At 73.0% G+C, this 57,671-nt stretch carries 46 protein-coding genes and 2 pseudogenes (2 of these 48 only partly in view); 27 read left to right on the top strand and 21 right to left on the bottom strand.

Annotated features, from left to right (window positions below):
• The 8 genes and pseudogenes from O7608_RS29815 to O7608_RS29785 form a co-directional block, all read right to left on the bottom strand.
• Positions 1 to 99: the beginning of a GH12 family glycosyl hydrolase domain-containing protein gene (locus O7608_RS29815; protein ID WP_289207713.1), read on the bottom strand. Its footprint begins 678 nt before the window's first position; the window shows 99 of its 777 coding nt (coding positions 1-99); the start codon lies at positions 97 to 99; the stop codon falls past the left edge of the window.
• Between the two features lie 283 nt (positions 100 to 382).
• A pseudogene (locus O7608_RS32230) lies at positions 383 to 604 on the bottom strand (succinate dehydrogenase/fumarate reductase iron-sulfur subunit); the annotation flags it as partial.
• Positions 605 to 684: 80 nt separating this feature from the next.
• Positions 685 to 1,441 (bottom strand): annotated as a pseudogene (locus O7608_RS29810) (succinate dehydrogenase/fumarate reductase iron-sulfur subunit); the annotation flags it as partial.
• Complete coding sequence (locus O7608_RS29805; protein WP_289207711.1) at positions 1,441 to 3,378, bottom strand: fumarate reductase/succinate dehydrogenase flavoprotein subunit; 1,938 nt, start codon at positions 3,376 to 3,378, stop codon at positions 1,441 to 1,443. The pseudogene O7608_RS29810 and the gene O7608_RS29805, both read right to left, overlap by 1 nt.
• A gap of 13 nt (positions 3,379 to 3,391) precedes the next feature.
• Positions 3,392 to 4,198: a succinate dehydrogenase subunit SdhC gene (gene sdhC, locus O7608_RS29800; protein WP_289207710.1), complete on the bottom strand. Its 807-nt coding sequence runs from the start codon at positions 4,196 to 4,198 to the stop codon at positions 3,392 to 3,394.
• Between the two features lie 477 nt (positions 4,199 to 4,675).
• Positions 4,676 to 6,133 carry a TldD/PmbA family protein gene (locus O7608_RS29795; RefSeq protein WP_289207709.1) on the bottom strand — a complete coding sequence of 486 codons (1,458 nt, stop codon included), beginning with the start codon at positions 6,131 to 6,133 and terminating at the stop codon, positions 4,676 to 4,678.
• Positions 6,130 to 7,566 (bottom strand): TldD/PmbA family protein, encoded by a 1,437-nt coding sequence (locus O7608_RS29790; protein WP_289207708.1) that lies wholly within the window; start codon positions 7,564 to 7,566, stop codon positions 6,130 to 6,132. Before O7608_RS29790 ends, O7608_RS29795 begins: the two co-directional genes overlap by 4 nt.
• Before the next feature lie 25 nt (positions 7,567 to 7,591).
• Positions 7,592 to 9,715 carry a S9 family peptidase gene (locus O7608_RS29785; protein WP_289207707.1) on the bottom strand — a complete coding sequence of 708 codons (2,124 nt, stop codon included), beginning with the start codon at positions 9,713 to 9,715 and terminating at the stop codon, positions 7,592 to 7,594.
• Positions 9,716 to 9,793: 78 nt separating this feature from the next.
• On the opposite strand from O7608_RS29785, the gene mshB reads away from it, so the two are divergent.
• The 3 genes from mshB to O7608_RS29770 all read left to right on the top strand — a co-directional run bounded on the left by mshB (position 9,794) and on the right by O7608_RS29770 (position 11,707).
• On the top strand, positions 9,794 to 10,687 hold the full coding sequence (gene mshB, locus O7608_RS29780; RefSeq protein ID WP_289207706.1) for an N-acetyl-1-D-myo-inositol-2-amino-2-deoxy-alpha-D-glucopyranoside deacetylase: 894 nt from the start codon (positions 9,794 to 9,796) through the stop codon (positions 10,685 to 10,687).
• A gap of 23 nt (positions 10,688 to 10,710) precedes the next feature.
• Complete coding sequence (locus O7608_RS29775) at positions 10,711 to 11,169, top strand: hypothetical protein (RefSeq protein WP_289207705.1); 459 nt, start codon at positions 10,711 to 10,713, stop codon at positions 11,167 to 11,169.
• Between the two features lie 73 nt (positions 11,170 to 11,242).
• A complete protein-coding gene (locus O7608_RS29770; protein WP_289207704.1) occupies positions 11,243 to 11,707 on the top strand; it encodes a hypothetical protein in 465 nt (154 codons plus the stop codon).
• Here the strand turns inward: O7608_RS29770 and O7608_RS29765 are convergent.
• The gene (locus tag O7608_RS29765) at positions 11,676 to 12,764 is read right to left on the bottom strand and encodes a GNAT family N-acetyltransferase (RefSeq protein ID WP_502959151.1); all 1,089 of its coding nucleotides are present in this window, start codon (positions 12,762 to 12,764) and stop codon (positions 11,676 to 11,678) included. The two genes, O7608_RS29770 and O7608_RS29765, sit on opposite strands and share 32 nt — an antisense overlap.
• A gap of 110 nt (positions 12,765 to 12,874) precedes the next feature.
• On the opposite strand from O7608_RS29765, the gene fdxA reads away from it, so the two are divergent.
• The 5 genes from fdxA (at position 12,875) to O7608_RS29740 (ending at position 22,090) form a co-directional block, all read left to right on the top strand.
• The gene (fdxA, locus tag O7608_RS29760) at positions 12,875 to 13,201 is read left to right on the top strand and encodes a ferredoxin (RefSeq protein WP_282225692.1); all 327 of its coding nucleotides are present in this window, start codon (positions 12,875 to 12,877) and stop codon (positions 13,199 to 13,201) included.
• Between the two features lie 38 nt (positions 13,202 to 13,239).
• Positions 13,240 to 14,343: a succinyldiaminopimelate transaminase gene (dapC, locus tag O7608_RS29755; RefSeq protein ID WP_289207702.1), complete on the top strand. Its 1,104-nt coding sequence runs from the start codon at positions 13,240 to 13,242 to the stop codon at positions 14,341 to 14,343.
• Positions 14,344 to 14,352: 9 nt separating this feature from the next.
• Entirely contained in the window at positions 14,353 to 15,024 is a 672-nt protein-coding gene (locus O7608_RS29750; RefSeq protein ID WP_289207701.1) for an SIMPL domain-containing protein, read from the top strand.
• A gap of 281 nt (positions 15,025 to 15,305) precedes the next feature.
• Positions 15,306 to 18,452: a putative bifunctional diguanylate cyclase/phosphodiesterase gene (locus O7608_RS29745; RefSeq protein WP_289207700.1), complete on the top strand. Its 3,147-nt coding sequence runs from the start codon at positions 15,306 to 15,308 to the stop codon at positions 18,450 to 18,452.
• Between the two features lie 218 nt (positions 18,453 to 18,670).
• Positions 18,671 to 22,090: a S8 family serine peptidase gene (locus O7608_RS29740; protein ID WP_289207699.1), complete on the top strand. Its 3,420-nt coding sequence runs from the start codon at positions 18,671 to 18,673 to the stop codon at positions 22,088 to 22,090.
• Positions 22,091 to 22,275: 185 nt separating this feature from the next.
• Here O7608_RS29740 and dapD read toward each other — a convergent pair whose 3' ends face one another.
• Positions 22,276 to 23,229, bottom strand: coding sequence for a 2,3,4,5-tetrahydropyridine-2,6-dicarboxylate N-succinyltransferase (gene dapD, locus O7608_RS29735; RefSeq protein WP_289207698.1), 954 nt, complete (start codon positions 23,227 to 23,229; stop codon positions 22,276 to 22,278).
• A gap of 124 nt (positions 23,230 to 23,353) precedes the next feature.
• Between dapD and dapE the strand changes: the two genes are divergently transcribed.
• The gene (gene dapE / locus O7608_RS29730) at positions 23,354 to 24,427 is read left to right on the top strand and encodes a succinyl-diaminopimelate desuccinylase (RefSeq protein ID WP_289207697.1); all 1,074 of its coding nucleotides are present in this window, start codon (positions 23,354 to 23,356) and stop codon (positions 24,425 to 24,427) included.
• Between the two features lie 55 nt (positions 24,428 to 24,482).
• On the opposite strand, the gene O7608_RS29725 is transcribed toward dapE, so the two are convergent.
• The gene (locus tag O7608_RS29725) at positions 24,483 to 24,638 is read right to left on the bottom strand and encodes a hypothetical protein (RefSeq protein ID WP_289207696.1); all 156 of its coding nucleotides are present in this window, start codon (positions 24,636 to 24,638) and stop codon (positions 24,483 to 24,485) included.
• Positions 24,639 to 24,872: 234 nt separating this feature from the next.
• Here O7608_RS29725 and O7608_RS29720 point away from each other — a divergent pair, with 234 nt between their 5' ends.
• The 6 genes from O7608_RS29720 (at position 24,873) to O7608_RS29695 (ending at position 35,278) form a co-directional block, all read left to right on the top strand.
• On the top strand, positions 24,873 to 25,784 hold the full coding sequence (locus O7608_RS29720) for an LOG family protein (protein WP_289207695.1): 912 nt from the start codon (positions 24,873 to 24,875) through the stop codon (positions 25,782 to 25,784).
• Between the two features lie 10 nt (positions 25,785 to 25,794).
• Complete coding sequence (locus tag O7608_RS29715) at positions 25,795 to 26,340, top strand: LOG family protein (RefSeq protein WP_289207694.1); 546 nt, start codon at positions 25,795 to 25,797, stop codon at positions 26,338 to 26,340.
• 58 nt (positions 26,341 to 26,398) lie between these two features.
• The gene (locus O7608_RS29710) at positions 26,399 to 29,932 is read left to right on the top strand and encodes an ATP-dependent helicase (RefSeq protein ID WP_289207693.1); all 3,534 of its coding nucleotides are present in this window, start codon (positions 26,399 to 26,401) and stop codon (positions 29,930 to 29,932) included.
• Positions 29,929 to 33,324: an ATP-dependent helicase gene (locus tag O7608_RS29705; RefSeq protein WP_289207692.1), complete on the top strand. Its 3,396-nt coding sequence runs from the start codon at positions 29,929 to 29,931 to the stop codon at positions 33,322 to 33,324. Before O7608_RS29710 ends, O7608_RS29705 begins: the two co-directional genes overlap by 4 nt.
• Positions 33,325 to 33,564: 240 nt before the next feature.
• Positions 33,565 to 33,768, top strand: coding sequence for a transcription antiterminator/RNA stability regulator CspE (gene cspE / locus O7608_RS29700; RefSeq protein WP_123605346.1), 204 nt, complete (start codon positions 33,565 to 33,567; stop codon positions 33,766 to 33,768).
• Positions 33,769 to 33,928: 160 nt separating this feature from the next.
• Positions 33,929 to 35,278 carry a DEAD/DEAH box helicase gene (locus O7608_RS29695; RefSeq protein ID WP_289207691.1) on the top strand — a complete coding sequence of 450 codons (1,350 nt, stop codon included), beginning with the start codon at positions 33,929 to 33,931 and terminating at the stop codon, positions 35,276 to 35,278.
• Here O7608_RS29695 and O7608_RS29690 read toward each other — a convergent pair.
• Together O7608_RS29690 and O7608_RS29685 are read right to left on the bottom strand one after the other, a co-directional pair.
• Positions 35,231 to 36,631, bottom strand: coding sequence for a glucose-6-phosphate dehydrogenase (locus O7608_RS29690; protein WP_289207690.1), 1,401 nt, complete (start codon positions 36,629 to 36,631; stop codon positions 35,231 to 35,233). The genes O7608_RS29695 and O7608_RS29690 overlap by 48 nt on opposite strands.
• Positions 36,628 to 38,484 carry a glycoside hydrolase family 15 protein gene (locus O7608_RS29685; protein ID WP_289207689.1) on the bottom strand — a complete coding sequence of 619 codons (1,857 nt, stop codon included), beginning with the start codon at positions 38,482 to 38,484 and terminating at the stop codon, positions 36,628 to 36,630. Before O7608_RS29685 ends, O7608_RS29690 begins: the two co-directional genes overlap by 4 nt.
• A 385-nt stretch (positions 38,485 to 38,869) precedes the next feature.
• On the opposite strand from O7608_RS29685, the gene O7608_RS29680 reads away from it, so the two are divergent.
• From O7608_RS29680 to nudC, 5 genes are read left to right on the top strand one after another with little or no spacing between them, the layout of a single operon-like run.
• The gene (locus tag O7608_RS29680; RefSeq protein ID WP_289207688.1) at positions 38,870 to 39,070 is read left to right on the top strand and encodes a hypothetical protein; all 201 of its coding nucleotides are present in this window, start codon (positions 38,870 to 38,872) and stop codon (positions 39,068 to 39,070) included.
• Between the two features lie 47 nt (positions 39,071 to 39,117).
• The gene (locus tag O7608_RS29675; protein WP_289207687.1) at positions 39,118 to 40,098 is read left to right on the top strand and encodes a hypothetical protein; all 981 of its coding nucleotides are present in this window, start codon (positions 39,118 to 39,120) and stop codon (positions 40,096 to 40,098) included.
• Positions 40,099 to 40,154: 56 nt separating this feature from the next.
• Positions 40,155 to 41,465: a M16 family metallopeptidase gene (locus O7608_RS29670; protein ID WP_289207686.1), complete on the top strand. Its 1,311-nt coding sequence runs from the start codon at positions 40,155 to 40,157 to the stop codon at positions 41,463 to 41,465.
• The gene (locus tag O7608_RS29665) at positions 41,462 to 42,817 is read left to right on the top strand and encodes a M16 family metallopeptidase (RefSeq protein WP_289207685.1); all 1,356 of its coding nucleotides are present in this window, start codon (positions 41,462 to 41,464) and stop codon (positions 42,815 to 42,817) included. The genes O7608_RS29670 and O7608_RS29665 overlap by 4 nt, the downstream gene beginning before the upstream one ends.
• Positions 42,814 to 43,809: an NAD(+) diphosphatase gene (gene nudC, locus O7608_RS29660; protein WP_289207684.1), complete on the top strand. Its 996-nt coding sequence runs from the start codon at positions 42,814 to 42,816 to the stop codon at positions 43,807 to 43,809. Before O7608_RS29665 ends, nudC begins: the two co-directional genes overlap by 4 nt.
• A gap of 166 nt (positions 43,810 to 43,975) precedes the next feature.
• On the opposite strand, the gene O7608_RS29655 is transcribed toward nudC, so the two are convergent.
• The 4 genes from O7608_RS29655 to O7608_RS29640 form a co-directional block, all read right to left on the bottom strand.
• Entirely contained in the window at positions 43,976 to 44,233 is a 258-nt protein-coding gene (locus O7608_RS29655) for a hypothetical protein (protein ID WP_289207683.1), read from the bottom strand.
• A gap of 271 nt (positions 44,234 to 44,504) precedes the next feature.
• Positions 44,505 to 44,741 carry a DUF397 domain-containing protein gene (locus O7608_RS29650; RefSeq protein ID WP_282225711.1) on the bottom strand — a complete coding sequence of 79 codons (237 nt, stop codon included), beginning with the start codon at positions 44,739 to 44,741 and terminating at the stop codon, positions 44,505 to 44,507.
• Positions 44,742 to 44,782: 41 nt separating this feature from the next.
• Entirely contained in the window at positions 44,783 to 45,922 is a 1,140-nt protein-coding gene (locus tag O7608_RS29645) for a helix-turn-helix domain-containing protein (RefSeq protein ID WP_289207682.1), read from the bottom strand.
• A gap of 159 nt (positions 45,923 to 46,081) precedes the next feature.
• The gene (locus tag O7608_RS29640) at positions 46,082 to 46,327 is read right to left on the bottom strand and encodes a mycoredoxin (RefSeq protein ID WP_282225713.1); all 246 of its coding nucleotides are present in this window, start codon (positions 46,325 to 46,327) and stop codon (positions 46,082 to 46,084) included.
• A gap of 187 nt (positions 46,328 to 46,514) precedes the next feature.
• Here O7608_RS29640 and O7608_RS29635 point away from each other — a divergent pair, with 187 nt between their 5' ends.
• From O7608_RS29635 to O7608_RS29625, 3 genes are all read left to right on the top strand, one after another.
• Entirely contained in the window at positions 46,515 to 48,689 is a 2,175-nt protein-coding gene (locus O7608_RS29635) for an ATP-dependent DNA helicase UvrD2 (protein WP_289211093.1), read from the top strand.
• Positions 48,690 to 48,753: 64 nt separating this feature from the next.
• The gene (locus tag O7608_RS29630) at positions 48,754 to 49,146 is read left to right on the top strand and encodes a hypothetical protein (RefSeq protein WP_289207681.1); all 393 of its coding nucleotides are present in this window, start codon (positions 48,754 to 48,756) and stop codon (positions 49,144 to 49,146) included.
• Positions 49,147 to 49,286: 140 nt separating this feature from the next.
• Positions 49,287 to 49,691 carry a WhiB family transcriptional regulator gene (locus tag O7608_RS29625; protein ID WP_289207680.1) on the top strand — a complete coding sequence of 135 codons (405 nt, stop codon included), beginning with the start codon at positions 49,287 to 49,289 and terminating at the stop codon, positions 49,689 to 49,691.
• A 370-nt stretch (positions 49,692 to 50,061) separates the two neighbouring features.
• Here the strand turns inward: O7608_RS29625 and O7608_RS29620 are convergent, their stop codons facing one another.
• The 3 genes from O7608_RS29620 to O7608_RS29610 all read right to left on the bottom strand — a co-directional run bounded on the left by O7608_RS29620 (position 50,062) and on the right by O7608_RS29610 (position 52,825).
• Positions 50,062 to 51,390, bottom strand: a complete 1,329-nt coding sequence (locus O7608_RS29620) for an ABC1 kinase family protein (RefSeq protein WP_289207679.1) — start codon at positions 51,388 to 51,390, stop codon at positions 50,062 to 50,064.
• A gap of 10 nt (positions 51,391 to 51,400) precedes the next feature.
• Entirely contained in the window at positions 51,401 to 52,465 is a 1,065-nt protein-coding gene (locus O7608_RS29615; RefSeq protein ID WP_289207678.1) for a hypothetical protein, read from the bottom strand.
• 192 nt (positions 52,466 to 52,657) lie between these two features.
• On the bottom strand, positions 52,658 to 52,825 hold the full coding sequence (locus tag O7608_RS29610) for a DUF5679 domain-containing protein (protein WP_281553399.1): 168 nt from the start codon (positions 52,823 to 52,825) through the stop codon (positions 52,658 to 52,660).
• A 484-nt stretch (positions 52,826 to 53,309) separates the two neighbouring features.
• On the opposite strand from O7608_RS29610, the gene O7608_RS29605 reads away from it, so the two are divergent.
• Complete coding sequence (locus O7608_RS29605; protein ID WP_289207677.1) at positions 53,310 to 53,840, top strand: M48 metallopeptidase family protein; 531 nt, start codon at positions 53,310 to 53,312, stop codon at positions 53,838 to 53,840.
• Between the two features lie 115 nt (positions 53,841 to 53,955).
• Positions 53,956 to 54,546 carry a hypothetical protein gene (locus O7608_RS29600; RefSeq protein WP_289207676.1) on the top strand — a complete coding sequence of 197 codons (591 nt, stop codon included), beginning with the start codon at positions 53,956 to 53,958 and terminating at the stop codon, positions 54,544 to 54,546.
• Between the two features lie 26 nt (positions 54,547 to 54,572).
• Here O7608_RS29600 and O7608_RS29595 read toward each other — a convergent pair whose 3' ends face one another.
• Positions 54,573 to 55,871, bottom strand: coding sequence for a zinc-dependent metalloprotease (locus O7608_RS29595; RefSeq protein WP_289207675.1), 1,299 nt, complete (start codon positions 55,869 to 55,871; stop codon positions 54,573 to 54,575).
• A gap of 126 nt (positions 55,872 to 55,997) precedes the next feature.
• On the opposite strand from O7608_RS29595, the gene O7608_RS29590 reads away from it, so the two are divergent.
• Together O7608_RS29590 and O7608_RS29585 are read left to right on the top strand one after the other, a co-directional pair.
• The gene (locus O7608_RS29590; protein ID WP_289207674.1) at positions 55,998 to 57,020 is read left to right on the top strand and encodes a YlbL family protein; all 1,023 of its coding nucleotides are present in this window, start codon (positions 55,998 to 56,000) and stop codon (positions 57,018 to 57,020) included.
• Between the two features lie 131 nt (positions 57,021 to 57,151).
• Positions 57,152 to 57,671, top strand: partial view of a UPF0182 family membrane protein gene (locus tag O7608_RS29585; RefSeq protein WP_289207673.1) — the beginning only. It continues 2,477 nt past the right edge of the window; the window shows 520 of its 2,997 coding nt (coding positions 1-520); its start codon is at positions 57,152 to 57,154; the stop codon falls past the right edge of the window.

The following is a 57,671-nucleotide window of genomic DNA, read 5'->3' as shown; positions in this document are numbered from 1 at the left end:
GGCGTCCGCCACCGGTGCGAACCAGACGACGGTGACCCCGAGGGCGACGACCGCGGCGAAGATGATCGAAAGCAGGCGGAAGCGCCTGAGTGCACACATTGCCGTGGAGCTCCTTCGGCGGGCAGCCCGCATGGCGGACTGGTGCCGTGGGCCCGGCGGCCCGACACCGCCCACGACGGAAAACGATCGACGAGATTCGTTCCCGGCTCCGCCGAGGATGCTACGACTGTCGATGGATTGCTGGCAACTCGCGACATCGCCCCGGTCGGCGCTTCCGCGCGCCAACCGGGGCGATGTCGATCAGAACGGCAGAGCCGCGTTCAGCGGTCCTGCGTCGGGTGCTGGCCGCGTTCAGCGGTCCTGCGTCGGGTGCTGGCCGCGTTCAGCGGTCCTGGTCGGGGTGGTGGTAGTTCAGCGACTTGTCCGGCAGCGGGAAGGTGACGTCCTCGCCGAACGGCGACGGCGCGGCCGGCTTGTCGAAGGCCAGCTCGCTGATCGGCAGGTGACCCTTCTCGTCCACCGCCGCGGCCTGCGGACGGGGGACCTGCCGGTGCCAGTTGACGCCCCGGGCGGCGTCCGCTTCCGGGCTGTGGTCGCCGTCGGCCGGCACCGCGGTCGCCGCCACGGTGCCGACGGGCTGGTCGAGGCCGGACTGACCGAGCCCTGATCCGTTGTCCGCCGCGCCGTTCTGCCCCCGCCGGAAGATCTTGCTACCGAGCCACACCAGTGGATCGTACCGCCGGTCGACGACGCGCTCCTTCATCGGGATGATCGCGTTGTCGGTGATCTTGATGTGCTCCGGGCAGACCTCGGTGCAGCACTTGGTGATGTTGCAGTAGCCCAGCCCCTGCGAGGCCTGCGCGTACTGCTTGCGGTCGGTCTTGGTGTCCAGCGGGTGCATGTCGAGCTCGGCGGCGCGGATGAACACCCGGGGACCGGAGAACGCGGTCTTGTTGTCCTCGTGGTCACGGACCACGTGGCAGGTGTTCTGGCACAGGAAGCACTCGATGCACTTGCGGAACTCCTGTGAGCGTTCCACGTCGACCTGCTGCATCCGGTACTCGCCGGGGGCCAGGTCCTCCGGCGGGCTGAACGCCGGCGTCTCCAACGACTTCTGGTAGTTGAACGACACGTCGGTGACCAGGTCCCGGATCACCGGGAAGGTACGCAGCGGGGTGATGCTGATCGTCTCGTTCTCCTCGAACGTCGACATCCGCGTCATGCAGCCCAGCTTCGGCATGCCGTTGATCTCCATGGAACAGGAGCCGCACTTGCCGGCCTTGCAGTTCCACCGGCAGGCCAGGTCGGGAGCCTCGGTGGCCTGCAGCCGGTGGATGACGTCGAGGACGACCTCGCCCTCGTTCACCTCGACCTGGTAGTCCTGCAGCTCGCCGCCGTTCTCGTCGCCCCGCCACACCCTGAAGTGGCGATTCGTGCCCATCAGTTGTCCGCCTCCTCAGCGAGCGCGTCCTGCGCCAGCGCGTCGAACTCCGCCAGCTCCTCGTCGGTCAGGTACTTGGCCAGCTCCGCCCGGTCGAAGAGCTTGATCAGCTCGGGGCGCATCTTCGGCAGCGGCTTGTGTTCCAGCTTGACCGTCTCGCCGTCGAGCGAGCAGACCAGGTTGACCGTGCGCCACTGCGGGGCCATCGTCGGGTGGTCCTCCCGGGTGTGTCCGCCCCGGGACTCGGTGCGCTCCAGCGCCGCCTTGGCGGTGCACTCGGAGACGACCAGCATGTTGCGCAGGTCGAGCGCCAGATGCCAGCCGGGGTTGTAGCGCCGGCCGCCGGCCGCGCTGACCTTCGTCACCCGTTCCCGCAGCTCGGCCAGCTTGACCAGGGAATCGGCCAGCTCGCCCTCGCGGCGGATGATGCCGACCAGGTCGCCCATCACCGCCTGCAGGTCCTGCTGCAGGGTGTACGGGTTCTCCCCGGTGTCGCGCGACAGCGGCGCCAGCGCCTGGTCGACGGCGTGCTCGACCTCCTCGGCCGAGACCTTCGGCCGCCGGTCCAGACTCCCGGCGTACGCCGCCGCGTGTTCGCCGGCCCGCTTGCCGAAGACCAGCAGGTCGGACAGGGAGTTGCCGCCGAGGCGGTTGGAGCCGTGCATGCCGCCGGAGACCTCACCGGCGGCGAACAGTCCGCTGACCCGGCCGGTGGCCGCCGCAGTGTCCGGTTCGACCTCGACGCCACCCATCACGTAGTGGCAGGTCGGCCCGACCTCCATCGGCTGCTTGGTGATGTCGACGTCGGCCAGCTCCTTGAACTGGTGGTACATCGAGGGCAGCCGGCGACGGATCTCCTCGGCCGGCAGCCGGCTGGCGATGTCCAGCAGGACGCCGCCGGACTTCGTACCCCGGCCGGCCTTGACCTCGCTGTTGATCGCCCGGGCGACCTCGTCACGGGGCAGCAGCTCCGGCGGACGCCGGTTGTTGTCCGGGTCGGTGTACCAGCGGTCCGCCTCCTCCTCGGTCTCCGCGTACTGCTTGCGGAACACGTCGGGGACGTAGTCGAACATGAACCGCTTGCCGTCGGTGTTGCGCAGCACGCCGCCGTCGCCCCGGACCGATTCGGTGACCAGGATGCCCTTGACCGACGGCGGCCAGACCATGCCGGTCGGGTGGAACTGCAGGAACTCCATGTTGATCAGGTTGGCGCCGGCCCGCAGGGCGAGCGCGTGCCCGTCACCGGTGTACTCCCAGGAGTTCGAGGTGACCTTGTACGACTTGCCGACCCCGCCGGTGGCCAGCACCACGGCCGGCGCCTCGAACAGGACGAACTCGCCGCTCTCCCGGTAGTAGCCGAAGGCGCCGGCGACCCGGGGGCCGTCCGGACCGTCCTCCAGCATCAGTTCGGTGATGGTGGTCTCGGCGAAGACCTTGATCCGGGCGTCGTGGACGCCGTACTCCCGCTTGTCCTCCTGCTGCAGCGAGACGATCTTCTGCTGGAGGGTACGGATCAGCTCCAGGCCGGTGCGGTCACCGACGTGGGCCAGTCGCGGGTACTCGTGGCCGCCGAAGTTGCGCTGCGAGATCTTGCCGTCCTTCGTACGGTCGAACAGCGCGCCGTACGTCTCCAGCTCCCAGATCCGCTGCGGTGACTCCTTGGCGTGCAGCTCGGCCATCCGGAAGTTGTTCAGGAACTTGCCGCCGCGCATGGTGTCGCGGAAGTGTACCTGCCAGTTGTCCCGGCTGTTGACGTTGCCCATGGCGGCGGCCGCGCCGCCTTCGGCCATCACCGTGTGGGCCTTGCCGAACAGCGACTTGGAGATGATCGCGGTGCGCTTGCCGGCCAGTCGGGACTCGATCGCCGCCCGCAGCCCGGCGCCGCCGGCGCCGATGACCACGACGTCGTAGTGGTGTCGTTCGATTCGGGTAGTCATATCGTCCAAGCCCTTAGTTGAAGAACCGCAGGTCGCTGAACCAGCCGGCGGACAGCGCCATCACGTAGAAGTCGGTCAGCGCCAGGGTGCCGAGGGTGATCCAGGCCAACTGCATGTGCCGGACGTTGAGCTTGGAGATGAACGTCCAGATCCGGTAGCGCACCGGGTGCTTGGAGAAGTGCTTGAGCCGGCCACCGGCGATGTGCCGGCAGGAGTGGCAGGACAGCGTGTACGCCCAGAGCATGACCACGTTGCCGAGCAGGATGACGTTGCCCAGGCCGACGCCGAAGCCGTTCTCGCCGTCGAAGGCCAGTACCGCGTCCCAGGTGTTGATCAGCGAGATGATCGCGGCGGCGTAGAAGGCGTACCGGTGCGCGTTCTGGAAGACCAGCGGGAAGCGGGTCTCGCCGGTGTAGCGCTGGTGGCCGTCCGGCACCGCGCAGGCCGGCGGGCTGAGCCAGAACGCCCGGTAGTAGGCCTTGCGGTAGTAGTAGCAGGTCAGCCGGAACAGCAGCAGGAACGGCAGGGTCAGCGCGGCGTCCGGGATGATCCACCAGCCGGGCAGGAACCGGCCGAAGTGCGCGGCCTCCGGTACGCAGCGTTCGGTGACGCAGGGTGAGTAGAACGGGGTCAGGTAGTGGTGCTCCTCGACCCAGTAGAAGTCGTGCATGAAAACACGGACAGTGGCGTAGGTGACCCAGGCACCGAGTCCGATGACGGTGATGAGCGGGGGTAGCCACCACCGGTCGGTGCGCAACGTCTTCGCCGCGATGGCGGCGCGCGCCCGCGCCTGCCCCGGCGTCGTTGCCGTAGTCGTCATCCTGTCTCCCTGACGGGGCCCGACTTTCCCAAGGCGGACCCGGATATCTTCGGCCGGTCCGTGGCGAGCAGGGCAGAGCCCAGATTGCCGTGCGACCGCGTGCTCCAATCCCGCGCCGCGCGTTCGACGGCTGGCGCAGTCCGGTGCACACGTTACGCCCCGTACCGACGGACGTATGCGCAAGGGAGTCTCGCCGGTATCGCGTCGGTTACGAAAGCCCGGCCCGCCGCTGGGTGGGCGGATGTGCAGAACCTCACTGGATCCGTAGCGGCGTCGGTCACAGATCGGCCGTTGTCAACCGTCGGCGGGGTGGTCCGGCACCCACTGGTACGGGTGACGGGCGGCGCGGTCGACCAGCCCGCACCGCCCGTCGCGGACCCACCAGAGTGAGGTGTGCCTAACCTAAGTTATTGATCGAGATGTCGTCAACACCGACGGTCGCCGGCGGCACGGTCGGTCAGCCGGCGACCCGGATGGTCAGCCGGCGGCACCGCCGGTGATCTGCCAACTGGCCAGGTGCAGCGCCGGGGCGTGCCAGGAGGTGGCGTCCCAGGAGTCCGGCAGCCGGGTCAGCCGCGTACCCAGCCCACGTACCGCCCCCGGGGCCAGCGCCTCCGGATAGGACTGGGTGAACCGCAGGTTCGCCACCGCCGCGACGATCTCACCCGACTCCACCAGCCACACTCCGTTACGGGTCAGGCCGGTCACCACCAGACTGCGCGGATCGAGCACCCGGGTGTACCAGAGGTCGGTGACCAGCAGGCCGCGCTCCATCCCACCGAGCAGCGCCGCGCTGCCGTCCGCCGCCGGCCCCACGTCCGCCGGCCCCACGTCCGCCGGCCCCACGTCCGCCGTACCGTCGCCGGCCGGAGCCTGGTCGACCTGGCCGGCCGGGACCAGCCGCAGGTGCTGGGCCGCCGGCCCCCAGACCACGCTGCCCGGCACCGCGTGCCCGGTCGACGCCATCCCGGCCGCCGCCCCGGTCCGCCGGTCGTGGGTCAGCGCCACCGACCGGCCCGCGTCGACCAGCACCGTACGGTCGGTCGGCGTGCCCTCGGCGTCGAACGGCACCCCGCCGCCGACCGCCGGATCGTCGATCAGCGAGATCGCCGGGTCGAACTGCCGCTCGCCGAGGGTGACGAACGACCGCCGCTCGTGGTGCGCCTTGCCGGCGAAACCGTAGTGGGCCAGCATCTGCAGCAGATCCAGCACCGCCGTCGGTTCGAGCACCACCGGGTAGCGGCCCGCCGGCAGGTCGACCGGGTGCCGCCCGGCCCGCGCCTTGACCGCCGCCCGCGCGCCGAGCCGCGCGCCGTCGACGTCGGCCAGCCGGGCCGCCGCCAACCGGGCCACCCCGTCGACCCCGTCGACCCGGGCGATGCCGTCCATCGCCGCCTCCGCCGTACGACCACCGGCGGTCTGCCCGGCAGAATTGGCGAACCCGGTCGACCGGTGCACGGTACGGCAGTAGCCGGCGCATTCCAGGCCGTCGGCCGCGGCGACGAAGTCGCGCACCCGGGCGGCCCGCTGGTCCGGCCCGGCCTGGGCGGTCGCCTCGTCCCAGGTGCCGGCGGCGTGCAGCGGCGCCGGCCCGGCCAGCCCCGGCCAGGCCGGATCCGGCGGGCACAGCCGCGCGGCGGTCAGGGTGCGCTCGACCAGGTCGGCCAGTCCGTCCGGGCCGGTCAGCGTCGTCGAGCCGATCGCGGTCCGACCGTCGACGTGCAGCCGCAGCCACACCGTGGTCGTCGCCTCGGCCACGTTCTGATGGATGAACGAGTTGGCGAACCGGGTCAGCGCCAGCGCCCGGTGGTCGACGTACGCCTCGGCCTGCGCCTCCGGCCCGGCGGCCCGGCGGACCAGTTCCACCACCCGCACCGCCAGTTCGGTCTCGGCCGGCGACAGCGCCACCCCGGTCGTCCCCGCGTCCAGACTCATCCGCGCACCCCCACCCGGACGTCGGTGAACCGGGCCGGGGCCGCCGGATGCCCGGTGTGCCCGACCTGGCCGGGCTGGCCCTTGCCGCAGTTCGGCGTCCCCCAGGCGACGCTCTCCGACGACAGCATGTCCATCGACCGCCAGAACACCGGGCCGATCCCGGTGTACGTCGGGTTGCGCAGCATCCGCCCCAGCTTTCCGTTCTTGATCTCCCAGCCGATCTCGCAGCCGAACTGGAAGTTCAGCCGCTTGTCGTCGATCGACCAGGACCGGTTGAAGTCCATCAGTACGCCGTCGTCGGTCGCCGCGATCATCTCGTCCAGGGTGTGCGGGCCCGGTTCCAGGCCGACGTTGGTCATCCGCACCATCGGCAGCCGCGACCAGCCGTCGGCCCGCACACTGCCGCCGTGGTCGAGCCCGGCGACCGCCGCCGAGTCCCGCCCGGCCAGTACGCCGACCCACCGGCCGGCGCGTACCGCGTCCCGCTTGACCGCCGGGCTGCCCTCGTCGTCGAACCCGAAGCTGCCCAACGCCCCCGGGATGGTCGGGTCGATGGTGACGTTCATCAGCTCGGACCCGTACCGCAGGCTGCCCAGCTGGGCCAGGTCCAGCCAGGACGTCCCGGCGAACGCCGCCTCCCAGCCCAGGATCCGGTCCAGCTCGATGGCGTGTCCGACGGACTCGTGGATCTGCAGCGCCATCTGCTCCCCGCCGAGGATCAGCGTGGTCTCCCCGGCCGGGCACGGCGGCGCGGTCAGCAGCGCCCGCGCCTCCTGGGCGATCCGGGCGGCGTGCGCCGGCAGGTCCAGGCTGTCGACCAGTTCCCAGCCGCTGGTGCCGTACTGGCCCCGGTACGACGGATAGGACCGCCGCTGGGTCTCGCCGTCGCCGATCACGGTCGCCGAGAGCCCGGCCCCGCACTCGCGAAACCGCTGGTCGATCCGGTGGCCCTCACTGGAGACGAACCACTTCTCGGTGTCCCAGATCTGGTACAGCCCTTCGGCCAGGTCCGCGCCGTGCTCCCGCATCGTCGCGGTGGCCGACACCAGCAGGTCACCCTTGTCCGACAACGGCACCGCGAGCGGGTCGACCAGGCACGGGCTGGCCCAGCTGGCGGTGCCGGCACCGGCCGGCACCAGGTCGATCGGCGGCCCCGGGACCAGGGCGCTGGCGGCGGCGATCTTCGCGGCCCGCCCGCCGGCCGCGCGGGCGGCGGCTGGCGACGGATCCGGTACGGCGTAGAAGCCCCAGCTGGATCCGACGAGTGCCCGCACACCGAGCCCGGCGTCGCTGTGCTGGACCAGCGCCTCGATCTCGCCGTTGCGGGCGGTCATCGACTCGTACCGGCGGTGCATCAGCCGGGCGTCGGCGTACCGGGCGCCCGCGTCGAGGGCGGCCTGCACGGCTGCCGTCGCGACGTCGAAGTGGGTCATCGGTCGACCCTATTCGACAATCGGCTCAGCCGATCGATCCCAACGCCTGCCGGAGGAACTCCCGTTCCGCGCGGCGCACCGCCGCCGAGTCCGGGTCGGTGCCGGCGGCCACCGGCAGCACCGTGTGCGGCCGGCCGGTGGCCAGCAGCGCGGCCGACAACCGCAGGGTGTGCGCCACCGGGACGTCGTCGTCGTCGAGCGGGTGCACCAGCAGCAGCGGGCGCGGTTCGTCGCCGCCGACCAGCGGTTCCGCCGCGACCGCGACCAGACTGTGGTGCGGGTAGATCTCGCCGTCGGTCTCCGGCGCCCCCAGGTAGCGTTCGGCGTACCCGGCGCGCAGCAGGGCCCAGTCGGCGATCGGTGCGCGGGCCACCGCCGCCCGGAAGATGTCCGGCCGGCGCAGCACGGCCAGCCCCGCCAGCCAGCCGCCGAACCCGGTGCCCCGCACCACGACCTGGTCCAGGTCCAGGTCGGGGTGCTTGTCGGCGAGCGCGGTCAGCGCGTCGACCTGGTCGGCGAGCAGCACGTCGGCGAGCCTGCGGTGCACCACCTTCTCGAAACTCGGGGCGACTCCGGGCGTACCGCGGCCGTCGACGGCGACCACCGCGAACCCGGCGTCGGCCCACCACTGCCGGCCCAGCCAGTCGGCCCGCCGGGCCCGGACCTGCTGGCGGCCCGGCCCCCCGTCGAGGTCGAGCAGTACCGGCAGTCGCCGGCCGTCGACGTGGCTCTGCGGGTACAGCACGCCGGCGGGCAGCCGCCGGTCGGTGACCCGCTGCAGCGCCGGCCGGGGCGCGGTCGGGCCGAGGGCGGCCAGGCTGCGCAGTACGCCGATCTCGGTGTCGCCGCGCCAGATCGTCCACCGGGTGCCGTGCTGGTCCAGGGCGGCCGAGCCGACGGCGAGCACGTCGCCGCCGACCGCGCCGACGTGCCAGCCGGGTGTGCTGGTGACCCGGGCGGCGTCCAACCCGCCGGAGGAGGCCGCCGTGCGGACCCGGTACAGGTGCTGCTCGCTGGGCTCCCCGTCGCTGGCCTCGATCAGCAGGTCGGGGCTGGTCTGCCGGCCGGGCAGTCGACCCACCACCCGGCGTACGTACAGCGCGGCCGGGGTGAGCAGGGTGCCGTCGGCGAACAGGCAGCGGGCGTCGTAGCCGTCGTGGGCGAGTTCGCCGCCGACCAGCACCCGACCGTCGGCCAGGTAGCAGGGGGTGCCGGGGATCGGCTCGACCCAGCGCGGGTCGGCGAGTTCGGCGTGCACCTGGGTCTCGCCGGTGCGGGGGTCGATCGACAGCACCAGCCCGTGCTGCTGCATCCGGCGCAGCACGGTGATCAGTGGGCCGCCGTCGGACCAGTCGACCGACACCAGGTACGGGTAGGTCTCCCGGTCCCAGTGCACGTCGACCCAGCCGCCGTCGAGGTCGAGCAGGTGCAGGGTCACCTCGGCGACCGGTCCGCCGCACAGTGGGTACGGTGCGGTGCGGCCGGGCTGCTGCGGCTGCGCCGGGTCGGCGTACCGCCAGCGGGGCAACCGGGACCGGTCCACCCGGGCGGTGAGGATGGTCTGCCCGTCCGCCGACCACCAGTAGCCACGGTCGCGGCCGAAGTCGGCGGCGCCCGGGTCGGGCAGTGCCCAGGTGATGTCGCCGGCCTCGCCGGCGAGCAGCGTGTCACGGCCGTCGGGATGGATCACCCGCAGTTTGCCGAGGGCGGTCGTCGCCGGCCGGGTGGCGGTGTCGGCGGCGTCGCTGTCGGACACGTAGGCGATCCGTTCGCCGGTGGGGTCGGGCCGGGCGTCGACGGCGGTGCCGACCACCGGCACCTCGACGACGTCGCCGCCGACCAGGTCGGCCCGCCACAGCCGGCCGGCGAGGGCGAACACGGCGATCCGGGCGGCCGGGTCGGTGACGTAGCGGTCGATGGTGGCACCGCGCTGCGTCGTGCCACCGCGCTGTGCGGACAGGACCGTCGGGTCGGCGATCCGGCGTTCCTCGGCGCTGTCGGTGTCCAGCACCCAGAGACTGTCGGCCTCGTCGTGCGGCCCGGTGGAACGCAGGAACACGACGCGGGCGCCGTCGGCGCCGACGGTCACCGCCCGGGGCGCGCCACGGGCGGAATCACCGGTACGGACGGTCGATTGCGCAATTTCCACTCCCGGATCGTAGAACCGGCTGGTGCGCCATGAGACCGGTAATTCGCGCAGGTGCCCGTCCGGCGTAAAGTTCCCCGAGTGACCAACCTTGCCGCCGCCCATCGGCTTCTGCTGGTGCACGCCCATCCCGACGACGAGACGATCGGCACCGGTGCCACGATGGCCCGGTACGCCGCCGCCGGTGCTCACGTCACGCTGGTGACCTGCACCCTCGGCGAGGAAGGTGAGATCCACGTACCCGAGTTCGCCGGCCTGGCCGCCGGTGCCGCCGATCAGCTCGGCGGCCTGCGGATCGCCGAGCTGGCCGCCGCCTGCGCCGCCCTGGGCGTGACCGACCACCGGTTCCTCGGCGGTGCCGGCCGCTACCGTGACTCCGGGATGATGGGGTTGGCGACCAACGACCATTCGCGGGCGTTCTGGCAGGCCGACCTCGACGAGGCCGCCGGATACCTGATGGAGGTCGTGCGCGAGGTCCGCCCCCAGGTGGTGATCACCTACGACGACAACGGCTTCTACGGCCACCCGGACCACATCCAGGCGCACCGGGTCACGATGCGGGCGGTCGAGTTGGCCGCGGCCGAGGGAATCGCTCCCGACAAGATCTATTTCACGGCCATGCCGAAGAGCGTGCTGGCGGCCGGAATCGACGCTTTCCGGGGCGCGGCGAACAATCCGTTCGCCGGCGTGGAGCAGGTCGACGACCTGCCGTTCGGCACCCCCGATCCGGAGATCGCCGCCCGTGTCGATGGCACCGACCACTACCCGGCGAAGCTGGCCGCGATGCGGGCGCACGCCACCCAGATCCCGGCCGACTCCTGGCTGTACGCGCTGGCCGGCAACATCGGTGGCGAGTTCATGGGCATGGAGTACTTCACCCTCGCCCACGGCGAACGCGGTCCCGGTGAGGGGCCGTACGGCTGGGAGAGCGACCTGTTCGCCGGGCTGCCGGTCGCCGAGGTGCCGCAGCGGTGACCTGGCCCGGTGGGTCCGGTCCGATGTCCGCGACGCAGGAGCAGCCGGTGCCGGCGGCCGCGCCGACGGTACCGGGCCGGCTGCACCGGCTGGCGGATCTGACGGTACGGGTCCTCGGTGGTGCCGTCGCGGTGGTCGCGGCGGTGCTCACCGCGGTGCTGGAGTTGCAGTTCGCCACGGTCCGCCTCGGCGGTCACCTGGTCGGCCTGTCGGTGCTGCTGGCGGTGGTCGGCAACGTGCTGGTCAGCTGGTTCGCCATCCGGGCGGTGGGGGCCCGGTGGGCGGTGGCGGTGCCGGCGGCCGCCTGGTTCGCGGTGATGGTGCTCGCCGCCGGCGGGACCACCGAGGGGGACATCCTGCTGGCCGGGGACAACTGGGTCGGCTTCGCGACGATCTTCGCCGGGGCGATCGCGTACGCGGTGATCGCCTTCCGGGCGATCCTGTCGCCACGTCCGGCACCCGGCCCGGGTGCGCGGAGCTGACGCCGAAGGGTCACGGCTTCTACTATTCCCGGTACCGGGAGAGTGTTCCCGGTTCCGCATCCGGGAGGTGGAGATGAGGCAGCGGTGGCTGCCGGTCGGGATCCTGGCCGTCGGGTTGTTCGCGATCAACGTGGTGGCCCGACTGGTCGCCCGGTTCGCGTTCGGCACCGACACCGAGGCGCAGGACCGGCTGACGTTGGCGATGTTCGTGGTGATCGGGCTCGTGCTCGGTACGGTCGCGTTCGTTTGGGGCCGGCGCCGGCCGGTGGAGCGCTGGGGTGGCGACCTGGCGCTGGCGGTGCTGATCGGCCTGCTGCTGACCGTCCTGGTCGGCCCGTTCGTCAGCGGCGGGCATCCGTTCGCCAACGGCGCGGGTGCCTTCTTCTCACAGGTGTGGCTCTACGGCGGGTGTTCCGCCGGTGGCGCGCTGCTCGGCTATCTGGTGCTGATCACGCTCGGCCTGGACCACCGGTCGCAGTCGCTGCAGCGCTACGCCGAGACAAAGCTCAGCAAGCCCCGCCGGGTGGTGCGTCGCTGACCTGGCCCCACGGCACGTACACGTGGTGGGTGGTGAAGCCCAGCCGGGTGTAGAGCGCGGTCGCCGGGTTGCGCTGCTCGACCTGGAGGAAGGCGCGTCGTGCGCCCATGTCGTCGTGCGCCCAGCCGGCGATCGTGCCCAGCAGATGGCGGGCCAGGCCACGACGCCGGGCGGCCGGGGCCACCTCCAGCAGCGACACGCCGCACCAGTGACGGTCGGCGCTGACCGTGGCCCGGGCCACGGCGATCAGGGTGCCGGCGTCGTGGATCTGGGCGAACCGGACGTGTGGCGCGCCGGTGAGCAGCTGGTGGGCGGCGGCCGGTAGTGACTCCCCGGCGGACTTGCGCGCCGCCACGACGCTCAGCCAGTCCGCGTCCGGTTCGTACGCCAGCCGTACCGGCGGCAGGTCGGCGCGGGCGGCCGTGGCACCGGCGGCCGTCGCGCCGTCGTTCATCGCGTCGGGGCCGGCGTTCATCGCGTCGGCTCGGGTGCGCAGGTCGGCCAGGTCGGCGGTCTGGACCAGCACCAGCGGCCGGGCCTGCCAGCCCCGGTCGGCGAGCACGGCGGCGACGTCGGCGGCGGCCGGCAACGGTACGTTGAACTGCGCCGGCAGGGCACGGGCGGCGTACCAGTCGGTCACCGCGTCGACCGCGTCGGCCAGTGGCCGGCCGGGGTCGCCCAGCGGTAGCGCGGTGTTGGCCCGACCGGTCCAGCCGTCGGCGGCCCGCAGCAGCCAGTCGCCGAGCCGCTGCTGCACCGGCGCCGGCCACGACTCGTTGGCCGCCGCCTCCAGTCGGTGTACCTCGGCCGGGTCGGCCATCGCCCCGGCTCCGGCTCCGGTCCGGCTTCCAGTGGTGGCTCCGGCCCGGCTTCCGGCGGCGGCGGCCGGTGCTGGTGGCACCAGTTTCGCCCGGTGCACCCGGGCGAGCGGGACCTGCCGGGGCCCGTGCCGGGTGAGCACCGTGAGGTCGGTCCCGGTCAACTCGACGAGCAGGCCGAGCAGGTCGGTGTAGCGCGGCCGGTCCGCACCGGTACCGGTGTTCGTGCGGACTACCACGCGGCGTCCCACATCTTGTCTCCGGAGCACGATCGACCCCCTCCCCGGCGAGATACTAGGCTCGTTACGGCCGCGGGCGATCGCGGCATGTCGTGCGGGAAGGAAGGCCAGTGACATACATCATCGCCGAGCCGTGCGTCGATGTGCTCGACAAGGCGTGCATCGAGGAATGCCCGGTCGACTGCATCTACGAGGGCAACCGGATGCTCTACATCCACCCCGATGAGTGCGTCGACTGCGGTGCCTGCGAGCCGGTCTGCCCGGTGGAAGCCATCTTCTACGAGGACGACGTGCCGGAGCAGTGGAAGGACTACACCACCGCGAACTACGAGTTCTTCGAGGATCTCGGTTCGCCCGGCGGCGCCTCCAAGGTCGGCAAGATCGAGAAGGACACTCCGTTCGTCGCGGGTCAGCCGCCGCGCGGGGAGGGGCACTGACCGCGACGCCGGCGGAGCTCGTGGCCGGGCGGCGGGCCGTGACCGGTGGCGGATCCCTCGCCGCCGGTCTGCCGGACTTTCCCTGGGACCGGCTGGAGCCGGTCAAGGCCCGTGCCGCCGCCCACCCGGACGGCATCGTCGACCTGTCGGTCGGCACGCCGGTCGACCCGGTGCCGGCCACCGTCCAGGCGGCGTTGCGGGGCACCACCGACACCCCGGGCTACCCGCTGACGGCGGGTAGCCCGCCGCTGCGCGGGGCGATCCGCGACTGGTGCGTCCGGGAGTGCGGCGCGTCCGCCGACGGGCTCGGAGTGCTGCCGACGATCGGCTCCAAGGAGCTGGTCGCCTGGCTGCCGACGCTGCTCGGGCTCGGCCCCGGCGATGTCGTGGTGGTGCCGTCGGTCTGCTACCCGACCTACGAGGTCGGGGCACGGCTGGCCGGTGCCGAGGTGGTGCGGACCGATTCGCTCACCGCCCTCGGGCCGATCAGCCGGGTCGGTCTGGTCTGGGTCAACTCGCCCGGCAACCCGACCGGGCAGGTGCTGCCCACCGGCCACCTGCGCAAGGTCGTCGACTGGGCACGCGAGCGCGGCGCGGTGGTCGCCAGTGACGAGTGTTACCACTCGCTGGGCTGGGAGGCCGAGCCGGTCTCGGTGCTGCACGACGAGGTCTGCGGCGGCGACCTGACCGGTCTGCTCGCCGTGCACTCGCTGTCCAAGCGCAGCAACCTGGCCGGGTACCGGGCCGGTTTCGTCGCCGGCGATCCGGCCCTGGTCGCCGAGCTGCTCGCGGTCCGCAAACATGCCGGAATGATCGTGCCGGCGCCGGTGCAGGCGGCGATGATCGCCGCCCTGACCGACGAGACCCACGTGGCCGACCAGCTGAAGCGGTACGCGGCCCGCCGGGAACTGCTCCGTACGGCACTGACCGGGGCGGGCTTCACCGTGACCCACTCGACCGCCGGCCTGTACCTGTGGATCACCCGGGGTGAGGACAGCTGGGCGACGGTCGACTGGTTCGCCGACCGGGGCATCCTGGCCGCACCCGGCGCCTTCTACGGACCGGCGGGGGAGCGGCACGTCCGGGTCGCGTTGACGGCGACCGACGAGCGGGTGGCCGCCGCCGTGGCCCGGCTCGGCTAGGCTGGTGCGATGGCGGGCGCTCCGGTGGTGGCGGTACGCGGCGAGGTGGTCCGTGAGGTCGCCCCCGAGCTCGCCCGGTTCGCGGTGACGGCCTCGGCACGTGGCAAGGACCGGCCGGGCACCCTGGCCCGACTGGCCGAGCGGGGCGACGCGGTGCGTGCCCTGATCGACGGGTACGGTCCGGCGATCGAGCGCCGCGAGTCCGGTGCCCTGCAGGTACGTCCGGAGTGGAAACGCTCCGGTGAGCGGGTCGCCGCCTACCACGCCAGCGTGACCACCACCGTCACCGTGGTCGACTTCACCATTCTCGGTGAGCTGATGCTGCGCCTGGCCGACCAGGACCAGGTGCAGGTCAGCGGTCCCTGGTGGGCGCTGCGGCCGACCAGTCCGGTGCACGGCCAGGCGCGTCGGGCGGCGATCGACGAGGCGATCGCCCGGGCCCGCGACTACGCCGAGGCCCTCGGTGCCGAGGTGACCGGGTTGGTGGAGCTGGCCGATCACGGCATGGCGGCACCGCAGCCGATGATGTTGCGCGCCGCCGGCCGGACGTTCGCCGCGACGGAGCTGGCCGCCGACGATGTCCCGCATCTCGACCTCGATCCGCAGACGCAGACGGTGCACGCCGTCGTGGAGGCCCGGTTCACCATCTCCGCCCCGGCGGTACTGGACCTGGCGCGGTGACGGCCGCGCAGCCTGGCGCGGTGACCGCTGCGCCGCCCGGCGCCAATGATCAGCCCAGGTGGTGCCGTATTACCGGACGGTCGCCGACGCAATCGGGAAATCGCATCCGGGTCCCTTACGACCCATCGTTCGACGACCATTGACCGGCAGAAGTATGGCCAACTCCTTGTCGGACTGGTAAACCGAGCGGTGGATGTGTAGCCGCGTGCCGGATGTGCGCCGGGCACCGGCGTGTCGACCGTCGTCCGGCGTTCGTCCGCGTCCGGCCAGAGGGGAGGCTCGTGTCGGTCCGAAAATTCACCGGCGCGTACGTCGGTGTGATGATCCTGTTGTCGGCGGGGATCTTCGCGGCCCCTGCCTGGCATCCGGTCCTCTGGCCGCTCCTCGGCGCGTTCAGCGCCGGTGGAATCGTCGTCGGCCTGCGGCGGCACCGGCCGAAGCGGCCGGCAGCCTGGTGGTGCCTGGCGGCTGCGGTGGTCGCTCTGGCCGCCGGCGACACGACGTACGCCCTGCGTCCCGGCGCGGTGCTCGCCGAGCTTTTCTACCTCGCGGTTTTCGTCCTCACCGCAGTGGGGTTGTTCCTGCTGACCCAGGGCAATCGGGAGATCGGCGATCGGGCCAGATTGCTCGACGTTCTCACATTTCTGTGCACCGCGGCGCTGCTCGCCTGGATCTTCATCGTCGGGCCGTACATCACCGCTGACGGTTTGAGCCCGGTCGAACGGTCGTTGCTCGCCGCGTACGCGCTCGGTGATCTGTTGGTCCTCGCGGTGACGATTCGGCTGCTGGCCACGAATCGTCGCACTCCGGCGCTGCTGCTGTTGCTGACCGGTGCGGCCGGGATGCTGGTCAGCGACATCCTGTACGGGCTGACCACGCTCGGCGGGCCGTGGCAGCCGGGCGGACCGATCGAGCTGGGCTGGCTGCTGCTCTACCTGACCTGGGGGGCGGCCGGGCTGCAACCGTCGATGGCGCAGCTGTCCGAGCCGGCCGAGCTGGAGCAGGGCAAGGTGAGTCGGCCGTGGGCGGTGCTGCTCGTCCTGGCCACGCTGATCGCGCCGACCATCCTGCTAGTCGAGTCGCTGACCGGGCAGGTCCGCGACGGCGCGATGCTGGCCATCACCTCGGCGGTGGTCTTCGCGCTGGTGCTCAGCCGGTTCGGTGACGTGCTGGCGGCGCACCGCCAGACGGTGCGCCGCGAGCAGGGGCTGCGCAACGCCTGCGCGGCCCTGGTCTCCGCCGCCGACGCGGCCGAGGTGGACCGGGCGGTCCGTGCCGGCCTGGCGCAGATCGTTCCGGAGGGCGTCGCCCACCGGCTGGTGCTGGTGGTCAACCGTGCCGGCGGGGTGCCGGCACTGGCCACCAGCATCTGGGGGCCGTCGGTGCCGGCGACTGCGGGCGACGCGCTGCTGCCGCCGAGCGCGGCGGTCCGGCGGTCCCGGATGCTGCGCCGGTCGGCCCTCACCCCGGGGCTGGCCCGGCAACTCGGGTCGTTTCCGTTCGCGCTGCTCTGCCCGCTGGTGCTGCCGGAGCGCCGCCCGACGACACCGGCGACGGTGCCCGCGCAGCCCGGCCGGCGGCCCGCCGGCGTCGACGACGTCGCGGGTCCGCGCGCCGGCGTGCTGCTGGTGGCGGCGGAGACGCCGGTCCTCGGTACGCTGCGCGACAGCATCGAGGTGCTGGCGAGTCACGCCGCGACGGCGCTGGAACGGGTCCGGCTCAGCGACGAGATCAACCGGCGCGACGCCGAGGCGTACTTCCGCACCCTGGTGCTCAACAGCGCCGACATCATCCTGATCGTCGACGGGCAGGCCCGGATCCGGTACGCCAGCCCGGCGGTGAGCACGGTGCTCGGCCGCCCGGCACCGGACGGCGGACCGGTGACCGACCTGGTGGACCCGGAGGATCACGACCGGGTGATCGACGGACTCGACCTGGTCCGGACCTCCGGCGAGCCACACGACTGGCAGGACTGGCGGTTGCGGCACGCCGACGGCAGCACCGTACAGGTCGAGGTGAGCTGCCGGGACCTGCGGTCGGACCGCACGGTACGGGGCCTGGTGCTGACCCTGCGCGACGTCACCGAGCGGCGGCGGCTGGAGCAGGAGCTGACCCACCGGGCGTTCCACGATTCGCTGACCGGGTTGGCGAACCGGGTGCTCTTCCACGACCGGGTGCAGCAGGCGGTGGCGCGGGCCCACCGGGGCGGGCACACCGTCGGTGTCCTCTTCATCGATCTGGACGACTTCAAGGTCGTCAACGACACCCTCGGACACCAGGCCGGCGACGAGTTGCTGGTCGCGGTGGCCAACCGGTTGGCGGCGACGCTCGGATCGGCCGACACGGCGGCCCGGCTCGGCGGGGACGAGTTCGCTGCTCTGATCGACGACGCGGTCGACGCGGCCGAGGTGGAGCAGGCCGCCCAGCGGGTGGTGGCGGCCTTCGCGGAGCCGTTCCGGCTGGCCGGCCGCCTGGTCGGCGGCGCGGTCAGCGTCGGTGTCGCCACCACCGAGGACGCTGGCGGCACCGACGACCTGCTGCGCCACGCCGACCTCGCGCTCTACGTGGCGAAGGGGGCGGGCAAGGGACGCTGGCGGCGCTACCAGCCGGCCCTGCACGTCAGCCTGGTCCGGCGGATGGAGCTGCGCACGACGTTGGAACGGGCGGCACCGGAGACCGACTTCGTCGTCGAGTACCAGCCGATCGTGGAACTGGCCACCGGCAGCGCGGTCGGCCTGGAGGCGTTGCTGCGGTGGCAGCACCCGACGCTGGGGCTACTGCGCCCGGACCAGTTCATCGACGTGGCCGAGGAGACCGGCCTGATCGAGTCGATCGGGGACTGGGTGCTGCGTCGGGCGTTCGCGGCGGCCGCCCAGTGGCAGGTGGGTGCGGCGCCGGGGGACGCGCCGTACATCAGCGTGAACGTCTCGGCGCGGCAGTTCCGGGTCACCGGGTTCGTCGGCACGGTACGTCGGGCGCTGACCGAGGCCGGCCTGCCGCCGGAGCAGGTGATGCTGGAGCTGACCGAGAGCCTGCTGCTGGGCAGTGAGGACGACATCTGGTCCGATCTGGCGCAGCTGCGCGAACTCGGGGTACGGATGGCCATCGACGACTTCGGCACCGGCTTCTCGTCGTTGAGCTATCTGCGGCAGCTGCCGATCGACGTACTGAAGATCGACCGGTCGTTCACGGCGGAGATGGCCTTTTCCGCGCGCCAGCGGTCGCTGGTGGACGGGATCATCCGGCTGGCGCACAACCTCGAGCTCGCCGTGGTGGCCGAGGGGATCGAGACGGTGGCGGAGCGGAATCTGCTCGGCGATCTCGGCTGTGGTTTCGGGCAGGGCTATCTCTTCTCCCGGCCGCTGCCGGAGCCGGCGGCGGCGGCGTGGGTGGCCGGCGGCCGGCCGGTGGGCTCGGCCCGTCCGTAGCCGGCCCGTCCGTAGCCGGCCCGTCCGTAGCCGGCCGTCTGCTGGGCGGACGACTGGGCGGACGGCTGATCGTTCCTGGGTGGTCAGTTGATCACTGCGCGTCGATATCGGTCCCTATTGTCCCGAGTTCTGGGGCATCGACATACATACTGAATATGCAATCCTGGGGCTTCGGATCACGACCCTGACGTCACTCGACGTCTACCGGGGAGGTTCAGTTGCATCCAGTCAGGAGAACGACCGCCGCCACCCTCGCCGCCGTCCTGGCGACGAGCCTGATCGGCGTCGGCGGGGCCGCACCCGCCGCCGCCCGACCGTCCAGCCCGGCCGCCGCTGGCGCGGCGTCCCCAGCCGCCGTCGACCTCGGCGCCACCACCGTCACGCTGATCACCGGTGACCGGATCACCGTGACCGACCGCGGCGCCGCCGTCGCACCCGCCCCCGGCCGCCGCCACCTGCGCTTCCACACCTACCAGCTCGCCGACGGCCGGTACGTCGTCCCGACCGACGCCCAACCGCTGATCCGCGCCGGGGTGCTCGACCGACGCCTGTTCAACGTCACCAACCTGATCACGTACGGCTACCACGACGCCGCCACCGACCGGCTGCCGCTGCTCGTCGAGTACGCCGGCCCGGCCACCGCCGCCCGTCGGGCGACCGGCGCGCTCGCCGGCACCCGGATCACCCGAGACCTGCCCGCCATCGGCGGGGCCGCCGTCAGCGCCGACAAGGCCACCGCCGGCGACCTCTGGACGGCGGTCACCGGGGCCACCGCCGGGTCGCCGACCACCGCGTCCCGCTCGCTGGCCGCCGGATCCGGGATCGCCCGGATCTGGCTCGACGGCAAGCGGCGGCTGCTGCTGGAGCACAGCGTCGGCCAGATCGGCGCGCCAGCGGCCCACGACGCCGGGCTCACCGGTGCCGGGGTGACCGTGGCCGTGCTGGACAGCGGCGTCGACGCCGACCACCCGGACCTGGCAGGCCGGGTCGCCGACGCGGAGAACTTCACCGAGGACCCGGACCCGGCCGACGTCGTCGGCCACGGCACCCACGTGGCGTCGATCATCGCGGGCAGCGGTGCCGCCTCCGAGGGAGCCAACCGGGGGGTCGCCCCGGACGCCACGATCGTCTCCGGCAAGGTCTGCGAGTCCTACTGGTGCACCGAGTCGGCGATGCTGGCCGGTATGCAGTGGGCCGCCGCCGACCAGCAGGCCACGGTGATCAACTTCAGCATCGGCGGCCAGGACACCCCGGAGATCGACCCGCTGGAGGAGGCGGTCGACACGCTGACCGCACAGACCGGCGCACTGTTCGTCATCGCCGCCGGCAACTCCGGCACCGACGCCAGTATCGGCTCCCCGGGCAGCGCCGACGCGGCGCTGACCGTCGGCGCGGTGGACCGCGACGACACCCTGGCCGACTTCTCCAGCCGGGGCCCGCGCACCGGCGACGACGCGGTCAAACCGGACATCACCGCGCCGGGCGTCGGCATCGTCGCCGCCCGTGCCGCCGGCACCACGCTGGACACCCCGGTCGACGCGCACTACGTCGCCGCCTCCGGCACCTCGATGGCGACGCCGCACGTCACCGGCGCGGTCGCGTTGCTGGCCCAGCGCCGCCCCGGCTGGTCGGCGCAGCGGCTCAAGGCCGCGCTGATGGGCGCGGCGGCACCACAGCCCGGTACGGGTGCCTACCCGCAGGGGGCCGGCCGGGTCGACGTGGCCCGCGCGATCACCCAACGGGTCGTCGCCACCCCGGCGAGCGTCTCCTTCGGCCGTACCGCCTGGCCGCACCACGACGACGAGGCCGTCACGAAGACGGTCACCTACCGTAACACCACCGGCACCGACCAGACCCTGGCGCTGGCCGTCGACGCCGTCGGACCAACCGGTACGCCGGCACCGGCCGGCGTGTTCAGCGCGGGCGCGACCGAGGTGACCGTACCGGCCCAGGGCACCGCCGAGGTCGTCGTCACCGCCGACACCAGCGTCGACGGGCCCGACGGCTACTACTCGGGCCACCTGGTCGCCACCGGCGCCGACGGGGTCCGCGTCGTCACCCCGTTCGGCGTCAACCGCGAGGTGGAAAGCTACGACCTGACCCTGGCGCACCTGGACCAGACCGGGGCCCCGACCGACGCGTACTGGACCGTCGCGATCGGGCTCGACCAGCCGTACGACGCGATGCCGTGGCGCGCCGACGGCTCCGGATCGGTCACGGTCCGGCTGCCTGCCGGCCGGTACGGCCTGTCCAGCATGATCGAGCGCCGGATCGGCGAGGGCGACGACGCCGAACTCGAGCTGGCCGTCCTGGTCCGGCCGAACCTGAAGGTCACCGCCGACACGGCGGTCACCTTCGACGGTCGGCGCGGCCAGCCGGTACGGGTCACCGTGCCGGAGCCGACCGCCCGTCCGGCCCTGGTCGACGTCGGTTTCGCCTACTGGACCCGGAACAACGCCGGGGCCGGGGTCGGGCTGCTCTCGGACACCTTCGACGGGCTGACCGCCGGCCAGTTCGGTGCCCCGCCCCGGCGCGGGGAGTTCGCCGCCACCATCGCCAGCCAGTGGCTGCGACCGGACGGCGCGGACGGCTTCGTCGGCAGCCCGTACTTCTACGGCCTGACCGAGCACTTCGTCGACCAGTTGCCGACCGGGTTCACCCGGCACTACCGCCCGCGTGACCTGGCCACCGTGCGGCACCGGTTCCGGGGCGTCGCCCACGGTGACGCGACCGACCGGACCGTCTTCGGCAGCCACGGCGAGCGCGACCCCGGCGGGTGGGCACTGGTCGCCCCGGTCGAACTGCCCACCGTACGGGTGGAGCACTACAGCGTCGCCGACACGTTGACCTGGAACGGTTACCTGGAGTTTTCCCGGAAGGTGCCCGGCCAGCAGTGGGGCGAGCTCACCGCGATGTTGACCTCCATGCCGCAGCGGTACCCGCCGGGACGGCAGATCCAGGACACCTGGAACGTGGCACCCTACGGGCCGGTGTTCGCCGACACGACGTACCCGGGTGGCTGGGTGCGCCGCGACGGTGACGTGATCGCCGTGGAGGTGCCGCTGTTCGGTGACGCCGACGGCCATCCCGGATCGGCGTTGACTGACAGCGGGCGGACCGCGCTGTACCGCGACGGCAAGCTGGTGGGGGAGAGCGAATACCCCGGGTACGGCTGGTTCGAGGTGCCCCGGGCGGAGGCCGAATACCGGCTGGAGGTCGCCGCGACGCACGACGTCAGCGACTTCTCCACCTCGGTCAGCGGGGTGTGGACCTTCGCCTCCGGGCCGGTGACCCGGGGTCAGGTTGCGGCGCTGCCGGTGATGGCGGTGCGGTTCGCGCCGGCGGTGGACGCGGGCAACACCGCCCCGGCCGGCCGGGCGGCGCAGATCCCGTTCACCATCGCCCACCAGCCGGGTGTGGCCGGCATCGGGGTCCGTAAACCGGTGGTCGAGGTCTCCTACGACGGCGGCGACAGCTGGCTGCCGGCGCAGGTACGGTCGGCCAAGGCCGGATGGACCGCGTCGGTGCACCATCCGGACGCCGACGGGTTCGTGTCGCTGCGGGCCTCGGTTACCGACCGGGACGGCAACACCGTGCAGCAGACGATCATCCAGGCGTACCGGATCACGGTGCGCTGACCCCCTCGCCCTCGCCTCGCCCGCCCGCCCCGCCCCCGCCCGCCCGCCCCGCCCCCGCCCCGCTCTCCGCGATCTTGCACTTATCGACGGACAATCTGGACATAAGTTCTCGATAAGTGCAAGATCGCGGGGGTGAGGGGTGGGTGAGGGTGGGGCGGCGGAGGGGTGGGGGCAGGTGGGGGTGGTCAGTCGTTGGCGTGCAGGGCGGCGTTGAGAGTGATCCCGGCGCCGGTGCGGGGGCGGGCCTCCAACCCACCGGTCACCGAGTTGCGCCAGAACAGCAGCCCGTCGACCCCGGACAGCTCGCGCGCCTTCACCACCCGACCGTCGGGCAGGGTGACCTTTGAACCGGCGGTGACGTAGCAACCGGCCTCGACCACGCAGTCGTCGCCGAGGGAGATGCCGATGCCCGCGTTCGCGCCGAGCAGGCTGCGTTCGCCGATCCGGATCTTCTCGGTGCCGCCGCCGGAGAGGGTGCCCATGATCGAGGCGCCGGCACCGACGTCGGAGCCGTCACCGACGACGACCCCGGCGACGATCCGGCCCTCGACCATCGAGGTGCCCAACGTGCCGGCGTTGAAGTTGCAGAAGCCCTCGTGCATGACGGTGGTCCCGGCGGCCAGGTGGGCGCCGAGGCGGACCCGGTCGGCGTCGGCGATGCGCACCCCGGACGGCACCACGTAGTCGGTCATCCGGGGGAACTTGTCCACCCCGTACACGGCCAGGTGCCGCCCGGCGGCCCGCTCGACGATCCGCAGCTCGTCGACCCGCTCCGGCGGGCACGGCCCGGCGGAGGTCCAGGCCACGTTGGCCAGCTGACCGAAGATGCCGTCCAGGTTGAGCTCGTTGGGCCGGACCAGTCGGTGCGACAGCAGGTGCAACCGCAGGTACGCGTCGGGGACGTCCTTGATCGGGTCGGCCAGCGAGCCGATCTCGACCACCACGACCTCGGTACGCAGCCCCGGCAGCGCGCGTGGGCCGACCACGCCGGCAGGGAGCTCGCCGGGCTCACCGGCCGGTGCCGGCGGGCGTTCCCCGAGGCCCAGCTGACGGGCCGGGAACCAGGTGTCCAGCACCTGTCCCTGCTCGGTACTGGTGGCCAGGCCGATGCCCCAGGCGGGCTGCGTCGAAACCGTCACCGAACTGTCGCCTTCCGATCGTGGTACGGGTCACCGCCGGCCGTGGTCCGGGTGCGCGGTCGATCCGGGCGAACCGGGCGGTCAGCGGACGGGCCGGCCCTGTTGAGACGGTACCGTGCCAGCCATGGACAACCCGCTGACCCCCGAGGTCCTGGCCGATCCGGTGACGCTGACCCGTGCGTTGGTCGACATCGAGTCGGTGTCGCGCAACGAGCAGCGGATCGCCGACTGCGTCGAGCAGGTGCTGGCCGGGGTGCCGTGGTTGACCACCCGACGGTACGGCAACACGGTGATGGCCCGTACCGAACTGGGCCGGGCGCAGCGGGTGGTGCTCGCCGGGCACCTGGACACGGTGCCGTTGGCGGACAACTTTCCGTCCCGGGTGGAAGGCGGGTCGATCCACGGCTGCGGCACCTCGGACATGAAGTCGGGGGTGGCGCACGCGCTGCACCTGGCCGTCACCGTGGACGCGCCCCGGTACGACGTGACGTACCTGTTCTACGAGGCCGAGGAGATCGACTCCCGGTTCAACGGGCTGCGCCTGGTGGCGCAGGCGCACCCGCAGTGGCTGGCCGCCGACTTCGCGGTGCTGCACGAGCCGACGTACGGCCTGGTCGAAGCCGGCTGCCAGGGCACGTTGCGGGCGATGGTGGTGACCACCGGTCGCCGGGCGCATTCGGCCCGGTCCTGGCGGGGCGTCAACGCCATCCACGCCGCCGGTGAGGTGCTGCGGCGGCTCGGGGAGTACCGGGCCCGCGAGGTCACCATCGACGGCTGCCACTACCGGGAAGGGCTCAACGCGGTCCGGGTCGAGGGCGGGGTCGCCGGCAACGTGATCCCGGACCGGTGCGCGGTCGAGGTCAACTTCCGGTTCGCCCCGGACCGTGACGAGCAGCAGGCGCAGCAGCACGTCCGGGAGGTCTTCGACGGTTTCGCGGTGGAGATCGTCGACTGCGCCGGCGGCGCGCTGCCCGGCCTGACCGCAGCCCCGGCGCGGGAGTTCCTCGACGCGGTCGGCCAGCCGGCGGTGGCCAAGCTGGGCTGGACGGACGTGGCCCGGTTCGCCGCGCTCGGCATCCCGGCATTGAACTTCGGCCCGGGGGACCCCAACCTGGCCCACGCCCGGGACGAGCGGGTGGAGATCGACAAGATCCGCGAGGGCGCCGCGACGCTCCACCGCTGGCTGGCCCCGGCGTGACCGCCGGGCCGGTACCTGCTGGCTGGCCCCGGCGTGACCGCCGGGGCCGACCAGTTCAGCGCAGTAGCAGCGACTCGGACTCGGTGACCGGGTCGGTCGCCGGCTCCACCGGGTCGGGCCGCCCCCCGGCCACCCGACGCTCGGCGACCACGGCCCGGATCCGGCGGTGCATCTGACGGCGGACGCGGATCAGTTCGCTACGTGTCATCATTGTTGCTCCTCCCCCCGAAGGCACCTAGTGCGACGTCCTCCCCGCCGCACGGGCGTTCCCAGTATCTGCCAATGAAGACGTAAGCGCAGCCGATTTGGTTGCACCTCACGCCAAACTCGCGGAAATCCGTCCGGTCCGCGACAGCTCCGGCGGCGGCGACCCGGACCGGTCCGGACTGGACACGCGAGCGCCCGGACCGACGCTGTCGCGATATCGCCCACTACGGTTGGTCGGATGGACCATCGACTCAACGGGCCCACGGCAGGTGACGAATCGGTTGCGCCGTCGGACGAAACCCTTGCGGCGCCGGCGGAATCCGGCCCGGAACGGCATCGGGGTGCGGTGACGCTGCGCCGGGAGGCGGTCCGGCGCGGCACCGCCGATCAGGGCCTTCTCGATTCGCGGGCCCGGGCCCAATGGCAGACCAAGGACTCCTGGCGGGCGCTACGCATCCTGTCGGAGTTCGTCGAAGGGTTCGACACCCTGGCCGATCTGCCGCCGGCGGTCAGCGTATTCGGATCCGCCCGTAGCGGGCCGGACAGTCCGGAGTGCCGGCTCGCCGAAGAACTGGGCGCGGCGCTGGCCGCCGCCGGTTACGCGGTGATCACCGGCGGTGGTCCGGGCGTGATGGAAGCCGCGAACCGGGGAGCCACCACCGCCGGCGGGGTCTCGGTCGGGCTCGGCATCGAGTTGCCCTTCGAACAGGGCATCAACGAATGGGTCGAGGTCGGCATCAACTTCCGCTATTTCTTCGCCCGCAAGACGATGTTCGTCAAGTACGCGCAGGCGTTCGTGGTGCTGCCCGGTGGGTTCGGCACGATGGACGAGTTGTTCGAGGCGCTGACCCTGGTGCAGACCGGCAAGGTGACCCGCTTCCCGGTCGTCCTGATGGGCACCGGGTACTGGGCCGGCCTGCTCGACTGGCTGCGTGACACCATGCAGGAGCAGGGGAAGATCGGCGCGGCCGACCTCGACCTGCTCTGCCTGACCGACGACGTGAACGAGGCGGTGCGGCACATCGTCGACGCCGACGCGGCGCTCGCCGCCGAGCAGGCCTCGCTGCGTGAGACGGCGTCGGCGCAGGCCGCCGCCGAACGGCAGGCCGACCACCGGGGTCCGGCCGGTGATCACCGGCCGGCGGGATGAGGGGAGCACCGTGACCGCGATCGGAGTCTTCTGCGCCTCGTCGCGCACACTCGACCAGCGCTGGCTGGACCTGGCCGCCGAGACCGGGCGGGAGTTGGCCGCGCGCGGCCACAGCCTGGTATCCGGTGGCGGCTGCGTCGGCATGATGGGGGCACTGGCCGACGGCGCCCGCGCGGGCGGCGGCTACACCCTGGGGGTGATCCCGCAGACCCTGGTCGACCTGGAGGTGGCCGACACCCGGTCCGACGAACTGGTCGTCACCGACGGTATGGCCAGCCGCAAGACGCTGATGATCGAGAAGTCGGACGCGTTCGTCACCCTGCCCGGTGGCCTGGGCACCCTCGACGAGCTGTTCGAGGTCTGGACCACCGCCGTGCTGGGGCTGCACCGCAAACCGGTCGTCCTGGTCGACCCGGACGGCTTCTACCAGGGCCTGCTGACCTGGCTGTCGGCGTTGGCCGACACCGCCTTCGTCGGGCGTACGGCGTTGGACCTGTTGATCGTCGTCGACTCGGTGCCGGCCGCGCTGGACGCCATCGAGTCCCGGCTCGGTTGACCGGGCGCCGGGCGGGCGTGGACCCGCGCGCCGCGTGGTGTCGCCGCGTCGTGGTGAGATGAGCGGCGTGCAGGCGTACCGGCTGGTCCGTCGGCCGGCCCCGGCCGCGCCGGCGCGCCTCGACGACCCCGCGCAGCAGACCGTGGTCGCGCACACCGACGGTCCGCTGCTGGTGGTCGGCGGGCCGGGCACCGGCAAGACGTCCACCTTGGTGGCAGCGGTCGCCGCCCGGGTCGCCGAAGGGACCGACCCGGAACGGATCCTGGTGCTCACCTTCAACCGGCGGGCGGCCGTGGCGTTGCGGCGGCGGATCGAGGCGGCCGTCGCCGGCGGGTCGCGGCGGGTGCTGCACGAACCGCTGGTACGCACGTTTCCCGGCTACGCGTTCGGCCTGTTGCGCCGGGCCGCCGCCGAGCGGGGTGAGCCCTCGCCCCGGCTGCTCACCGGCCCCGAGCAGGATCTGATCATCCGGGAGCTGCTGGACGTCGCCGGCCCGCAGCCGGGCGAGGCCACCACGACCGCCACCGGGACCGTCACCGGGACCGCCGAGCCGCCACCGGGCGACGAGTTGGGTGACCCGGTGGGCTGGCCGGCGGACCTGCGGGCGGCGTTGCCGACCCGGGCGTTCGCCACCCAGCTGCGTGACCTGTTGCAGCGGGCGACCGAACGGGGGGTCGGGCCGGTCGAGCTGGCCCGCCTCGGCGAGCGGCTGGGCCGGGCGGACTGGCCGGCGGCCGCCCGCTTCCTGCGCCAGTACGTCGCCGTACTGGCGTTGCGTGACGTCAGCAACCGGGGCTCGATCGGTTACGACCACGCCGAGCTGGTCCGGGCCGCCGCCGGGCTGCTGGTCGACGACCCGCAGCTGCTGGAGTCGGAGCGCCGTCGGCTCGCCTTCGTCTACGTCGACGAGCTGGCCGACACCGATCCTGCCCAGGTGGAGCTGCTGCAGCTGATCGCCGGCGGTGGCCGACCGCTGGTGGCGTTCGCCGACCCGGACTCCTCGACGTACGCGTTCCGGGGCGCCGATCCGGGCATCGTGCCGGCGTTCGGGTTGCGGCTGCGGACCGCGTCGGGCGCGCCGGCCCGGCAGATCGTGCTGCCGGTCTGCTACCGGGCCGACCCGGCGTTGCTGGCGGTGACGCGTCGGGTGGCCCGCCGGCTGCGGGGTCCGGCCGGCCACCGTGACCTGCGACCGCCAGCCCCGCCGACCGAGGCCGAGCCGGTCCAAGCGGAGCCGACCGAGGCCGAGCCGGCCCAGGCGGAGCCGACCGAGGCCGAGCCGCTCCAGGCCGCCCCTCCGACAGCCGGGTCGGCGGCGACCGACCACGCCCAGGTACGGGTGTTCCGGTCGGCGACCAGCGAGGCCAGCTACCTGGCCCACGCGCTGCGGGTGGCACACCTCGTCGACGGGGTGCCCTGGTCGCGGATGGCGGTGATCGTCCGGTCCACCACGTTGCAACTGCCGCCGCTGCAACGGGCCCTGCACATCACCGGCGTACCGACCGTGGTGCACGCCGAGGACCTGCCGCTGCACCGGCAACCGGCGGTGGCGCCGCTGCTGCTGTTGCTGCGCTGCGCCCTGGAGCCGGCCCGGCTCGACGAGGAGGCGGCGGTGGCGTTGCTGCACTCCCCGCTGGGCGGGGCGGATCCGCTGGCCGAGCGGCGACTGCGGCAGGGGCTGCGGGCGTTGGCGCTGGCCGCCGGCGACCGGCGCCCCTCCGGTGAGCTGCTGGTCGACGCGTTGCGGGATCCGGCGGAGCTGGCGGCGATCGAACGCCGCTGGGCGGCCCCGGCGCAGGCGGTCGCCTCGCTGCTGGCCACCGCCCGGGAGACCGCCGCCCGGCCGGGGTCGACCGTCGAGGACGTGCTCTGGGCGGTGTGGCAGGCCAGTGGGCTGGCCGACCGCTGGTTCGGCGCGATCGTGCGGGGCCGGACCCAGGGCGGGCCGGCGGGTGCCGTACCGGCCGGAGGGGTGAGCGACACCGGGGCGCGGTGGCGGGCCGCCGCCGCCGACCGGGACCTCGACGCGGTGATGGCGTTGTTCGACACGGCGGCCCGGTTCGTCGACCGGCTGCCGGGTGCCCGGACCGAGGTCTTCCTCGACCACGTGCTCGGCCAGCAGTTGCCGGCCGACACCCTGGCGCCCGCCGGGGACCGGGGTGAGGCGGTCCGGCTGCTCACCGCGCACGCCGCCAAGGGCCTGGAGTGGGACGTGGTGGCGGTCGCCGGGGTGCAGGAGGGCGTCTGGCCGGACCTGCGGCTGCGCGGCAGCCTGCTCGGTTCGGAACGGCTGGTGGACGTGCTCAGCGGCCGCTCCGACGGGGCCGGGCTCAGCGCGTCGCTGGTGGCGCAGACCTCGGCGCTGCTCGACGAGGAACGTCGGCTGTTCTACGTGGCGGTGACCCGGGCCCGGCGGCGGCTGCTGGTGACGGCGGTCGCCTCCGCCGGGGTCGGCGGCCTGGACCACGAGGAGCAGCCGAGCCGGTTCCTGCACGAGCTGGGGGTGTCGGCGGTGGACGCCGACGGCGAGGAACCGGCGACGTTGCCGGTCGGCCGGCCGCCCCGGTCGTTGACCCTGCCGGCGCTGGTGGCGGAGCTGCGTACCGTCGTCACCGACCAGGCGGCGGCGCCGGCGCGCCGGCACGAGGCCGCGGCGGTGCTGGGCCGGCTGGCCGTCGCCGGGGTGCCCGGCGCCCACCCCGACGACTGGTGGGGGCTGCGGCCGTTGTCCGACGACCGGCCGCTGGTCGACGACGGTGAACCGGTGCGGGTCACCCCGTCGACCATGGAGAGCGCCCTGCGGTGCAGCCTGCGTTGGCTGCTGGAACGCCACGGCGGGCGGGGCGAGCCGAGCGCGGCGGCCGGGGTCGGCAACCTGGTGCACGCGGCGGCGATGCTCGCCGAGGACGCCAGCGTCGACCGGGCGAAACTGCTGGAGTACGTCGCCGCCCGGTTCGACGCGATCGACCTGGCGGCCCGCTGGATGGCCGGTCCGGAGCTGGCCCGCGCCGAAGGCATGGTGGACAAGCTGCTGCGCTGGCTGGCCGGCAACCCGCGCCGGCTGCTCGCCATCGAGCACGAGTTCACCGTACGGCTGGACGACCCGACCCGGCCGGTGGAGCTGACCGGTCGGGTGGACCGGCTGGAGGTCGACGCCGACGGCCGGCTCGTGGTGATCGACCTCAAGACCGGCAAGTCGACCGCGGTGACCGCCGCCGAGCTGGCCGAGCATCCGCAGCTGGGCGCCTACCAGGCGGCGGTCGAGGCGGGGGCGTTCGTCGAGTACGGCGACGACTCCGGTGGCGCCGCCCTGGTGCAGCTCGGCACCCCGGTGAAGGAGGCGAAGGAGCAGCAGCAGGAGCCGCTGGCCGACACCGACGACGCCGGCTGGGCGACGGCGATGGTCCGCCGCACGGCGCAGACGATGGCCGCCTCGACGTTCTCGGCGGTGGCCAACTCCTCCTGCCGGGTCTGCCCGGTGAAGACCAGCTGTCCGGTCTCCGGCAAGGGCCGGCAGGTCGTGGAACCACCGTCGGCCGGGCCGCCGCCCGGGGGGCCGCCGCCCGCCGGGCCGTCAGAGGAGCGCGGATGACCCAGCAGTCGCTCTTCGCCGCCACCCCGTCGCCGCGTCGTCGGGCCGACGCCGGGCCCCGCTACACCCCGCAGGAGCTGTCCCGGCTGCTGAAGCTGCCGCCGCCGACGCCGGAGCAGGCGGCGATCATCGCTGCCCCGGTGGAGCCGCTGCTGGTGGTCGCCGGTGCCGGGTCCGGCAAGACCGAGACGATGGCCGCCCGGGTGGTCTGGCTGGTCGCCAACGACCAGGTACGCCCGGAGCAGGTGCTCGGTCTGACGTTCACCCGTAAGGCGGCCGGGGAGCTGGCCCACCGGATCCGTACCCGGCTCGGGCAGCTGGTCCGCCAGCTCGGCCGGCAGGGTCGCCGGCCGGAGGAGGATCCGCTGTCCGGCGAGCCGGTGGTGGCCACCTACCACTCGTACGCGGCCCGGGTGGTCACCGAGCACGGGCTGCGCGCCGGCTTCGAGCCGTCGGCCCGGCTGCTGACCGAGGCGTCCCGTTGGCAGATCGTCGACTTCCTGGTCCGCAACTACGACGGTGACATGTCCGAGGTGGACCGGGCGCCGGGTACGGTCACCGACGCCGTCCTCGCCCTCGCCGGCGAGTTGGCCGAGCACCTGGTCACCCCGGACCAGCTGGCCGGCTGGACCGGCCGGTTCTTCGCCGAGGTGCAGTCGCGGCCGGGTCGGGTCTACGCCGACGTGCGCCGGTCGTTGACCATCCAGCAGATCCGGCTGCGGCTGCTACCGCTGGTCCGGGCGTACCAGCAGCGCAAGGCCGATTTCGAGGCGATGGACTTCGGCGACCAGATGTCGCGGGCGGCGCAGGTGGCCCGGGACCATCCGGCCGTGGGCGAGCTGGAACGCGACCGCTACCGGGTGGTGCTGCTCGACGAGTACCAGGACACCAGCCACGCCCAGGTGGTGATGCTGCGGTCGCTGTTCGGCGGCGGGCATCCGGTGGTCGCCGTCGGTGACCCGTGCCAGTCGATCTACGGCTGGCGGGGGGCGAGCGCCGGCACCCTGGACCGCTTCCCGGGCGAGTTCGCCCGGGTCGACGGTACCCCGGCCCGGGCGCTGACGTTGACCACGAGTTGGCGTAACCGGCCGGAGATCCTCAGCGTCGCCAACGAGCTGTCCGGCCCGCTGCGCTCGGCGGGGGCGCGGGTGGCGGCGTTGGCGGCCGCCGCGAAGGTCGACCCGCCGATCCCGGGCCGCACCGCGCGTGGCGCGCCGGCGGCGACGGTGCACTGCGCGCTGCTGGACACGGTGCTCGACGAGGCGGAGTGGATCGCCGACGGGATGTTGGCGGCCTGGCGGGGGGCGGCCGGCGCGGATCCGGGCCGAGGTGACGAGATCCCGGTCGAGTCCCGCCCGACCAGCGCGGTCCTGGTCCGGGTGCGCAGTCAGATCCCGGCGATCGAGGCGGCGCTGCGGGCCCGTGGGCTGCCGGTCGAGGTGGTCGGTCTCGGCGGCCTGCTGGACACCCCGGAGGTCCGTGACGTCGTCAGTACGCTGCGCGTGCTGGCCGATCCGACCGACGGCGCGGCCCTGCTGCGGCTGCTCACCGGTGCCCGGTGGCGGATCGGTCCCCGGGACCTGGTGGCCCTGCACCGGCGGGCGCGGGCGATCGCCGACGCCCGCCGGCAGCTGCCCCGTTCGGGCACCGCCGAGCCGGAGATCGTCGTCGACCACCTGGACGAGGCGAGCCTGGTGGAGGCGTTGGCCGATCCGGGGCCGGCCCAGCTCTACTCGGCGGAGGGCTACGCCCGGCTGCGCGCGTACGGCCGGGAGCTGGCCCTGCTGCGGCAACGCCTGGACCAGTCGCTGCCGGATCTGATCGCGGACGTGGAGCGGACCACCGGCCTGGACGTGGAGGTGGCGGTCCGGGCCGGCGGGGCCGGCGGTGGGGACGCCGGCCTGGCCCGGGGGCATCTGGACGCGCTCGGTGACGTCGCGGCCCGGTTCGCCGGCGAGTCGGACACGGCGACCCTGTCGGCGTTCCTGGCGTTCCTGGCCGCCGCCGAGGACGAGGAGCGTGGGCTCAGCCCGGGTGAGGTCGACGTGGTCTCCGGTGCGGTGCAGATCCTCACCGCGCACGCCGCCAAGGGCCTGGAGTGGGACGTGGTGGCGGTCGCCGGGTTGACCCGCGACGTCTGGCCGGGGTCGGTGCGCGGCGCCGACCACTACCTGTACGGCCTGGGCGTGCTGCCGTTCCCGCTGCGCGGTGACGCCGACGGCCTGCCGGTGCTCGACCTCGACGACGCTGAGGACCAGAAGGCGGTGGAGCGCGAGTTCACCGAGTTCGGCAAGCGCTGGCGTGAGCACGACGAGCGGGAGGAGCGGCGGCTGGCGTACGTGGCGGTGACCCGTCCTCGTCGGCTGCTGCTCTGCTCCGGCTACTGGTGGGGGGCCGGGGTGAAGCGGCACCGGGGGCCGTCGGCGTTCCTGCGGCAGATCCACGACGACTGCCTGGCCGGGGCCGGAGTGGTGGACCACTGGGCGGCGGAGCCGCTGCCGGGGGCGACGAACCCGGTCGACGAGGTGACCGTACGGGCCGAGTGGCCGGCGGATCCGCTGGGTGCGCTGCGGCCGCGCATCGCCGAGGCCGCCGGGCTGGTCCGGCAGGCGATGGACCGGGCGGCGGACCACCCGGTTGCCGCCGCCGGGGCGCACCAGCCGGCCGCCGATGCCGCCGCCGATGCCGCCGTCGCCGACGGCTGGTGGCGGGAGGCGCGGATCCTGCTCGCCGAACGCGACCAGTTGGCCCACGGCGTCGGGCCGGTCGACGTACCGCTGCCGGAGCAGTTGTCGGTGTCGCAGCTGGTCGCGCTGCGCCGGGACCGGTTCGCCCTGGCCCGTACGCTGCGCCGGCCGCTGCCGAACCGGCCGGACCCGCACGCTCGCCGGGGCACCGCCTTCCACGCCTGGTTGGAGCAGCGGTTCGGGGCCGACCGGCTGCTCGACGTTGACGAGTTGCCGGGCGCGGCCGACGCCGACGCCGCGGGGGACGAGGCGTTGCAGGAGCTGCAGGAGCGCTTCCTGGCCAGCGAGTGGGCCGACCGGGTGCCGGTCGAGGTGGAGGTCCCGTTCGCCACGGTGATCGCCGGGGTGGTGGTGCGGGGTCGGATGGACGCCGTCTTCGCCGGCCCGGCCGGCCGGTACGACGTGGTGGACTGGAAGACCGGTCGCCGGCCGACCGGGGTGGCCGAGACCGCCGCCACGGTGCAGCTCGCCGCGTACCGGATGGCCTGGGCGGATCTGGCCGGGGTGCCGGTGGAGCAGGTCCGGGCCGCGTTCCACTACGTCCGCGACGGGGTCACCGTGCGTCCGGCGGACCTGCTGGACCGGGCCGGCCTGGCCGCACTGATCGGTGAGTTGCCAATGCTGGGTGAAACGCCGGATCCGTGATAGCGTGGTCGACGTTGCAGTTTTGGTTCCCCGTGCCGCCCTCGGGTTCACCCGACCGGCCGGTCACAGTGACAGTGCGAGCGCCTGTGGGATCTCGGCCCAGGCGCTCTTTGTTGTGTCCGGAGAACATTCCGGATGGGGCGATCAGCACCGCGACGCCGATCCGCGTGACGAGCGCGGATCTCCCATCGGCCCGCAGGCAGTCTCGGGACCGATCGTTCCGTCAAGGAGAGCAGTTACATGGCAGTAGGCACCGTCAAGTGGTTCAACGCGGACAAGGGCTTCGGCTTCATCACCCCGGATGAGGGTGGCGCCGACGTGTTCGCCCACTTCTCCGCCATCCAGTCCTCCGGCTACCGCAGCCTGGACGAGAACCAGCGGGTGGAGTTCGAGATCACCCAGGGCCAGAAGGGCCCGCAGGCGGCCAACATCCGCCCGCTCTGAACCACCTCGTACTTTCCGTACGTGCGGTCCGGCTCCCACCATCCGGTGGGGGCCGGGCTACGGCAGACACACACCTGGTTCGTGCTTGTGACCGCTGGCGGCCCGGCCGCCGTCGCGCCTTCCTCGCTACGTGCCAAACCAGCGGAAGGCTGACCCGATCATGAGCACCACCACGTTGTCCCGTGCCCAGACCCCGTCCTTCGCGGACCTGGGCCTACCGGCGAACCTGTGCGCGGTCCTCACCGCCAACGGCATCGCCGCACCGTTTCCCATCCAGACCGCCACGTTGCCCGACTCGTTGGCCGGCCGCGACGTGCTCGGCCGGGGCCGCACCGGCTCCGGCAAGACCCTCGCCTTCGGGCTGCCGCTGGTGGCCCGTACCGCCGGTCGCCGGGCCACCGCCGGCCGGCCGCTGGCGCTGGTCCTGGTGCCGACGCGGGAGCTGGCCCAGCAGGTGACCGCCGCGCTGGAACCGTACGCCCGAGCCGCCCGGCTGCGCTGCGTCACCGTCGTCGGCGGCTTGTCGCTGCAGCGGCAGGCCGACGCGCTGCGGGCCGGCGCGGAGATCGTCGTGGCCACCCCGGGGCGGCTCAACGACCTGGTCAACCGGGGCGCCTGCCGCCTCGACCAGGTCACCCTGGCGGTCCTCGACGAGGCCGACCAGATGGCCGACATGGGCTTCCTGCCGCAGGTCACCATGATCCTGCGCCAGGTCGCGCCCGGTGGGCAGCGGATGCTCTTCTCGGCCACCCTGGACCGGGGCGTGGACCGGCTGGTCCGCGACTTCCTCAGCAACCCGGTGTCCCACCAGGTCGACCCGGGTACGGCGACGGTCGCCGCGATGAGCCACCACCTGTTCCACGTGTCGGCGGCCGACAAGCCGGCCACGGCGGCGGCGATCGCCGCCCGCGACGGCCGGGTCATCATGTTCATCGGGACCAAGCACCGGGCCGACCGGTTGGCCCGCCAGCTGCTCGCCGCCGGCGTGCGCGCGGCGGCCCTGCACGGCGGCAAGTCCCAGGGCCAGCGCAACCGGATCCTGGAGCAGTTCCGCTCCGGGCAGGTCACCGCGCTGGTCGCCACCGACGTCGCCGCCCGGGGCATCCACATCGACGACCTCGACCTGGTCCTCAACGTGGACCCGCCGGCCGACCACAAGGACTACCTGCACCGGGGCGGGCGGACCGCCCGCGCCGGCGCGACCGGTGTGGTCGCCACCCTGGTCCTGCCGGAGCAGCGCCGCGACGTGGACCGGCTGTTCGCGGCGGCGCGGATCCGTCCGCAGTCGGCGCGGGTCGGCCCGGTCGACGCGGAACTGACCCGGGTCACCGGGGCCCGTACGCCCAGCGGCGTGCCGGTCACCCTGGCCGCCCCGCCCGCCCGGCCGACGGCGCAGGCCGCCGGCTCCGGCGGGGCCCGTCGCCCGGCCCGCCGCCCCGGCGGACGCCGCCGGCCGGCGGGGTCAGCGTCGCGGTCCGGTGCTGCCGGCCGGGTAGTCCCGCAGCGGTGACCGCCCGGCGGCCCAGCCGTCGAGCACGGGTTCGATGATCCGCCAGCTCTCCTCGGCCTCCTGGGCCTGGGCGGACAGGCGGGTGTCGCCCTCGATGATCGCCATCAGCAGTTGGCCGTACGGGCTGGGCGCCTGGCGGGCGAGTTCGGTGACCAGTTCGACCGGTTCCAGGTCGAACGGGTCACCGATGCCGTTGACGTTGAGTTTCAACGACATCCGGTCCGGGTCCAGCTGCAGCCGCAGCTCGTTGCACTGGCTGTCCCGGTCGGCGAAGATCGCGTGCGGCACGTCCGCGAACCGCACCACGATCTCCCGCCGGTCGGCGGCCATCGCCTTGCCGGTACGCAGCCGGAACGGCACTCCCGACCACCGCCAGTTGTCGATGTAGACGGTCAGCTCGGCGTACGTCTCGGTGCCCCGGGCCGGGTCGACGCCGGGCCCGTCGACGTAGCCGGCCACCGACCGTTCGCCGCCCCGGCCGGTCACCGTGCCGGCGGTGTAGCGGCCCCGCAGCGTGCAGTGGTCGACGTCGGTGTCCCGGATCGGGCGGACCGCCCGCAGCACGTCGAGTTTGCGCACCGCCAGGTCCGCCGGGTCGATGGTCAGCGGCGGTTCCATCGCCACCAGGGTGAGCAGCTGCAGCAAATGGTTCTGCACCATGTCCCGCAGCGCCCCGGCGTGGTCGTAGTAGCTGGCCCGGCCCTGGGCGTCGACCGTCTCGTCGAAGACGATGTCGACGCCGGTGATGTGGGTGTTGCTCCACAGCGGCTCCAGCACCCGGTTGGCGAACCGCAGCCCGAGCAGGTTCAGCACGGTCTGCTTGGCCAGGAAGTGGTCCACCCGGAACACCCGGTCGTCGGGCAGCACCTGGTGCAGCACCGTGTTCAGCCGCCGGGCGCTGGCCAGGTCCTCGCCGAACGGTTTCTCCACCACCACCCGGATACCGGGCGGCAGGTCACAGCGGCCCAGCGCGACCGCCACCGGTTCGAACAGCCCGTGTGGCAGCGCCAGGTAGACCACCACCGCGTCGTCGCCCCGGCTGGCGGACCCACCGGTACGGGCGGCCCGCAGCGCCGCCTGCAGCACCTCCGGGTCGGTGACGTCGCCGTGCAGGTAGCCGGCGTCGTCGGCCAGCGCCGCGCGGGCCCGGTTGCCGACCGTCGGGGCGTGTTCGCGCAGGGCGACGCTGATCCGCTGACGGAACTGCCGTTCGTCGATGTCGTCGCGGGCCACCCCGATGATCCGCAGCCCGTCGACGGGCCGCCCCAGCTCCCGCAGCTGGGCCAGGCCGGGCAGCAGGTACCGGGTGGTCAGGTCACCGGTGGCACCGAGCACGATCACGGTCGCAGTCACGGGCGCCTCCCTCCGTACCGGGCCAGATTGACCGCGCTGCTGATCAGCCCGATGTGGCTGAACGCCTGCGGGAAGTTTCCCAGGAACGCGCCGGTGGCGGGGTCGATCTGCTCGGGTAGCAGCCCGACGTGGTTGACCCGGGCGCAGAGCCGCTCGAACAGTTCGGTCGCCCGGTCCAGCTGGCCGCTGCCGGCCAGGTTGTCGACCCACCAGAACGAGCAGAGCAGGAACGCCCCCTCATGGCCGGCCAGCCCGTCGGGCGACTCGTCCGGCAGGTACCGGTAGAGCAGGTCGCCGCCGGCACCGAGGCGGCGTACGACGGCGTCGACGGTGGCGACCATCCGGGGGTCGGCCGGGTCCACGACCCGGCGCAGCGGCAGCGCCAGCAGACTGGCGTCGACGGTGCCCGGCTGACCGAGGTGTTCGGTGAAGTGCCCGGCGACCGGATCCCAGGCCTCGGCGAGCAGCGTGTCGCGGATCTCGGCGGCGGCCCGCCGCCACGGCTCCACCTCGTCGCGGCGGCCGGTGGCGGTGGCCAGCCGGGCCATCCGGTCGGCCGCGACCTGGCACATCGCCACCGAGTAGGTGAACGGCCGGCCCTCCTGACGGATCTCCCAGATGCCGTGGTCCGGGGTACGCCAGTGCTCCAGCGCCGAGCGGCCCAACCGGGTCAGCCTGGCCCACCGCTGGTCGCTGAGCTCACCGCCGGCGCGGGCCCACTGCCAGGCACAGTCGAGGATCTCGCCGTACACGTCGTGCTGGATCTGGTCGGCGGCCGCGTTGCCCCAGCGCACCGGCCGCGAACCCCGGTAGCCGGCGAGCTGCGGGTCGAGGTGTTCGGTCGGCGGTGCGGTGCCGTCGAGGGTGTAGAGCACCCGGGGGCGTCCGTCCTGGGTGCAGGCGCGCAGCACCCAGGACAGGAAGGCGTCGGCCTCGCTGGCCATCCCGACCCGGCGTAGCGCGTACACGGTGTAGGCGGCGTCGCGGACCCAGGTGAAACGGTAGTCCCAGTTGCGTTCGCCGCCGATCGCCTCGGGCAGCGACGAGGTGGGCGCGGCGACGACCGCGCCGCCGTCGTGGTCGTCGCAGAGTTTGAGCGTGATGGCGCTGCGGCGGACCAGGTCGGTGTACGGGCCACGGTAGGTGATCTCCCTGGCCCAGGCCCGCCAGGCGTCGGCGGTACGGTCCAGCGCGGCCGCCACCTGCTCGGCGTCGGTGTGGCGGGTCTGCCCGTCGGCCCAGCGCAGCACCAGGCCGAGCCGTTCGCCGGCGGTCAGCCGCACCCGGCCGGCCAGCCGGTCCAGTCCGGGTACCGGCCGGCTGGCGGTCAGCCGCAGCGGCGTACCGTCGCCGGCCGGGAACTCGAGGTGGATCTGGTCGGTGTCGGCGCGCGAGCGCAGTCCGCCCCGGCCGGTCAGCCCGATCTCCAGGTCCACCTCGCCGTGGGTGACGGTGACCAGCCGGGCCAGCTCACCGCAGGCGGTGCCGAACCCGGCCGGGCCGGTCGGTGCGCTGGCGCCGGCCACCAGCAGCGCGTCGCGGACCTCGCAGCTGCCGGTGGCGGTGTGCAACTCGGTACGCAGTACCGCCGTGTCCGGCAGGTACTCCTGGCGTACCGACCGCAGCCCGGCGGGACGCAGTGTCCAGGCACCACCCCGGTCGGTGTCGAGCAGGCCGGCGAAGAGCGCCGGGCCGTCGAACCGGGGCAGGCAGAGCCACCGTACGGTGCCGTCCACGCCGACCAGGGCGGCGGTCTGTCCGTCGCCGATCAGGCCGTGGTCGGCGATCTGCGGGTATCCGTCGGTGAACGGGGGTACCGGCCGGGCGGCGGTCTCCGCCAACTGGTCCGTCACGGGCGTCTCCTCGTCGTCGGCGGTCGCCCGACCTCGTGGTCCGGCGCCTGTCTGGCCACCTACCCCGGTGGGGACTTCCGCTCACCTGTCGTGCCGTGATTCACTGGTCACCTCTCGTCACGGCTGCTCGCCGGCAGTAACCTGCCAGGTGTCGCAGGCCGTAACCAGCCGGGTGTCGGCCGTACGGCCGGACGGGTCCGGCTGTGTCGCTGACCGGGCGGTCCGGACGGACCGTGCCGATGATCGTCCGGTCGTGCGGATCCGCGAGACATCCACGCTTTTCGTCCGATGGCCGACTGCACGGTACGGGCGTTGCCGGGATCCTGTCGATGGCGCGCGAGTACGGGGCTCGCCGAGCGTCACCCCGGCAGGAGGTCTTGTGGAGATGGCCGCCGACACCAGTGCGACGAGGGAGGTCCTCTTCGTGGTCGGCGTCGCGCTGCTCGGTGTCGCGTTGGCGCTGGCGTCCGTCCTCACCCCCTGGTACGTCGGACCGGCGGCCACCACCAGTCCGTCCGTGGTCGAGATGCGCGCGCCGCAGCACTCGCCGGCGACGACCGGAATCGACGCGGCCCCGCCACGCTGACCAGGGCCCTGCCCGGGTACGCGACCACAGGTGTTTCACTAAGGAAGATGTCTGCCACGCCGCTACCGGACCGGCCGCCGCCCGGGACCGCCGTGAACCGGGCCACCGGAGCCGTCACCCGGCCAGGTGACCGGGCCACCGGTGCGGTCAGCCGGCCAGGTGACTGGGCCGCCGGTGCGGTCACCCGTCCCGGCCTGCCGTACCCCCCGCCGGCCGGCGGTGCTGGGGTGCCCCAGCCGCCACCGGCGGCCGGTCCGCCCGGTGGCCCGCCACGGTCGGACAACCGGCGACTGTGGTGGTTCGGCGGTGCCGCCGCGGCCGTGCTGGCCGTCGGCCTGGTGGCCGTCCTGGCGCTGGTGCTCAGCGGCAACCCGGATCCGTTCCGGACCCCGCCGCCGCCGGACGACGTCCGGCCGCCGCTGGCGCAGCTCTGTGCCGGTGCCACCCCCACCGCGAGCGAACCGCCGCCACCGGCCGACCCCGGGCCGGCGCTGCCGGACCCGACCGGGCCACGCACCGTCGACCCGGACGCCGGCATCTCCTACACCAGCTACGGCGAGCCGTGGCAGCCGTGGCGGGCGGTGTGGAACGCCGGTTCGCTGCAGGTGCCGTACAAGGTGGGGCAGCACTTCGTCACCGAGGCGCAGTACAACGGGTTCAGCGACTACCACGCCTCGATCCTGTCCGCCGCCGTGCCGGTGGCCGACAACGACGCGCTCACCGTCGATCTGGAATGCATCGGCCGGCAGGTGGCCGCCGACGTCCGCGCCGAGTACTACCCGCAGCCCAACCGCGCGGACCTGATCCGTGACGAGCGGACCGCGATCGGCGGTCGGCCCGCCTGGTTGACCGTGTTCCGGTTGCACTTCACCCAGCCGGGGCTGCAGGCCACCGACGAACTCGTGGCGGTGGCCTGCATCGACGTGGGGCGGCCCACGGCGGCCGTGCTGTTCCTGTCGATCCCGGGCACCCACCGTCACCTCGACTGGATGGTCGAGGACCTGTACGCATCGGTGCGTGTCGAGTAGCGCTCGTTGGGCTCAGGTGCGGCACGGGTCGGCGGCGACAGGTTAGGGTCGGTGGCGTGGCACCACGTGCAGTGCGGATCCCGGCGACCGCGTACCCGGTGGAACGGTTCACCCTCGCCAACGGTCTGCGGGTGGTCGTCGCGCCGGACCGCAGCGCCCCGGTGGTCGGCGTCGCGGTCGTCTACGACGTCGGGATCCGCTCCGAGCCGCCGGGCCGGACCGGCTTCGCGCACCTGTTCGAGCACCTGATGTTCCAGGGTTCGGCCAACCTGGAGAAGCTGGCGCACTTCCGCCACGTGCAGGGCTCCGGCGGCACCTTCAACGGCAGCACCCACCTCGACTACACCGACTACTACGAGGTGCTGCCGAGCAACGCGCTGGAACGGGCGCTGTTCCTGGAGGCCGACCGGATGCGCGGCCCACAGCTGACCGAGGAGAACCTGCGCAACCAGGTCGACGTGGTCAAGGAGGAGATCCGGGTCAACGTCCTCAACCGACCGTACGGTGGGTTCCCGTGGCTGCTGCTGCCGCCGGTGATGTTCGACAGCTTCCCGAACGCGCACGACGGTTACGGGTCCTTCGTCGATCTGGAGAGCGCCACGGTCGGCGAGGCCGCCGACTTCTTCACCCGCTACTACGCCAGCGGCAACGCGGTGCTCGCGGTCGCCGGCGACGTCTCCGTCGCCGAGGCGACGACGCTGGTCGAACGGCACTTCGGGGACGTGCCGGCCCGGCCCGCGCCGCCCCGGCCCAGCTTCACCGAGCCCGACCTGACCGGCGAACGCCGGACGACGTACACCGACGCGTTGGCGCCGTTGCCGGCGGTCGCTGTCGCCTGGCGAGTGCCGGACCCGATCGACGACCTGCCCGGCTACCTGCCGTACGTGGTTCTCGCCGAGGTGCTCACCGACGGCGACGCCGCGCGGCTGGTGGACCGGCTGGTCCGGGTCGACCGGTCGGTGACCAGCGTCGGCGGCTACCTGTCGTTCGAGGGGGAGCCGTTCGACGTACGGGATCCGACGGTGCTGGTGCTGCAGGCGCACCTGCCGCCCGGCGGCGACGCCGACCGGGTGCTCGCCGCGGTCGACGAGGAGCTGGACCGGCTCGTCACCGACGGCTTCGACCGGGGCGAGCTGGCCCGGGTCAAGGCCCGGATGGCGACCCACCTGCTGCGCGACACCGACGCGGTGCTCGGCCGCGCACTGCGGATCGCGGTGCTGGAGCAGCAGCGCGGTGCCCCGGAGCTGATCAACGAGCTGCCCCGGCTGATCGGCGCGGTCACCGAGGAGCAGATCAGGCAGGCCGCCGCCACGTTACGTCCGCATCGGCGGGCCGTGCTCGAGATCGTTGCGGGAGGTGCCTGGTGACCGCCGCCGGTACGGCCGGGCAGCCGCAGCCCCGGCGGCCGTTGCCTGCGCTGGGGCCGACCCGCACCCCGCCGGTGCCCACGGTGGCCGAGCGGACCCTGGACACCGGGCTGCGGGTGATCGCGATCCGCCGGGCGACGGTGCCGTTGGTCGAGGTCCGGCTCTGGGTGCCGTTCGCCCGGGCCCCGCTGGCCCGGGCCACCGTACTGTCGCAGACGATCTTTTCCGGCACCGCCGAGCGCTCCGGTGTGCGACTCGCCGCCGACCTGCAGGCGGTCGGTGGCGGACTGGCCGCCGGGCTCGACGCCGACCGGCTGCTCATCTCCGGTGCCGGGCTGGTCACCGGGTTGCGGCGGATGCTCGAACTGCTGGGCGAGGTGCTGACCGGTGCGACGTACCCGGCCGACGAGGTGGCGATCGAACGGGACCGGCTCGCCGACCGGATTCAGGTCGCGCTGAGCCAGCCGGCGCATCTGGCCCGGACGGCGTTGACCCGCCGGTTGTACGGACGGCACCCGTACGCCGAGCCGACGCCCTCCGTGGCGCAGGTCCGGGCGGTCCGGGCGGCGGCGCTGCGGGCGCTGCACACCGAGCGGGTGCAGCCGGCCGGGGCGCACCTGGTGCTGGTCGGTGACGTGGCCCCGAAGCGGGCGTTGGACGTCGCCGAGCAGGCGCTCGCCGGCTGGTCCACCGTCGGACGGCAGGTGACGTTGCCGCCGGCACCGGATCCCCGGCCGGCACCGCTGCTGCTGGTCGACCGGCCGGGGTCGGTGCAGTCGTCGGTGCGCATCGCGCTGCCGGCGGTGGACCGCCGGCACCCGGACCACGCGGCGTTGCAGCTGGCCAACATGGTCTTCGGCGGCTACTTCTCGTCCCGCTGGGTGGAGAACATCCGGGAGGACAAGGGCTACACCTACGGCCCGTACTCGATGGTGGAGCATTCGATCGCCGGCTCGGTGCTGATGCTCTCCGCCGACGTGGCGACCGAGGTGACCGCTCCCGCGCTGCTGGAGACGATGTACGAGCTGGGCCGGCTGGCGGCGCTGCCGCCCGGGGCCGAGGAGTTGGAGCAGGCCCGGCAGTACGCGGTCGGCACCCTGCAGCTGGGCATGTCCACCCAGGCCGGGCTGGCCGGCCTGGCCAGCACGTACGCCGGGTTCGGTCTGCCGCTGGAGTTCCTCGCCGAGCACATCGCCCGGCTGGCGTCGGTCACCCGCGACGAGGTCGCCGAGGCGGCGACCCGCTACCTGGCGCCGGCGCGGGCGTCGGGTGTGGTGCTCGGTGACGTGGCACGCATCGCCGGGCCGGTGGCCGCGTTGACGCAGGTCGAGCTGCCCGGCACCGCACTGTGAGCGACGTACCGCCGCCGGAGGGCGCGACCGGCGATCCGGCTGACCAGCCGGCGCTGGCCCGGCGCGCGGTCGACCGGGCGGCGCGGCACCGGACCGACCCGCAGTGGTTGGCGCAGGCGTGGCCGCGGGCCCGGGTGCTGGTGGTGGACTCGGCTGCCGGCGGCCCGGCGGTGGTCTGCGACGACGGGGCCGGGGTGGCGTTGGTTCTGCTCGACGCGGACCGTGCGCCGGCGGTGCCGGCGCAGCAGCGGATCTTTCTCGGTACGGACGACGACGGCACCCCGTACTTCGCCGTCGACGCGCCCCTGGAGCCGTCACCGGGGTCGCCCCCGTGGCCGGCCGGTGCCCGGCTGGCCACGGTACGGCAGGTCGGTCACCTGCTCGGCGACCGCGACGCCGGGCTGTTCACGACGGCGGCGGCGCTGGCCGGCTGGCATGCCCGGCATCCGTACGCGTCGTCGACCGGTCTGGGCACCCGCTGTGCCGACGGCGGCTGGACACGGGTCGACGACGCCGGCACCCGGCACTGGCCACGGACCGATCCGGCGGTGATCGTGCTGGTGACCGACGGGGTCGCCGGGCCGGCGGGCCGGTGTCTGCTGGCCAACCACCACGACCGGCCCGGTGCCGGGGCGGGGCGGCTCTACTCCTGCCTGGCCGGGTTCGTCGAGCCGGGCGAGTCGGCGGAGGCGGCTGCGGCCCGCGAGGTGGCCGAGGAGGTGGGCGTGACGTTGACCGGGTTGACGTACGTGGCGAGCCAGTCGTGGCCGTTCCCGGGCACGCTGATGCTCGGCTATCTGGGCCTGGTCGACGCCGAACAGCCGGTCCGGGTGGATCCGGCGGAGATCCGGCGGGCCCACTGGTTCACCCGGGCGCAGCTCGCGGCGGTGCTGGCCGGGGAGCGGGTCGATGCCGGCGACGGATTCGAGGTGCAGTTGGCGGGACCCGCGTCGATCGCCGCCTTCCTGATCCGCCGCTGGGTGTCGGCCTGACCCTGGATGTCGGGCCGGTGATCCTGTTGTCAGCCTGACCCCGGCCCGTGGACACCGTTGCCGCGATGCCCACGGGCCGAAGCCATGGACCGTCGTGACCCGGTGGCGGCGGGCGCGCCCTGCGGCGGGGGCCGGCCGGTGCGACGACGGTCGTCGGGGGCCGCAGCTAGTGCGGCGCGGTCGGTGTCGGATCGCCCGGCACCGGAACGACCTTGACCCGGTGCCGGCCGGAGCGGACCGAGCCGACCGTGGACAGGGCGCGGGCCAGCCGCATCGCGGATTCGCGGTCGGTGGCGCGCAACGTCTGTCGGCGTTGCTCGGGAGTGGTCTGTTCGTCGCGGACACGTCGACCGTCGATGACGGCGGTGACGAGTTCGTGGTGGGCGACCGCGCGGATCTCCGTGCGGACGATCAGATATCGCATGGGCGACTCCGGGAACCGTGACCGATGATCGGACAGTCGACAGGTTCCGCGACGATTCCGCATGCGAAATTTTCTCGCGCGAAAGATCCTTGTCTGGAATTTCCATCGAGTGTCTCGATAAGGGGAGAACCCGGATCGCAGACCGGTTAAACCTGACGATCGGCCTGTCTCCGGTGCCCGTTCGGGGGATATCGACACCGGTGCACGCGCTGCTGGGTGCGGGAACCGAGCCGGGTCGGGGTGGCGGCGGCCACCCGGCTCGACCGGCCCGTCAGCTCAGGTCGAACTCGCCGTCCTTGGCGCTGTCGATGAACTCACGCCAGGTGGTGCGGTCGAACGACAGCACCGGCCCGGACCGGTCCTTGCTGTCGCGCATCAGCACCGGCGTACTGCGACCAGCCAGTTCCCCGACCTCCACGCAGTTGGTGCTCTGGCTGCGGCTACTGGTGCGCCAGGTGGGCGAGGCGCCGCCGACGATCCGCACGACGGACTGATCTGCTGGGTTCATTCCTGCTCCTTGCTGTGAAGCGGACCGGCGAGGGCACACCGTCACTCCGGTGTCGCCTGCTCGGTCCGGCGCGTGGGACGCTCGCGCGGTCCACGCTGGATCGGCGGCCCGGCCGGTCGGCCGGGGCCTGTCCCGCCGGTGGCCGGCGGGGACAGCGGGGCAGGGGTGGCGGGGGAAGGTTCGTCGTCACCGACGGCACTGAGCTCGGTGGCACCGGCCGCGACGTGCCGGGCGATCTCCTCGGCGAGCCAGTCGATCGACTCCGCCGGGCTGCGGGCGGCCTCGCAGAGCCAGTCGAAGACCTGGCCGTAGCGTTCCAGTACGGGGGCGTCGTTGACGATGATGTCGGCGGCCAGGGTCTCGATCGCGACGGCGCTGGGATCCTCGGGGTCGGCGAAGTGGTAGATCGAGAAGGCGGTCTCCGACAGGTACCAGGAGGCGACCGTCGCGCCCGGCGGCAGCACCCGCAGCGTGACGTTGTCGAGCTGGGCCATGGCCCGCAGGTGTTGCAGCTGGGCGACCATGACGTCCGGCGGGCCGCAGCGCAGCCCCAGCGCGGACTCCTCCAGCACCGCGGTGTAGCGCGGGACCCCGTTGTCACGCAGCAGCATGGACTGCCGCGACTGGCGGGCCGCTACCTCGGTGTCGGGGTCGTCGGCCTGGCGGCGGGCACCGGCCGGTTGTTTCTGGTTGGCGGACTTGCTGCTGGCCGCCTGGCGCAGGATCGTCATCTGGTCACCCGGCCCGACCAGGGGCCGGGCCGACATGATCCGCACCTTCGCGTACGCGGAGGTCTGCAGCAGCCCGGGGATGATGACCGCGCCGTACTCCTGGATCTCGGTGCACCCGGCCTCCAGCTCGGCGTACGCCCGCTGCCGGCTGGTCATCACCTTGTACGAGCTGAGAAAGGCCCGGGTGTTGCCGGCGTCCCGGGCGATCGCGACGAGCTCGTCGCGATCGGCTCCGGTGACGCCGTACAGGTCGAGCAGGTCCATCACGTCGCCGACGCCGGGTCGGCTGCGCCCGTTCTCCAGCCGGGAGAGTTTGGAGGCGGACGCCCAGTTGACCCGCTCGATCACCTGTTCGCCGGTGAGCCCGGCGCTTTCCCGCAGTCGCCGCAGTTCGCTGCCGAGACGGCGGCGACGCAGCGTCGGACTGGGTATGGGCTGCTCGGGCTGCACCGGAAACTCCCCCCGATCCGTTGGTATCCGCCTATGTCGCGGCGTTGTGCGTCGCGGCCCGAAACAGTATGGACCGGTTGCTGCCTTCGTGGGGTCCGCTGGGGGGCGTGTTAGCAAAAGCGACGTGCGTCATGGCGGCGGACGGACCGTGAGTGCGACTCAGCTCGCCCCGAGGTCGGCGAGTCGTTGCTTGACCTGAACGATGCTCGGGTTCGTCAATGCCGAACCGTCGGGGAAACGGATCGTCGGGACGGTCTGGTTACCGCCGTTGACGCCCATCACGTACGTCGCGGCGGCGGTGTCCTGCTCGATGTCGATCACCTCGTACGGGATCTTCTCCCGGTCGAACTGCGACTTCAGTCGATGGCAGTAGCCGCACCAACTGGTCGAATACATGGTCAACATCAGAGAGGTCCTCCGGGATACGGCGACAGGGCATCGGCCCGGGCGGTGCCCGGGCTGTCCGGTGCAACGTCCGGCGGGGCTGCGATGATTCCTACCCGTGGCCGCGAACCTCAACTCAGCCCCGACCCCCGACCGGGACCCGGACGCCGGGCCGGCGAGCGGGCCGGCCTCCGCGCGCGTCGCGCGGTTGCTGGCCGGGCTGGACCCGGAGCAGCGTACGGCGGTGACCGCGTCGGCCGCCCCGGTCTGCATCCTGGCCGGTGCCGGCACCGGTAAGACCCGGGCCATCACCAGCCGGATCGCCTACCGGGTGCTCTCCGGTGAGATCGACGCCCGGCACGTGCTGGCGGTCACCTTCACCGCCCGGGCCGCCGCCGAGATGCGGGCCCGGCTCGGCGCGCTCGACGTGGGCGGTGTGCAGGCCCGCACGTTCCACGCCGCCGCGTTGCGCCAGGTCCGCTACTTTGCTCCCCGGCTGCTCGGCGGTCGGCAGATGCCGGAGCTGCTGGACAGCAAGGTGCGACTGGTCACGCTCGCCGCCGGGCGGGTCGGGATGCGCACCGACCGGGCCGCGGCCCGCGACCTGGCCGGCGAGATCGAGTGGGCCAAGTCGTCGATGGTCGAGCCGGGGGAGTACGCCGTCGCGGCGGCCAAGGCGCTGCGCGAGACACCGCACGACCCGGCCCAGGTCGCCGAGGTGTACGCCGGCTACGAGAAGATCAAGCGCTCCTCCGGGGTGATCGACTTCGAGGACGTGCTGCGAGCGGCGATCTGGGGCATCGAGGAGCACCCGGACGTGGGTGAGCAGGTCCGCGCGCAGTACCGCCACTTCGTGGTCGACGAGTATCAGGACGTCAACCCGCTGCAGCAGCGGCTGCTGCAGGCCTGGGTGGCCGGGCGCGACGACCTGACCGTGGTCGGCGACGCCAGCCAGACGATCTACTCGTTCACCGGTGCCACCTCGACGTACCTGATCGATTTCGCCCGCCACCACCGCGACGCGGTGGTGGTCCGGCTGGTCCGTGACTACCGGTCGACGCCGCAGGTGGTCGGGCTGGCGAACGCGGTGATCGCGCAGGCCCGGGGCACCGAGGCCCGGTTGCGGCTGGAGCTGGTCGGGCAACGGCCGCCCGGTCCGGAGCCGGACGTACGGATCTTCACCGACGAGCCGGCCGAGGCGACGGCGGTCGCGGCCCGCTGTGCCGAGCTCATCGCCGGCGGTACGCCGGCCGCCGAGATCGCCGTGCTGTTCCGGACCAACGCCCAGTCCGAGGCGTACGAGAAGGCGTTGGCCGAGGCGGCGGTGCCGTACGTGGTGCAGGGCGCGGAGCGGTTCTTCGAACGTGCCGAGGTACGCCAGGCGATGGTGGCGTTGCGGGCGGCGGTCCGGTCGACGCCGGGGGAGACACCGCTGGTGGAGGCGGTCGTCGCCGCGCTGGAGGGGGCCGGTTGGGCGCCCGGGCAGCCGCCGCCCGGCGGCGCGGCCCGGGAGCGCTGGGAGGCGCTGGCGGCGCTGGTCCAGTTGGCCGAGGAGGTCGCCGCCACGCCGGTCGTGGTGCCGGTGGGGGAGGCGGCGGTCAGCGAACGGCCGGTGTCGCTGGCCGACTTCTGCGCCGAGTTGGCCCGCCGGGCGGCGGCGCAGCACGTGCCGACGGTCGCCGGGGTGACCCTGGCCTCGCTGCACTCGGCCAAGGGTCTGGAATGGGACGCGGTGTTCCTGGTCGGGTTGGCCGACGGGACGCTGCCCACCACCTACGCCCGCACGGCGGAGCAGCTGGAGGAGGAGCGGCGGCTGCTCTACGTCGGGGTGACCCGGGCGCGGCAGTGGCTGTGGTTGTCGTACGGCCAGTCGCGGTCCCCGGGTGGGCGGGCCCGGCGGCCGTGCCGGTTCCTGCCGCAGCTGGACCGCTCCGGCGGCTCCGGCGGCGGAGCGAAGCGCGACGGTACGGCGGGCGCCGGGTCGCAGCGGCGGCGTGGCCAGCCGGTGTCCTGCCGGGTCTGCGGGGCGACCCTGCTGGCCGGCGTGGACCGCAAGCTCGGCCGGTGTCCGGGCTGCCCGTCGGATCTCGACGAGGAGCTGTTGGAGCGGTTGCGGACCTGGCGGTCGCGGGCGGCCGGGGAGCAGCGGGTGCCGGCGTACGTGGTGTTCACCGACGCGACGCTCGTGGCGATCGCCGAGCGGCGTCCCGGCACCGACGCCGAGCTGCTGGCGATCGCCGGGATCGGGCCACGCAAGCTGGGCCTTTACGGCCCGTCGGTGGCCGCGCTGGTGGCTGGCGCCAGCGTAGATGATCTTGAGCTGCAAAAAAGTTCGGAATCCGACCCGGAAAATGGTTTGCCCCCGGCCACGCAAGAGGCTTAGCCTCAGGTCACACCTCGCGAGCAGTGGTCGTTCTGGCTGCTCGACCGGGGTGGGAGGGTTATCCGTGACGAGTTTCAGGCAGGAGGTGGCGACGATGGAGATCACCATGATCCCGACGTCGACGCTGGCCGCTGCCTGCGCTCCGACGGTCGGCGGCTATCTGGCCGCCGTCGCGCCCACCGGAGGATCCGGGGCGCACCAGGCCCAGTCCCAGCAGTTCCACCAGCTCCCACTCGGGGTGACCGAGGCGTCCGCCGGCCTGGCCGCGCGACGTCTGGTCGGTGCCGAGCGGGCCCAGGTGGCCCAGGCATGGCTGCGGCACCGTGGTGCGTCGGTAGTGACGGCGACCAATGGCATCAACAGCTCCGAAGGCAGCGTCCGCACCACCATCCCGACGGTCAAGAAGCCGTTCATGGATGCTGCCAGCGGTGTTCCCCCTCGAGGAAGGCCGGTCTGAACCATCAGACCAACCGGCTCACCTCGAGGCCGCGGAACCCGTAACCGGGATCCGCGGCCTTAATTTTTTGCGACCGCACAGGTACGAGCACGTCGGAAGCGATCTACGAGATCGAAGCGAAAGAAAGAGGTGACCGGGCGATGAGTCTGGCGTTGGCCACTCTCGACCGCAGCGTCCCCCAGCCGGGTTGCCGGCCGGCCGGAACCGGCCAGTCGGAGGTGCTGGCAGGCCTGCCGTGCCGGAAGTTCGACCCTGACCTGTGGTTCTCCGACTCCCCGACCGAGCTGGAACTGGCCAAGTCGCTCTGCGTGGACTGTCCACTGCGGGTGGAGTGCCTGGCCGGCGCGGTCGAGCGGGCCGAGCCGTGGGGCGTCTGGGGCGGCGAGATCTTCGAGCGGGGCGCGGTCGTGCCGCGCAAGCGGCCGCGTGGCCGCCCCCGCAAGGAGGATCTGGCCCGCGACGCCGCCCTGCGGGTCGAGGTCGAGACCCGGATGGCAGCCGACGGAGTCCGCGACTCCCGTCGGGCCGTGCAGGTGGCGGCCTGACATGCACCCGACCACGAGGATCGCCGGCGCGCCGCCGGCCCGAACCGACAGCCCGGCGCTACCGGGCTACAGCGCACCGACCGTAACTGGAGAAACCGTCATGCATCTACTCTACGAAGCGCTCTCCCGGGCGCGAATGCGATCGCCTCAGGCCGGCACCGCGCGTACTGAGGCAACCCGACCCGCCCGTTCCGTCGCGATGCAGGCCCGGCAGCACTGGGCCCGCACCCTGGGCGGGCGCTGACCGCGCCGGTGGCGCACCGCATGCGGTGCGCCACCGGCAGCACCTACGACACCATCGACTACCGGGCCGCGCAGTGCACGCACTGCGCGGCCCGCACGCTGTCGGAGTTCACCGTCCTGCGCTGGTTCAGTCCACCGGTGCGAAGCCCGGCAGCCACCGCTGTACGACCTCGCGGTACGCCGCCCTCGCCTCCAGTTGGCTGAGCACCCCGATCGAGCCGAGCGTGACCCGGTGGATCAGCAGGTACGCCGGCGGCAGGTTCAGGTGCCGGCTCAACTGGTACGCCGGTGACTTCGGGTTGGCCAGTCGGGCCGCCTCCTCCCGCAGCCACTGCCGGGTGAACTGGAACTCCTCGGCGGCCAGCGGCGCCAGCATCGGCAGCAGGAACTCGAGCACCGCGGGCGCGTCGATCGGATCGTCGGGCTTGATGAAACCCTCGTCGCGCAGCCCGGCCACCACCGCGTCGGCGTCGCCGTCGAGGGCCAGCCGGACCAGCCGCCCGATCGGCTCGGGGTGCCCGCCCGGCAGCCGGGCGACCGCCCCGAAGTCGACCACCCCGAGCCGGCCGTCGGCCATCAGCCGGAAGTTGCCCGGATGCGGGTCGGCGTGCAGCAGCCCGGCCCGCGCCGGTGCGGAGAAGTGCAGCACCGCCATCAGCAGCCCGGCCCGGTCCCGTTCCTCGGCGCTGCCCGCTGAGATGATCTTCGACAGCGGCGTACCGTCGATCCACTCGGTGACCAGGACCCGGGGTGCCGCGGCCAGCACCGCCGGCACCCGGATCTGGTCGTCGTCGGCGTACGCCGACGCGAACGCCCGTTGCGACTCGGCTTCCAGCTCGTAGTCCAACTCCTCGGCGAGCCGGTCCCGCAACTCGTTGAGCAGTGGTTTGATGTCCAGCCCCGGCTGGATCGCCCGGAACATGGCGCTCAGCCGGGACAGCTGTTTGAAATCGGCGAGCAGCGCGTCGCCGGCCCCCGGATACTGCACCTTGACCGCGACCGGTCGGCCCTCGGGTGAGCCGTCGTGCCAGCGGGCCCGGTGCACCTGCCCGATGCTGGCGGCGGCGGCCGGGTGGTCGTCGAACTCGACGAACTTCTCCCGCCAGTCGGCGCCGAGCTGCTCGGCGAGGACCTTGTGCACGCTGCCGGCCGGCAGCGGCGGGGCCGCCTCCTGGAGCTTGGTCAGCGCCTGCCGGTACGGTGCCGCCAGCTCCTCGGGCAGCGCCGCCTCGAACACCGACAGCGCCTGGCCGGCCTTCATCGCACCGCCCTTGAGCTGTCCGAGGACGCTGAACAACTGCTCGGCGGTGCGTTCCTGGATCTCGGTGGAGATCACGTCGGAGGCGAGCCCGGTGACCCGCTTGCCCAGCCCCAGGACGGTACGGCCGGCGAAGCCCAGCGGCAGCGCGGCGAGCTTGGCGGTCCTGGACACGGCCCAGCGCGGGATATCGGTCACCTGGCCATTGTTACCGACGATCGCGTACGGTGACCCCTCCCTGAACGTGGCTCATGCCACGGCGGGGGGCCGGCCGGCGCTGGCAGGGGCAGCGCGGGTGCACCGACCAGGCCCGTCGGCGCAGCTGGGCGGGGGCGTGCACCTCGACCGCCGCTCCGATGGTCTCCGGGCTCCCACCGTCGACGAAACTCAGGATCTCGGCGGTGCCGATGCTCACGGCGGCGAGCAGCGTGGCGGCGTCACAGGTGGTCGCCGGGCCGATCGCGCACAGCTGGGCGGCGAGCTGCCGCCAGCCCGGGTCGCGGTCCTGTCGGTGCAGGTCGAGGCAGTGTAGACAGGGCGCGCCGGGGGTGGGTACGAGCGGGCCGACCACCGGCGTACGGTCCCGGACGTCGATCAGCAGGTGCGCCTGCCGGCGGCGGGCGAGGCCCGCCGCGACCAGGTTGGCCGGGCGGTCGACGCCGAGCAGGACGACCAGGTCGGCCGGGCCGAGCGGGCCGGGCCGCACCGGGGCGGTGCGGGTCTCCGGGGCGACCTGCTCGACCGCGCGGGCGACGTCGTCACGGACGTGTTCCGGTGTGGGCAGGTCGAGGCCGAGGTGCCCGATCCCGGATTCGGCCAGGGTGACGGCGAGCGGTCGGACGAGCCGGCCCCTACCGGTCAGCACGATCCGGGCGCGCTGGCGGCGCCGGAGGATCTGGGCGGGCGTGGCAGGGCTGCCCGGCCGGCGCAGCGCCAGTGCGGTCGCTTCGGTGGTGAGCCGGCGTCGGGCCGGTGCGGGCAGGTTGGCCGGGAGCAGGGTGTGCGCGCCGACGACGAGTCCGTTGCCGGCGAGCGTGTCGAGCAGCTGCTGCGCCTGCTCACGGGGGATCCCGAGCCGGCCGGCGACGTCGAGGACGGCGCGGGCGGGGCGACTGCCGTCGAGGGTGTCGAGCAGCCGGGACAGGGCCGGGTCGGGGAGTTCGAGCAGCACGGCGTGGCGTGGGTCGGCGCCGAGCTGCAGGGTGTGCGGATCGCGCCAGAGGCGGGCCAGGCCGGGCAGCAGGGTCGGCCGGAGCAGGGGGTCGGCGGTCATGGATGACAGACTGTCACCGTAACGGAACGGTGTGCGGATCGTTGTCCACAGCCGGCGGCCGCCGTGCCCTCGGTTGTCCACAGGAATCGGCGAGTTTTCCACAACCCGTCGGTAACTCTGTCGGTGGGTGTCGTCACCGACGGTGCGCAGCGGGAAGGGGCGGCCGTAGCCGCCCCTTCCCGCAGCGCCGGTTCAGACCTTGGCCTTGCCCAAGATCCGGTTCACTGTTGTGCCACAGACCGGGCACTTGCCCTTGGCCATGTTCATCCCGGTCTTCGACACCGCGACGGTGCCCTCGAAGTCGCGCTTTTCCTTGCACTTCACGCAGTAACCGTTGTAGGTCTGGGCCTGGTCGGCCACGGTGCCCCTCCTCGTCTCGTCGCCGGGTGGTTGCAGACCCGGCGTGCACCCGCGCGCGGCCACCGTTGCGGCGCCGCGCGCTGGGATTTCTCCGCGGCCACTGTTGACCGCCGGTCCGCGGACCCTACCCAGGACTGGGCGGTTCCATGTCAACAATTCGCCGACACTGTGAGTAAGTCGACGTCGAGAGTGTGCATGCCGGAATACATCGGATAAGTCAGATTCGCAGTGACACGCCGGTAGAAGCTCCGCGAGTGCCCTGTCGGCGGGGGGGGCGGAGGTGAAAAGTTCTTCGCGATCGCCTACGGTGATCCATAGCGGCTCGGGCGCCAGGTGGGGCGGTCGAGTGGTTAACTTTTTTCGCGACAATCGCCCCCAAAAGGGGTGATTCCGGCGCGCTACACCGTGTTGCCTCTTGCGTTCACCTGGTCAGTACGGATTAGCGTGCCATCGTGAGCGAAACCCGGGGCTGCGCGGGCCGCTGATGGCGGGGGCGCGCAAGCCGGTCGTCGAGGTGCGGCGCAGTCAGCGCCGGCGCCGGACGGTGTCCGCGTACCGGGAAGGCGAACGGGTCGTCATTCTCATCCCGGACCAGTTCTCCCGGGCCGAGGAGAGCGAGTGGGTCGACCGGATGCTCGCCCGCCTCGCCGCCCGCGAGGAGCGACTGCGCCGCTCGGACAGCGAACTCGTCGGCCGGGCCCGCCGGCTCGTCGACCGCTACCTGCCCGAGCACGCCCGGGTGGCCGAGCTCGCCACCGTGCGCTGGGTCACCAACCAGAACAGCCGCTGGGGGTCGTGCACCCCGGCGGACCGCACCATCCGCATCTCCCACCGGATCCAGGAGATGCCCGACTGGGTGATCGACTACGTGCTGCTGCACGAACTGGCGCACCTGGTCGTGCCGAGCCACAACGCCCGCTTCTGGGAGCTCGTCGGCCGCTACCCCAAGGCCGAGCGGGCCCGTGGCTACCTGGAGGGCGTGGCCGCCGCCACCGGCTTCGTCCTGGCCGACTGACGGCCCCGACCCCAGCCGCACGGCCCCGAACCCAGCCGTACCGTCCCGACCCCAGCCGCACGGCGCCGGCACTGCCGCACCGGCAGCGACCGGCGCCCCGCACTAGAGTGGGCGGGTGCGTCGTGCCGTGGTGATCCTGCTCAGCCCGGTCGGCTGGTCGCCGCCCGGCACCGACCTCGCCACCTGGCGGGCCGCCCTGGCCGAGGACATGGTCGACCTGCTCGCCACCCTCAGCCAGCTGGAACCAGCGATCGCCGCCGTCGCCGAGGACCTGCCGCTGGCCCGGTCGATCGCCTGGCCGGACATGCCGATCCACACCCTGCCGGAGGCCTCGGTCAGCGCCGCGCTGACCGCCACGGCGGCCGCCGGCTACGACCAGGCGGCGGTGCTCGCGGCGGACGCCCCCGACCTGCCGGGCCTGCTGATCGGCAAACTGCTGCGGCCGATCACCACCAGACCGGTGGCGGTCGCACCGGCGTACGGCGGCGGACTGCTCGGTGTGGCCGCCCGCCTACCGGCCCCGGACTGGCTGCCACCGCTGGAGCTGACCGCCGACCCGGAGTCGCTCCGCGCCGCCGCGCCGCGCCGGGCGCTGGTGGCGGTGACACCGGCGTGGCACCGGTTGCGGGGCCCGGCCGACCTGGCCGCCCTCGACCCGGCGGTCGAGGGCTGGGAGACCACCCGGTCCCTGCTGACCGCCGGCTGAGCACCGCGCCGACACCGGCCGAACGCCTACTCCGGCTTGTCCGGTCCGGCCTGCGGCGTGTCCGGTCCGGCGTCCGGCGCGTCCGGCCGGGCCGGTGGTTCCGGCGGTGCCGAGCTGAAGTCGATGTCGCCGATATCGAAGTCGAACGTGGCACGCGCGAACGCGTCCGGGTCGGCGAAGTCGGCGTCCGACGGCAGCAGATCCGGGTGGCTCCAGACCGCGTCCCGCCCGTCGACACCCCGGTGGGTGGTCAACGCGGCCCACAACGCCGCGGCCTCCCGCAGCCGGCGGGGCCGCAGCTCCAACCCGACCAGCGCGGCGAAGGTCTGCTCCGCCGGCCCGCCGGCGGCGCGCCGCCGGCGGAACGCCTCGGCCAGCTTCACCACGTTCGGCAGCCGGTCGGCCGACGCGCTGTCCACGACGTGGCCCACCCAGCCCTCGATCAGGGCCAGTACGGTCTCGATCCGGGCCAGCGAGGCCTTCTGCGCGGCGGTGTCCTCCGGCGTGAAGATCCCCTCCATGGCGATCTCCTGCATCGACTCCGGGTTGGTCGGGTCGACCCGACCGAGCGCGTCCTCGATCGCCTCCCGGTTGACGGTGATCCCCGAGGCGTACGTCTCCACCGCCGCCAGCACGTGCCCGCGCAGCCACGGGACGTGCTCGAACAGCCGCTGGTGGGCGGCCTCGCGCAGCGCCACGTAGAGGCGGACCTCGTCCTCGGGCAGTTCGAGCCCGGCACCGTACGCCTTGATGTTGGCCGGCAGCAGCGCGGCCGTGCCGGCCGGTCCCAGCGGTAGCCCGATGTCGCTGGCCGAGAGCACCTCGGTGGCGAGCGAGCCGAGCGCCTGACCGAGCTGGCCGCCGAACAGCGCGCCGCCGAGCGTCGTCATCATCGCCTGCATCGGCCCGAGCTGGCCGCGCGCCTCGGGCGGCACCAGGTCACCCATCGCGCCGACCATCCGCCCGGCCACCGGGTCGCAGAGCTTGCGCCAGACGTCCAGCGTCCGGTAGATCCACTCGTTGCGGTTCCACGCCACCGACGTGCGGATCCCCGACGGCAGCGCCGCCGACGACTCCAGCCACAGGTCGGCCACGCGCAGCGCCTCGGAGACGGTGTGCCACTCGTGCGGGTTGACCGCCGGGTCACCCTGGGCGGAGAGCTGGCTGGCCGCCACCTGGCGGGCCAGATCCCAGTTCACCGGGCCGCTGCCCGGCGCGGCGAGTAGTTGCTGCAGCTGCGCCATGAACTGCTGCAGCTGCTGCGGGTCGTTGGGGTCTGGCGGCTGGCCTCCGGGATTCTGGAAGCCGAACGGAATATCAGGCACGTCCCCCACGGTACGCGGCCGGCGCGGCCGGACAGGCCAGCTGAGTTCCGCTCAGCGCGAAGCGGACCGGGTGGGAACCCCGGCTGCGGCGGCGTCCGACGCGACGGCGATCGGTACGCTCGGCGCATGAGACGTCGCGGTGTCACGGTCCTCCTCGGCGCGCTGCTCACCGCACTGCTCGCGTACGGGGTCTTCGCCGCCCCGGTGCCGTACGTGGTGCTCGGCCCCGGCCCGACGGTGGACACCCTCGGTGCCGACGACGGCGAGGACGTCATCCAGATCTCCGGCATCGACACCTCCACCTCGGCGGGCCAGCTGCGGCTGACCACGGTCGGCGTACGGCCCAACGTGGGGTTGCGGGAGGCGATCGCCGGCTGGTGGAGCGACTCCGAGGCGGTCGTGCCGTACGACGTGATCTACCCGCCGGGGCAGACCCGTGAGCAGGTCGAGGAGCGCAACGCGGAGGACTTCGCCGCCTCGCAGACCAGCGCCGAGACCGCCGCGCTGCGCCAACTCGGCTACCCGGTGCAGGTGCTGGTGCGGGCGGTCACGCCGGACGGGCCGTCGGTCGGGGTGCTGCAGACCGACGACGTGATCACCTCGGTCGACGGTGCCCCGGTCACCTCGGCCACGCAGCTGACGGAGCTGATCCGGGCGCAGCCGGTCGGGACGACGTTGACCGTCGGCTACACCCGCGCCGACCAGCCGGGCACCGCCGAGATCACCACCCGGGCCACCGACGGCGGCCCGCCCCGGATCGGTGTCGAGATCACCGAGGACCAGCCCCGGCCGTTCGAGCTGACCATCGACCTGGACGAGATCGGCGGGCCCAGCGCCGGGCTGATGTTCGCCCTGGGCATCATCGACAAGATCGAGGCGGAGGACCTCACCGGCGGCAAGATCATCGCTGGTACGGGCACCATCGACGCGCAGGGCAACGTCGGCGCGATCGGCGGCATCCCGCAGAAGCTGGTCGGGGCGAAGTCGGCTGGTGCAGTGGCGTTCCTGGTGCCCGAGGCGAACTGCGCCGAGGCGGTGGCGAACGCCGTACCGGATCTGCCGTTGCTGCGGGTGGCGACGCTCGACGAGGCGCTCGACGCGCTGGCGGACCTGCGCGCCGGGCGCCAGCCGACGCTCTGCGACGGCTGACACCACCGCCGGGCGCGGGCGGCTGACACCGGTCAGGTCGACCTCAACCGGCCCTGAGGTGGACACACCCCGTAGTCTTGGTCCCTGATCGCCAGCGGATCACACCAACGTGCGGAGTGCCAATCGTGGTCATGCGTAGCAGCCCTATGCCCGGAATGAGCCGTCGTGGCCGCGTCACGGTCGGCGTACTGATCGGGATCTTCCTTCTCTTCACCCTGCTCGGTTGGGGGGTGAACGCCTGGACCGACTGGTTGTGGTACCAGGAAGTGGACTTCACCGGGGTCTTCACCGGCGTGCTGTTCACCCGGCTGCTGCTGTTCGCCGTCGTCGGGCTGGCGGTCGCCCTGGTCATCGCCGTCAACCTGTGGCTGGCGTACCGGCTGCGGCCCACCCTGCGCCCGCACTCGCCGGAACAGGTCAGCCTGGAGCGGTACCGGATGCTGCTGACGCCGCGCATCGGCGTCTGGATCGCGGTGCTGTCGGCGCTGGTCGGCCTCTTCGCCGGGCTCTCCGCGCAGAACCGCTGGAGCCAGTGGCTGCTGTTCCGCAACTCCCAGGAGTTCGGCATCACCGACCCGGAGTTCGGCATCGACATCGGCTTCTACGTGTTCGAGTACCCGTTCCTGCGCTACCTGCTCGGCCTGGCGTTCA

Source organism: Solwaraspora sp. WMMA2056, assembly GCF_030345095.1.
In the GTDB taxonomy this organism is placed as follows: Bacteria; Actinomycetota; Actinomycetes; order Mycobacteriales; family Micromonosporaceae; genus Micromonospora_E.
The sequence above is the reverse complement of the archived record's forward strand: the minus strand, read 5'-3'. Positions and strand labels throughout refer to the sequence as shown.

Coding starts and splice junctions, on each gene's coding strand:
- O7608_RS29805 (WP_289207711.1), bottom strand. CDS start 3,378: ATGACTACCCGAATCGAACGACACCACTACGACGTCGTGGTCATCGGC.
- sdhC (WP_289207710.1), bottom strand. CDS start 4,198: ATGACGACTACGGCAACGACGCCGGGGCAGGCGCGGGCGCGCGCCGCC.
- O7608_RS29795 (WP_289207709.1), bottom strand. CDS start 6,133: ATGAGTCTGGACGCGGGGACGACCGGGGTGGCGCTGTCGCCGGCCGAG.
- O7608_RS29790 (WP_289207708.1), bottom strand. CDS start 7,566: ATGACCCACTTCGACGTCGCGACGGCAGCCGTGCAGGCCGCCCTCGAC.
- O7608_RS29775 (WP_289207705.1), top strand. CDS start 10,711: ATGTCCGCGACGCAGGAGCAGCCGGTGCCGGCGGCCGCGCCGACGGTA.
- O7608_RS29770 (WP_289207704.1), top strand. CDS start 11,243: ATGAGGCAGCGGTGGCTGCCGGTCGGGATCCTGGCCGTCGGGTTGTTC.
- O7608_RS29750 (WP_289207701.1), top strand. CDS start 14,353: ATGGCGGGCGCTCCGGTGGTGGCGGTACGCGGCGAGGTGGTCCGTGAG.
- dapE (WP_289207697.1), top strand. CDS start 23,354: ATGGACAACCCGCTGACCCCCGAGGTCCTGGCCGATCCGGTGACGCTG.
- O7608_RS29725 (WP_289207696.1), bottom strand. CDS start 24,638: ATGATGACACGTAGCGAACTGATCCGCGTCCGCCGTCAGATGCACCGC.
- O7608_RS29720 (WP_289207695.1), top strand. CDS start 24,873: ATGGACCATCGACTCAACGGGCCCACGGCAGGTGACGAATCGGTTGCG.
- O7608_RS29710 (WP_289207693.1), top strand. CDS start 26,399: ATGAGCGGCGTGCAGGCGTACCGGCTGGTCCGTCGGCCGGCCCCGGCC.
- O7608_RS29705 (WP_289207692.1), top strand. CDS start 29,929: ATGACCCAGCAGTCGCTCTTCGCCGCCACCCCGTCGCCGCGTCGTCGG.
- cspE (WP_123605346.1), top strand. CDS start 33,565: ATGGCAGTAGGCACCGTCAAGTGGTTCAACGCGGACAAGGGCTTCGGC.
- O7608_RS29695 (WP_289207691.1), top strand. CDS start 33,929: ATGAGCACCACCACGTTGTCCCGTGCCCAGACCCCGTCCTTCGCGGAC.
- O7608_RS29680 (WP_289207688.1), top strand. CDS start 38,870: ATGGCCGCCGACACCAGTGCGACGAGGGAGGTCCTCTTCGTGGTCGGC.
- O7608_RS29675 (WP_289207687.1), top strand. CDS start 39,118: ATGTCTGCCACGCCGCTACCGGACCGGCCGCCGCCCGGGACCGCCGTG.
- O7608_RS29655 (WP_289207683.1), bottom strand. CDS start 44,233: ATGCGATATCTGATCGTCCGCACGGAGATCCGCGCGGTCGCCCACCAC.
- O7608_RS29650 (WP_282225711.1), bottom strand. CDS start 44,741: ATGAACCCAGCAGATCAGTCCGTCGTGCGGATCGTCGGCGGCGCCTCG.
- O7608_RS29640 (WP_282225713.1), bottom strand. CDS start 46,327: ATGTTGACCATGTATTCGACCAGTTGGTGCGGCTACTGCCATCGACTG.
- O7608_RS29625 (WP_289207680.1), top strand. CDS start 49,287: ATGAGTCTGGCGTTGGCCACTCTCGACCGCAGCGTCCCCCAGCCGGGT.
- O7608_RS29615 (WP_289207678.1), bottom strand. CDS start 52,465: ATGACCGCCGACCCCCTGCTCCGGCCGACCCTGCTGCCCGGCCTGGCC.
- O7608_RS29605 (WP_289207677.1), top strand. CDS start 53,310: ATGGCGGGGGCGCGCAAGCCGGTCGTCGAGGTGCGGCGCAGTCAGCGC.
- O7608_RS29590 (WP_289207674.1), top strand. CDS start 55,998: ATGAGACGTCGCGGTGTCACGGTCCTCCTCGGCGCGCTGCTCACCGCA.